Source organism: Variovorax rhizosphaerae (genome assembly GCF_037889975.1).
Lineage (GTDB): Bacteria > Pseudomonadota > Gammaproteobacteria > Burkholderiales > Burkholderiaceae_C > Variovorax > Variovorax rhizosphaerae.
Genome location: NZ_JBBKZT010000006.1, coordinates 1 through 56,771, shown reverse-complemented (window position 1 = coordinate 56,771; position 56,771 = coordinate 1). Strand labels below are relative to the sequence as shown.

At 66.1% G+C, this 56,771-nt stretch carries 50 protein-coding genes (1 of these 50 running past the window's edge); 27 read left to right on the top strand and 23 right to left on the bottom strand.

The window, feature by feature from the left end; translation table 11 throughout:
* The 5 genes in view from WKW82_RS13920 to WKW82_RS13900 are tightly spaced (at most 11 nt apart) and all read left to right on the top strand, a layout consistent with a single transcriptional unit that may run on beyond the window.
* On the top strand, positions 1 to 805 hold the 3' portion of the coding sequence (locus WKW82_RS13920; RefSeq protein ID WP_340342892.1) for a zinc-dependent alcohol dehydrogenase family protein. It extends 326 nt beyond the left edge of the window; the window shows 805 of its 1,131 coding nt (coding positions 327-1,131); its start codon lies beyond the left edge, outside the window; it ends in the stop codon at positions 803 to 805.
* Positions 805 to 1,737 carry a poly(R)-hydroxyalkanoic acid synthase subunit PhaE gene (locus WKW82_RS13915; RefSeq protein WP_340342891.1) on the top strand — a complete coding sequence of 311 codons (933 nt, stop codon included), beginning with the start codon at positions 805 to 807 and terminating at the stop codon, positions 1,735 to 1,737. Before WKW82_RS13920 ends, WKW82_RS13915 begins: the two co-directional genes overlap by 1 nt.
* Positions 1,738 to 1,748: 11 nt before the next feature.
* Positions 1,749 to 2,855, top strand: coding sequence for a class III poly(R)-hydroxyalkanoic acid synthase subunit PhaC (phaC, locus tag WKW82_RS13910; protein WP_340342890.1), 1,107 nt, complete (start codon positions 1,749 to 1,751; stop codon positions 2,853 to 2,855).
* Positions 2,856 to 2,858: 3 nt separating this feature from the next.
* Positions 2,859 to 3,830, top strand: coding sequence for an alpha/beta fold hydrolase (locus tag WKW82_RS13905; RefSeq protein ID WP_340342889.1), 972 nt, complete (start codon positions 2,859 to 2,861; stop codon positions 3,828 to 3,830).
* On the top strand, positions 3,827 to 5,782 hold the full coding sequence (locus WKW82_RS13900; RefSeq protein ID WP_340342888.1) for an acyl CoA:acetate/3-ketoacid CoA transferase: 1,956 nt from the start codon (positions 3,827 to 3,829) through the stop codon (positions 5,780 to 5,782). The genes WKW82_RS13905 and WKW82_RS13900 overlap by 4 nt, the downstream gene beginning before the upstream one ends.
* A 37-nt stretch (positions 5,783 to 5,819) precedes the next feature.
* Here the strand turns inward: WKW82_RS13900 and WKW82_RS13895 are convergent, their stop codons facing one another.
* Together WKW82_RS13895 and WKW82_RS13890 are read right to left on the bottom strand one after the other, a co-directional pair.
* Positions 5,820 to 6,818, bottom strand: coding sequence for a LacI family DNA-binding transcriptional regulator (locus tag WKW82_RS13895; RefSeq protein WP_340342887.1), 999 nt, complete (start codon positions 6,816 to 6,818; stop codon positions 5,820 to 5,822).
* Complete coding sequence (locus tag WKW82_RS13890) at positions 6,815 to 7,798, bottom strand: LacI family DNA-binding transcriptional regulator (protein WP_340342886.1); 984 nt, start codon at positions 7,796 to 7,798, stop codon at positions 6,815 to 6,817. Before WKW82_RS13890 ends, WKW82_RS13895 begins: the two co-directional genes overlap by 4 nt.
* Before the next feature lie 200 nt (positions 7,799 to 7,998).
* Between WKW82_RS13890 and WKW82_RS13885 the strand changes: the two genes are divergently transcribed.
* The 4 genes from WKW82_RS13885 to WKW82_RS13870 all read left to right on the top strand — a co-directional run bounded on the left by WKW82_RS13885 (position 7,999) and on the right by WKW82_RS13870 (position 13,117).
* On the top strand, positions 7,999 to 9,171 hold the full coding sequence (locus tag WKW82_RS13885) for a UxaA family hydrolase (protein WP_340342885.1): 1,173 nt from the start codon (positions 7,999 to 8,001) through the stop codon (positions 9,169 to 9,171).
* Positions 9,172 to 9,191: 20 nt separating this feature from the next.
* Positions 9,192 to 10,793: a UxaA family hydrolase gene (locus WKW82_RS13880; RefSeq protein ID WP_340342884.1), complete on the top strand. Its 1,602-nt coding sequence runs from the start codon at positions 9,192 to 9,194 to the stop codon at positions 10,791 to 10,793.
* Between the two features lie 124 nt (positions 10,794 to 10,917).
* Positions 10,918 to 11,889, top strand: a complete 972-nt coding sequence (locus WKW82_RS13875; protein ID WP_340342883.1) for a Bug family tripartite tricarboxylate transporter substrate binding protein — start codon at positions 10,918 to 10,920, stop codon at positions 11,887 to 11,889.
* A 31-nt stretch (positions 11,890 to 11,920) separates the two neighbouring features.
* Positions 11,921 to 13,117: an L-talarate/galactarate dehydratase gene (locus WKW82_RS13870; RefSeq protein WP_422823474.1), complete on the top strand. Its 1,197-nt coding sequence runs from the start codon at positions 11,921 to 11,923 to the stop codon at positions 13,115 to 13,117.
* Between the two features lie 73 nt (positions 13,118 to 13,190).
* Here WKW82_RS13870 and WKW82_RS13865 read toward each other — a convergent pair whose 3' ends face one another.
* From WKW82_RS13865 to WKW82_RS13850, 4 genes are read right to left on the bottom strand one after another with little or no spacing between them, the layout of a single operon-like run.
* Positions 13,191 to 14,105 carry a hydroxymethylglutaryl-CoA lyase gene (locus WKW82_RS13865; RefSeq protein ID WP_340342882.1) on the bottom strand — a complete coding sequence of 305 codons (915 nt, stop codon included), beginning with the start codon at positions 14,103 to 14,105 and terminating at the stop codon, positions 13,191 to 13,193.
* 29 nt (positions 14,106 to 14,134) lie between these two features.
* Positions 14,135 to 15,523, bottom strand: a complete 1,389-nt coding sequence (locus tag WKW82_RS13860) for a tripartite tricarboxylate transporter permease (protein WP_340342881.1) — start codon at positions 15,521 to 15,523, stop codon at positions 14,135 to 14,137.
* Positions 15,520 to 16,032 carry a hypothetical protein gene (locus WKW82_RS13855; RefSeq protein WP_340342879.1) on the bottom strand — a complete coding sequence of 171 codons (513 nt, stop codon included), beginning with the start codon at positions 16,030 to 16,032 and terminating at the stop codon, positions 15,520 to 15,522. Before WKW82_RS13855 ends, WKW82_RS13860 begins: the two co-directional genes overlap by 4 nt.
* Positions 16,033 to 16,057: 25 nt before the next feature.
* On the bottom strand, positions 16,058 to 17,344 hold the full coding sequence (locus WKW82_RS13850) for a hydroxymethylglutaryl-CoA reductase, degradative (protein WP_340342878.1): 1,287 nt from the start codon (positions 17,342 to 17,344) through the stop codon (positions 16,058 to 16,060).
* Between the two features lie 90 nt (positions 17,345 to 17,434).
* Here WKW82_RS13850 and WKW82_RS13845 point away from each other — a divergent pair, with 90 nt between their 5' ends.
* The 14 genes from WKW82_RS13845 to WKW82_RS13775 all read left to right on the top strand — a co-directional run bounded on the left by WKW82_RS13845 (position 17,435) and on the right by WKW82_RS13775 (position 32,910).
* Positions 17,435 to 18,856 (top strand): aminotransferase-like domain-containing protein, encoded by a 1,422-nt coding sequence (locus WKW82_RS13845; RefSeq protein WP_340342877.1) that lies wholly within the window; start codon positions 17,435 to 17,437, stop codon positions 18,854 to 18,856.
* A gap of 188 nt (positions 18,857 to 19,044) precedes the next feature.
* On the top strand, positions 19,045 to 19,899 hold the full coding sequence (locus tag WKW82_RS13840; RefSeq protein ID WP_340343205.1) for a shikimate dehydrogenase family protein: 855 nt from the start codon (positions 19,045 to 19,047) through the stop codon (positions 19,897 to 19,899).
* A 272-nt stretch (positions 19,900 to 20,171) separates the two neighbouring features.
* Positions 20,172 to 21,143, top strand: coding sequence for a LacI family DNA-binding transcriptional regulator (locus WKW82_RS13830; protein ID WP_422823473.1), 972 nt, complete (start codon positions 20,172 to 20,174; stop codon positions 21,141 to 21,143).
* A gap of 96 nt (positions 21,144 to 21,239) precedes the next feature.
* The gene (locus WKW82_RS13825) at positions 21,240 to 22,145 is read left to right on the top strand and encodes a dihydrodipicolinate synthase family protein (RefSeq protein ID WP_340342876.1); all 906 of its coding nucleotides are present in this window, start codon (positions 21,240 to 21,242) and stop codon (positions 22,143 to 22,145) included.
* 25 nt (positions 22,146 to 22,170) lie between these two features.
* Positions 22,171 to 23,154 carry a Bug family tripartite tricarboxylate transporter substrate binding protein gene (locus tag WKW82_RS13820; RefSeq protein ID WP_340342875.1) on the top strand — a complete coding sequence of 328 codons (984 nt, stop codon included), beginning with the start codon at positions 22,171 to 22,173 and terminating at the stop codon, positions 23,152 to 23,154.
* Positions 23,155 to 23,207: 53 nt separating this feature from the next.
* A complete protein-coding gene (locus WKW82_RS13815; RefSeq protein ID WP_340342874.1) occupies positions 23,208 to 24,389 on the top strand; it encodes an enolase C-terminal domain-like protein in 1,182 nt (393 codons plus the stop codon).
* Positions 24,390 to 24,543: 154 nt separating this feature from the next.
* Positions 24,544 to 25,425 (top strand): tripartite tricarboxylate transporter substrate binding protein, encoded by an 882-nt coding sequence (locus tag WKW82_RS13810; RefSeq protein WP_340342873.1) that lies wholly within the window; start codon positions 24,544 to 24,546, stop codon positions 25,423 to 25,425.
* Positions 25,425 to 26,375, top strand: coding sequence for a 2-hydroxyacid dehydrogenase (locus WKW82_RS13805; RefSeq protein ID WP_340342872.1), 951 nt, complete (start codon positions 25,425 to 25,427; stop codon positions 26,373 to 26,375). The genes WKW82_RS13810 and WKW82_RS13805 overlap by 1 nt, the downstream gene beginning before the upstream one ends.
* Positions 26,376 to 26,392: 17 nt before the next feature.
* Positions 26,393 to 27,829, top strand: a complete 1,437-nt coding sequence (locus tag WKW82_RS13800; protein WP_340342871.1) for an aldehyde dehydrogenase family protein — start codon at positions 26,393 to 26,395, stop codon at positions 27,827 to 27,829.
* 211 nt (positions 27,830 to 28,040) lie between these two features.
* Positions 28,041 to 28,862 (top strand): Bug family tripartite tricarboxylate transporter substrate binding protein, encoded by an 822-nt coding sequence (locus WKW82_RS13795; RefSeq protein ID WP_340342870.1) that lies wholly within the window; start codon positions 28,041 to 28,043, stop codon positions 28,860 to 28,862.
* Positions 28,820 to 29,926 (top strand): Ldh family oxidoreductase, encoded by a 1,107-nt coding sequence (locus WKW82_RS13790; protein ID WP_340342869.1) that lies wholly within the window; start codon positions 28,820 to 28,822, stop codon positions 29,924 to 29,926. Before WKW82_RS13795 ends, WKW82_RS13790 begins: the two co-directional genes overlap by 43 nt.
* A gap of 134 nt (positions 29,927 to 30,060) precedes the next feature.
* Positions 30,061 to 31,074, top strand: coding sequence for a Bug family tripartite tricarboxylate transporter substrate binding protein (locus WKW82_RS13785; protein WP_340342868.1), 1,014 nt, complete (start codon positions 30,061 to 30,063; stop codon positions 31,072 to 31,074).
* Positions 31,075 to 31,175: 101 nt separating this feature from the next.
* Positions 31,176 to 32,054 (top strand): tripartite tricarboxylate transporter substrate binding protein, encoded by an 879-nt coding sequence (locus WKW82_RS13780; RefSeq protein ID WP_340342867.1) that lies wholly within the window; start codon positions 31,176 to 31,178, stop codon positions 32,052 to 32,054.
* Positions 32,055 to 32,097: 43 nt separating this feature from the next.
* Positions 32,098 to 32,910, top strand: a complete 813-nt coding sequence (locus WKW82_RS13775; RefSeq protein WP_340342866.1) for an HpcH/HpaI aldolase family protein — start codon at positions 32,098 to 32,100, stop codon at positions 32,908 to 32,910.
* A gap of 40 nt (positions 32,911 to 32,950) precedes the next feature.
* Here WKW82_RS13775 and WKW82_RS13770 read toward each other — a convergent pair whose 3' ends face one another.
* The 5 genes from WKW82_RS13770 to WKW82_RS13750 all read right to left on the bottom strand — a co-directional run bounded on the left by WKW82_RS13770 (position 32,951) and on the right by WKW82_RS13750 (position 36,774).
* On the bottom strand, positions 32,951 to 33,370 hold the full coding sequence (locus WKW82_RS13770) for an Ldh family oxidoreductase (RefSeq protein ID WP_340342865.1): 420 nt from the start codon (positions 33,368 to 33,370) through the stop codon (positions 32,951 to 32,953).
* Between the two features lie 355 nt (positions 33,371 to 33,725).
* Complete coding sequence (locus tag WKW82_RS13765) at positions 33,726 to 34,022, bottom strand: Dabb family protein (protein ID WP_340342864.1); 297 nt, start codon at positions 34,020 to 34,022, stop codon at positions 33,726 to 33,728.
* A complete protein-coding gene (locus WKW82_RS13760) occupies positions 34,016 to 35,491 on the bottom strand; it encodes an aldehyde dehydrogenase (NADP(+)) (protein WP_340342863.1) in 1,476 nt (491 codons plus the stop codon). The genes WKW82_RS13765 and WKW82_RS13760 overlap by 7 nt, the downstream gene beginning before the upstream one ends.
* An 8-nt stretch (positions 35,492 to 35,499) precedes the next feature.
* Complete coding sequence (locus WKW82_RS13755; protein ID WP_340337629.1) at positions 35,500 to 35,949, bottom strand: nuclear transport factor 2 family protein; 450 nt, start codon at positions 35,947 to 35,949, stop codon at positions 35,500 to 35,502.
* An 18-nt stretch (positions 35,950 to 35,967) separates the two neighbouring features.
* Positions 35,968 to 36,774 carry an RraA family protein gene (locus WKW82_RS13750; RefSeq protein WP_340342862.1) on the bottom strand — a complete coding sequence of 269 codons (807 nt, stop codon included), beginning with the start codon at positions 36,772 to 36,774 and terminating at the stop codon, positions 35,968 to 35,970.
* Positions 36,775 to 36,933: 159 nt separating this feature from the next.
* Between WKW82_RS13750 and WKW82_RS13745 the strand changes: the two genes are divergently transcribed.
* Positions 36,934 to 38,544 (top strand): IclR family transcriptional regulator domain-containing protein, encoded by a 1,611-nt coding sequence (locus WKW82_RS13745; protein ID WP_340342861.1) that lies wholly within the window; start codon positions 36,934 to 36,936, stop codon positions 38,542 to 38,544.
* Positions 38,545 to 38,652: 108 nt separating this feature from the next.
* Entirely contained in the window at positions 38,653 to 39,546 is an 894-nt protein-coding gene (locus WKW82_RS13740) for a DMT family transporter (protein ID WP_340342860.1), read from the top strand.
* 402 nt (positions 39,547 to 39,948) lie between these two features.
* On the opposite strand, the gene WKW82_RS13735 is transcribed toward WKW82_RS13740, so the two are convergent.
* On the bottom strand, positions 39,949 to 40,839 hold the full coding sequence (locus WKW82_RS13735) for a LysR family transcriptional regulator (RefSeq protein ID WP_340342859.1): 891 nt from the start codon (positions 40,837 to 40,839) through the stop codon (positions 39,949 to 39,951).
* 93 nt (positions 40,840 to 40,932) lie between these two features.
* On the opposite strand from WKW82_RS13735, the gene WKW82_RS13730 reads away from it, so the two are divergent.
* Entirely contained in the window at positions 40,933 to 42,117 is a 1,185-nt protein-coding gene (locus tag WKW82_RS13730) for an Acg family FMN-binding oxidoreductase (protein WP_340342858.1), read from the top strand.
* An 18-nt stretch (positions 42,118 to 42,135) separates the two neighbouring features.
* Here WKW82_RS13730 and WKW82_RS13725 read toward each other — a convergent pair whose 3' ends face one another.
* A complete protein-coding gene (locus tag WKW82_RS13725) occupies positions 42,136 to 43,377 on the bottom strand; it encodes a D-alanyl-D-alanine carboxypeptidase family protein (RefSeq protein ID WP_340342857.1) in 1,242 nt (413 codons plus the stop codon).
* A gap of 131 nt (positions 43,378 to 43,508) precedes the next feature.
* Here WKW82_RS13725 and WKW82_RS13720 point away from each other — a divergent pair, with 131 nt between their 5' ends.
* Positions 43,509 to 43,928, top strand: a complete 420-nt coding sequence (locus WKW82_RS13720) for a hypothetical protein (RefSeq protein ID WP_340342856.1) — start codon at positions 43,509 to 43,511, stop codon at positions 43,926 to 43,928.
* A 58-nt stretch (positions 43,929 to 43,986) separates the two neighbouring features.
* Here the strand turns inward: WKW82_RS13720 and WKW82_RS13715 are convergent, their stop codons facing one another.
* From WKW82_RS13715 to WKW82_RS13670, 10 genes are all read right to left on the bottom strand, one after another.
* A complete protein-coding gene (locus WKW82_RS13715; protein WP_340342855.1) occupies positions 43,987 to 44,139 on the bottom strand; it encodes a hypothetical protein in 153 nt (50 codons plus the stop codon).
* Between the two features lie 171 nt (positions 44,140 to 44,310).
* Entirely contained in the window at positions 44,311 to 45,933 is a 1,623-nt protein-coding gene (locus WKW82_RS13710) for a 3-(methylthio)propionyl-CoA ligase (RefSeq protein ID WP_340342854.1), read from the bottom strand.
* Positions 45,934 to 45,980: 47 nt separating this feature from the next.
* On the bottom strand, positions 45,981 to 47,339 hold the full coding sequence (locus WKW82_RS13705; protein WP_340342853.1) for an MFS transporter: 1,359 nt from the start codon (positions 47,337 to 47,339) through the stop codon (positions 45,981 to 45,983).
* Between the two features lie 15 nt (positions 47,340 to 47,354).
* Positions 47,355 to 48,326 (bottom strand): quinone oxidoreductase family protein, encoded by a 972-nt coding sequence (locus WKW82_RS13700; protein WP_340342852.1) that lies wholly within the window; start codon positions 48,324 to 48,326, stop codon positions 47,355 to 47,357.
* A gap of 20 nt (positions 48,327 to 48,346) precedes the next feature.
* Positions 48,347 to 48,991 (bottom strand): RBBP9/YdeN family alpha/beta hydrolase, encoded by a 645-nt coding sequence (locus WKW82_RS13695; RefSeq protein ID WP_340342851.1) that lies wholly within the window; start codon positions 48,989 to 48,991, stop codon positions 48,347 to 48,349.
* A 2-nt stretch (positions 48,992 to 48,993) separates the two neighbouring features.
* A complete protein-coding gene (locus WKW82_RS13690; RefSeq protein WP_340342850.1) occupies positions 48,994 to 50,052 on the bottom strand; it encodes a beta-keto acid cleavage family enzyme in 1,059 nt (352 codons plus the stop codon).
* A 46-nt stretch (positions 50,053 to 50,098) separates the two neighbouring features.
* On the bottom strand, positions 50,099 to 51,031 hold the full coding sequence (locus WKW82_RS13685) for a TauD/TfdA dioxygenase family protein (protein ID WP_340342849.1): 933 nt from the start codon (positions 51,029 to 51,031) through the stop codon (positions 50,099 to 50,101).
* Between the two features lie 335 nt (positions 51,032 to 51,366).
* Positions 51,367 to 54,039, bottom strand: a complete 2,673-nt coding sequence (locus WKW82_RS13680; RefSeq protein ID WP_340342848.1) for a winged helix-turn-helix domain-containing protein — start codon at positions 54,037 to 54,039, stop codon at positions 51,367 to 51,369.
* 42 nt (positions 54,040 to 54,081) lie between these two features.
* Positions 54,082 to 55,851: a SulP family inorganic anion transporter gene (locus WKW82_RS13675; protein ID WP_340342847.1), complete on the bottom strand. Its 1,770-nt coding sequence runs from the start codon at positions 55,849 to 55,851 to the stop codon at positions 54,082 to 54,084.
* A gap of 29 nt (positions 55,852 to 55,880) precedes the next feature.
* Complete coding sequence (locus tag WKW82_RS13670) at positions 55,881 to 56,597, bottom strand: lipid-binding SYLF domain-containing protein (RefSeq protein WP_340342846.1); 717 nt, start codon at positions 56,595 to 56,597, stop codon at positions 55,881 to 55,883.
* Positions 56,598 to 56,771: the final 174 nt, after the last annotated feature.

Here is a 56,771-nt window from a genome sequence, read left to right as displayed (position 1 = left end):
CCGGCCTGCGCTGTGCGAGCCGGGGGCTGCGGCCAATGGGGCGGGTACCTTGCTCTCGGGGGCGCGGCGCTTGAGCCATGGCGGGGAACCGCTGAACCACCAACTCGGCTGCTCGGTGTTCGCCGAGTACGCCACGGTGTCGCGGCGCTCGCTGGTCAAGATCGATCCGAGCGTGCCGTTGCATGAGGCAGCGCTGTTCGGTTGCGCGGTGCTCACCGGCGTGGGTGCGGTGGTCAACACGGCCAAGGTGCAGGTGGGCGCTTCGGTGGGGGTGATCGGGTTGGGGGGCGTGGGCTTGGCGGCACTCATTGGCGCGCACGCGGCCGGGGCGCGGCAGATCATCGCCATCGACCTTGCGGACGACAAGTTGGAGCAGGCGCGCGCACTCGGTGCGACGCACACAGTCAATGCCGGGCAAGCCGATGCGCTGGAGCAGATCCGCGCGCTGAGTTCCGGTGGCGTCGAGTTCGCCTTCGAATTCGCAGGCTCGGTGCGTGCCCTTGAACTGGCCTACAAGATCACTCGGCGCGGCGGCATGACGGTGACGGCCGGCCTGCCACCGGCTGCCGCGCTGTTCCCCGTTCCTGCGGTGAATCTCGTGGCCGAGGAGCGCACGCTCAAGGGCAGCTACATCGGCACCTGCGTGCCCTCGCGCGACATTCCGCGCTACATCGCGCTCTACCAGCAGGGCCGCCTGCCGGTGGACAAGCTGCTCACCGGCCGCCTGAAGCTCGACGACATCAACCACGGCTTCGACCTGCTGCACGAGGGCAAGGCGATCCGGCAGGTGGTGGAGTTCTCGTGATGAGCGGGTCGAGCGATGCCATCCCGTCGTGGATGACTACGTGGGCGGACAGCATGCCGTCGTTCATGAAGGCGATGATTCCCGCGACTGCCGACAAGCCCTCTGGCGAGACGGCCAAGTCGCCCATGGAAGCGCAGTTCGAGGCCCTGCATGCCACATGGAAGGAATCCATCGAGAAGTGGGCTGCGCTGGCCAAGGAGGGCTCGCGGCCCGATGCCTTGACGCCTGAGGCCCTGTTGGCGCTCTTTTCACCGGCGCGCTGGAGCGGGCCCGGTGCAGACGCCTTCGACACCGGCCTGCGCGCGGTGCTGGAAGGGCCGAAGTACGCCACGCTGTGGAACATGGACCGCGAACTGCTCCAGTTGCAGCAGCGTGCGGCCGAGCGCGACAAGGCGGTGCGGGCGTATCACGGCATCGAGCAGAAGGCGTGGAACAAGGCTTTCGAGCGGTTCACTGCATCCTTCATGGAGAAGGGCGAAACACCATCGACGTGGCGCGGCTTGACCGACCGCTGGCTTGCCATCGCCAACGACACGCTCATCGAGGCGCACCGCACGGACGAGTTCGTGCAAGCCCAGAGCCGCATGCTGCGCGCCGCGTCGGAATACCGCTTGCAAGAGCGCCATCTGGCCGAAGCATGGTGCATGGCAAGCCACATCCCAACTCGCACGGAGATGGACGAGATGCAGCGCGTGGTGACGGAACTGCGACGCGAACTGCGCCTTCAGCGGCGCCAGTTGGCCGCTCTGACGACGGCACCGACGCTCGCCACGAAGGCACCTGCGCGCGCCTCGAAGACGCCAGCGCTCGCCACGAAGAAGACCTCGGCGCCGCGCAAGTTGAGCAAACCAGAGCCCCAAGGTCGCACTGCCGCCGTCACCAACACTCGCCGCACTGCCGCCGCCAAGAAGCCGCGCCGCGCGCAAGCCTGAAGGCCCTCGCCATGCCAACCCTCAAGAAATCCCCCGCCGCCGCAGCGCTCGCCGAGTTCAGCGACTTCAACCTCAAGATGGCGCGCGGCCAGATGCTGCTCGGCAAGATCAAGGACGAGCACGTCGAGATCGCCACCGCGGACAAGGAAGTGGTCTTCCGCGAAGACAAGACCACGCTCTACCGCTACAAGCCCACGGCCAAACGCACGCTCGGCATCCCGGTGCTGGTGGCCTACGGACAGGTCGGCCGCTACACCATGACGGACCTGCAGGAAGACCGCTCGATGCTGCGCAACCTGCTCGCGCTCGGCGTCGATGTCTATGCCGTCGACTGGGGCAGCCCCACGCGCAGCGACCGCTGGCTCAGTTTCGAGGACTATGTCGACGTCTACCTGAACGACTGCATCGAGTTCATCTGCCGCGAGCACGACATCCCGGCGATCAATCTGCTGGGCATCTGCGAAGGCGGCGTGTTCTCGCTGTGCTATGCGGCGCTCTACCCGGACCGCGTCAAGAATCTGATCCTCACGATCACGCCGGTCGACTTCCACCAGGACCAGGCCGAGGGCCGCGTGAACCACGGCCTGCTGAACATGTGGGCGCGCGGCCTGAGCGCAGAAGATGTCGATGCGCTCATCGAGGCCAACGGCAACCTGCCGGGTGAGTTGATGAGCCATGTCTTCTCGCAGATGACACCGGCCGCGACGCTCTCCAAGTACAACGTGGGACTGCTCGACACCTTCGATGACGAGAAGAAGCTGCTGAACTTCCTGCGCATGGAGAAGTGGCTGGCCGACCGGCCGCACCATCCCGGCGAGGCGGCCAAGCAGTTGCTGGTGAACCTCTACAAGAACAACGAGCTGATCCGCGGCGAGTTCGAACTGGGCGGGCGCAAGGTCGACCTGGCCGACATCCGCGTACCGGTGCTGAACGTCTTCGCCAAGGACGATCACATCATTCCGCCGAAGACCACGCAGGCGCTGCGGGGCGCTGTCGGCAGCCAGGACTATTCGGAGATCGGCCTGGATGGCGGCCACGTCGGCGTGTTCGTCAGCGGCAAGTCGCAAGGGGTGCTCGGCAAGGGCATCTTCGACTGGCTCCAGAAGCGCGATCGGTAGCCGGTGGCCAGACGTCAAGGCAATACGACGGAACCTCGGCTGAAGGAGGTCTCGGTCATTGGTCACGGCGGGTTCCGCAGGCTCGCGTATGCCGAGTGGGGCCCCGAGAAGGCCGAACGTACCGTGCTATGCGTGCACGGGGTTTCTCGCACGGGCAGGGACTTCGACGTGCTGGCGTCCGCACTGGCCGCAGAAGGCGTCAGGGTCGTTGCACCCGACCTCCCCGGACGCGGACGCAGTGAGTGGCTGGCCAAGCCGGCGCACTACACGGACCGGGCCTACACCGGCGCGTTGTCCACGCTCATCGCGCGGCTCGATGTCGAGTCGGTGGACTGGATCGGTACGTCGCTCGGCGGCCACATCGGCATGCTGATGGCCTCCGAGGATCAGACGCCGATTCGCAAGCTGGTGCTCAACGACTTCGGTGCGCGCGTGTCCGCATCGGCGCTGCGGCGCATCGGGGCTTACCTGGGCAAGCGCTGGCGCTTCGCATCCGTGGAGGACCTCGAGGCTCACCTGCGCGAGATCCACGAGCCCTTCGGCAACCTCACCGACGCGCAATGGCGTCACATGGCGCAGTACAGCGCGGCGCCGGATTCGGACGGGGGCGTCCGCTTCCATTTCGATCCGGCCATCGGCATGCGCTTCGGCATCCCGATCTACCTGGACGTGGTGCTGTGGCAGCTGTGGGACCGGATCGAATGCCCGGTGCTGATCCTGCGCGGCGAGGACTCCGACCTGCTGAGTGAAGCGACGACGCAAGCGATGCTCGATCGCGGCCCTGCCGCCAAGGCCGGCCAGGTGAGCGTCGTCGAAGTGCCGGAATGCGGGCACGCGCCGGCACTGATGGAAGCCAGCCAGATCGCGACCATCCAGGAGTTTCTGTTTCCGGGCAAGCCTCGTGTCGGTGGCCGGGCGCGCTCGTCCGCCGCGGCATCACGGGCGGGCCGTTCCACCTCTGCGAGCACACCATGAAGCAAGACAAGATCGTCACGGCCGAGGCGGCTGTCGCATTGATACGCGATGGGGATTCGGTGAGCTGCTCGGGCTTCGTCGGCATCGGGACGCCGGAAGCGCTGATCGAAGCGCTGGAGCGGCGCTTCGTCGACACGCAGGGTCCGCGCGATCTGACCCTGGTCTTTGCCGCGGCACCTGGCGATGCGAAGGAACGCGGCCTCAATCGGCTGGCGCACGCGGGCCTGGTCAAGCGCGCCATCGGCGGGCACTGGTCGCTCGTGCCCAAGCTCGCGAAGCTGGCGACCGACAACCTCATCGAGGCCTACAACCTGCCGCTGGGCGTCGTCTCGCACCTGTACCGCGACATCGCGGCGCACCGTGCGGGCAGCGTCAGCAAGGTCGGCATGGGCACTTTCGTCGATCCGCGCAATGGCGGCGGCAAGATCAACAGCAAGACCACCGAGGACCTGGTGCGGGTGATGGACATCGACGGCGAGGAGTGGCTGTTCTACAAGACCTTTCCGATCAACGTGGCGCTGATCCGCGGCACCACCGCGGATGCCTCCGGCAATGTCACGATGGAGCGCGAGGCGCTGGTGCTGGATGCGCAGGCCGCAGCGATGGCCGCACGCAATGCCAACGGGCTGGTCATCGCGCAGGTCGAGCGAATCGCCGCGACCGGGTCGCTGGACGCGCGCAGCGTCATCGTTCCCGGCGTGCTGGTCGACTGCGTGGTGGTGGCGCCGCAGGGCTCGCACGTGCAGACCTACGGCACCGACTACAGCGCAGCCTTCTCCGGCGAGATCCGGGTGCAGACCGACAAGATCGTGCCTGCACTCCTGGACGAACGAAAGCTCATTGCCCGGCGCTGCGCCTTCGAACTGCCGCTGGGTGGCGTGATCAACCTGGGCATCGGCGTGCCGGAAGTGGTCGCCGCCGTTGCAGCCGAGGAGCGCGTGCTCGACGACCTGACGCTCACGGCCGAGCCCGGCGTCATCGGCGGCATGCCGCAAGGCGGGCTGGACTTCGGCGCAGCGGTGAACGTGCAGGCCTTGTTGCATCAGAACCAGCAGTTCGATTTCTATGACGGCGGCGGGCTGGATCTCGCCTGCCTGGGCATGGCCGAGATCGACCAGGTCGGCAACGTCAACGTGAGCCGCTTCGGACCGCGCCTGGCAGGGGCGGGCGGCTTCATCAACATCAGCCAGAATGCGCGCCGCCTGGTGTTCGCCGGCACCTTCACCGCGGGTGGGCTGGAGGTGTCGATCCAGGACGGCAAGGTGCGCATCGATGTCGAAGGCAAGGTGCGCAAGTTCGTGAATGCGGTCGAACAGATCACCTTCAGCGGCGCACAAGCGGCCGCCAAGGGGCAGTCGGTGCACTACGTGACCGAGCGCTGCGTCTTCAGGCTGCAACCGGGAGGGCTGCAACTGATCGAAGTCGCACCCGGCATCGATGTCGAGCGCGACATCCTGGCGCACATGGCATTCCGGCCGCTGATGGACACCATCGCCACGATGGATGCGCGCATCTACCGGCCCAAATCGATGGGCCTGGCCGCGGTGCTGCAAGACCTGCAGCTCTCCGATCGCCTGAGCTACGACGCCGAGCGCAACACGCTCTTCGTCAACTTCGAGGGCATGGCCATCCACAGCATGGAAGACATCGAGAGCGTGCGCCGCGTGTTCGAGGCGCTGTGCAGCCAGATCGGGCGCAAGCTGAACGTGATCGTCAACTACGACGGCTTCAAGCTCGACGACAGGGTGGCCGAGGCCTACGAGGAGATGGTGGCTGCGCTGCGGGCGAAGTACTACAGCTCCGGCCGGCGCTACACCACCAGCGCCTTCCTGCGCGCCAAGTTGGGCTCGTCCTTGCAGTCGCGCCAGGCATCGGCGCGCGTGTTCGAATCGAAGGCTGATGCGGCCGAATTCGTTCGCAGCCGGCCCCAGCCTGTTCCGGTTGTCGCCTGACGAAACCCGGACCTGCCGGATCAGGTCCTGTCCGTCTTCACCCGCTCTCGCGAACGGCCAGGGTGAATCCCAGGTCATGGATGCGCGGCACTTCGTCCGGCTCGCGGCGCATGCGCCGGGCCAGCAATTGGCCAACCCGTTCGCCCAGCTCGCGCGATGCGATGCGCACGGTGGTAAGCGGCGGGACACAGGCGGCCGCCACCGGCAGGTCTGAAAACCCGACCACCGACAAGTCCCCGGGAACCGCGAGTCCCCGGCGCCTGCATTCGAGCAAGGCGCCCATCGCCAGCGTGTCGTTGCTGCAGAACACGGCTTGCAATCGAGGCTCGACCGTCAACAGTTGCGCCAGGCCGGCTGCACCGTCGTCGATGGACGTGGGCGGGGCGGCGGAATGCGTCGTCACTTCACCCGCTCCGGCCCGTGCGATGGCCGCGCGGTAGCCTTGCAGGCGCTTGCGCGCGCGATCCTCATCGGCGCCGAGGAAGCCGAAGCGTCGCCGGCCCTGTGCGAGCAAATGCACGGCCACGGCTTCGCCAGCCGCCTCGTTGGAGAAGCCCACCACCATGTCGATCGGGTCGTCGCACAGGTCCCAGCATTCCGCCGTCGGGATGCCGGCCTTTTGCAGCTTGGTGCGCACGCCCGCGGTGTGCGTCGTGCCCGTCAGCACCATGGCATCGACGCGGCGGCCGAGGAAGGCATCGACCAGCTTTTCCTCGGCATCGGCGTCGTAACCGGTCTGGCCGAGCAACAGTTGGTAGCCGGCCGCGCCCAGCACCTTCGAAAGCCCGTCCATCGTGTCGGCGAACCAGGCGTTCGACAGCGTGGGCACGATCGCGCCGACGATGCGCGAGCGGCTCGACGCGAGCGTGCCGGCGTTGAGGTTGGGGACATAGCCGAGCCGCGCGACCGCTTCCTGCACGACGGCGCGGGTGGCCGGTGCCACGCTGTCCGGGTCGCTCAGCACGCGGGACACGGTCACGCGTGCCACGCCGGCGGCCTTGGCGACGTCCGACATTAGCACTTTGGAAGGCTTCACGTGCTGGCCCGCGCCACGATCTCGAAGCCGATGTCGATCAGGTCGGCGCCGGTCGCTTGGCCGGAGAGCCGCGCCAGCAGCATCTGGCCTGCGCGCTCGCCCATCTCGGCGCGGCGGATGAGCACCGTGGACAGCCGTGGCGATGCAGCGCGTGCCACCGCCAGGTCGCCGAACCCAAGCACCGCGATGCGCCCCGGCACGGCCCAGCCGCGCTGCACGCATTCGAAGAGCACGCCTGCCGCGAGCAGGTCGTTGTTGCAGAACACCGCCGTGACATCGGGCCGCCGCGCGAGGATCTGCGCAAGCCGAGGACCGGCATCGTCGATGAGGGCCGGCGGACGGATCAGTTCCGACTGCACATCGTCGATGCCATGCGCAGCCGCGACCGTCCTGAAGCCTTCGAGCCGCAGCCGCGAGCGGTCTTCCTCGGCACCGATGAAGGCCAGCGCACGGTGTCCGCGATCGATCAGGTGCTGCGCCGCCGCCTTGCCGGCTTCCAGGTTGGAGAAGCCGACCAGCATGTCGATGGGCGCGTTGGGTGGCGTCGGCAGGTCCCAGGTCTGCACGACCGGCACGCCGGCGCGCTTGAGCTTGGCGCGCAGGGCGGGCGACTGGGCATTGCCCGTCAGCACGAGGCCATCGACGCGTCGGCCGAGGAAAGTGTCGACCAGCGTCGACTCGTCGCCGGGGCGATAGCCGCTCTGGCCCAGGAGCAACTGGTAGCCGCCATCGGCCAGGGTCTGCGCCAGGGCCTCGATGGTTTCGGAGAACACCAGGTTCGAAATGGTGGGCACGATCGCCGCGACGATGCGGGAGCGGTTCGACGCCAGGCTGCCGGCCGTGAGGTTGGGCACGTAGCCCAGCTGCTCAACGGCGGCGCGAACGGCGGCCAGCGTGTCGGGCGCGACCTTGTCGGGCTCGTTGATGGCGCGCGAGACGGTGACGAGCGAAACGCCCGCGACGCGGGCAACGTCGCTCATGCGCGCGCGTTCGGGAGCGGGGGAGGGAGGGGGAGTCTGCGGGCGGGTCAAGAGCAGGGTTATACCGCGACGCTTGCAACCATGGAAGCGCTTCCATACAATTGACGCTTCAGCATGAAGATGCGGCAGTTTTGAAGAGGGCGCGGACGCCCTTTTTCTTCGACATGCAATGGAAGCGCTTCCATAACAACGGAGTCACGATGCAAGAGATCACTTTCGAAGGCTTTGTCCGGCCCGATGGCCGGGTCGGCACCCGCAACCACATCGGCGTGTTCGTGGTCGGCAACTGCGGGGCCACGGCGGCGCGGCGCGTGGCCGACCACTTCAATGCGAAGCGCCTGGCCGCCTTTCCCAACGTGGACGAGGTGCTGCCTTTTGTGCATGAGATCGGCTGCGGCATGGAAGCCACCGGCGAGCCGATGAACCTGCTGCGCCGGACCATCGCGGGCACCATCCGCAACCCCAACATCGCAGGCGCCGTGGTGATCGCGCTGGGCTGCGAGCGCAACAACATCCGTGCGTTCTTCGAGCAGGAGCAACTCGTGCCAGGGCCGATGCTGCACATGCTGGTGATGCAGGAAATCGGCGGCACGGCCAACACGATCGAGGCGGGCATTGCAGCGGTCGAGGCGATGCTGCCCGAGGCGAACCGCTTCCGCCGCGAGTCCGTCTCCGTCGAGCATCTGGTGGTCGGCCTGCAATCGGCCGCCGCCGACGGTGACACGGCCATCTCGGCGAATCCGGCGCTGGGCGCGGCCATCGACCTGCTGGTGCGCCATGGCGGCACGGCGATCCTTTCCGGGACGAGCGAACTCGCGCCTGTCGCGCAACGCGTCACGGCGCGCGCCGCCAGTGCGGCAGTCGGTGCGCAACTGGAACAGCGCATCCAGTGGTGGAAGGGCTACACGGCGGGGCGCGACACTGGCATGACGCGGACGGCCCCCGCCGAGACCGAAGGGCTGCGCCGCGCCGGAACCTCGCCGCTCCAGGCCGTCTACGAATATGCCCACCCGGTCACGCAGCGCGGCCTGGTGTTCATGGACGCGCCGGCCTATGCCGCCGTCTCCGCCACCGGTCAGGTTGCCAGCGGCGCCACGATGGTTTGTCTCACGACCGGCAGCGGTTCCGGCTTCGGGGCCGCACCGGTGCCGACCGTCAAGCTGGCCAGCAGCTCGGCTGTATTCGCGCGCATGGAAGACGACCTGGACATCGATTGCGGCGGCGTGCTGGCTGGCGAGATCGGCGTGGCGCAGATGGGGCAACTGGTGTTCGAGCGGATGCTGGCGCATGCCTCGGGCGAGGCCACCAAGAGCGAAGAACTGGGCGTCGGCCGGGATGAATTCGTGCCGTGGCCCATCGGCGTGCTGGCCTGAACAACGAGGAGACAACCCACATGAGCACATCGACTCTCGGCGCAACCACTGCCGCCATCGTCCCGACCATCGCATCGACCGTGAAGCCTTCGGAGGCCGTCCAGCGCAACCCCTTCATCCGGCTCGATGCCAAGGACAACGTCGTCGTTGCCCGCATCGAGGTGCCCGCTGGCGTCGCCGTGCCGAGCGAAGGCGTGACGACGCTGCAACCCGTGCCCGCCGGCCACAAGCTCGCGGCGCGCTTCATCGCCAAGGGCGAGCCGGTGCTCAAGTACAACACCGTGATCGGCTTCGCGTCGGAAGACCTGCCGCCGGGCACCTGGATGCACAGCCACAACATCGCGTTCGGGGATCTGGTGAAGGACTATCGTCATGGCCTCGACTACGTGCCGACGAAGCTGCTGGTCTCAGACGAACGAGCGCGCTTCCAGGGCATCGTCCGCGCCGATGGCCGGGTCGCGACCCGCAACTACATCGGCGTATTCATCGTGAGCCACGGTGCGGCCACGGTGGCGCGGAAGATCGCCAGCTTCTTCGACGAAGACGAACTCGCCGCTTTCCCAAACATCGATGGCGTGGTGCCCTTTGTGCATGAGCAGGGCGCTGGCATGGAGCGCAGCGGCGAGCCGATGGAACTGCTGCGCCGGACCATCGGCGGATACATCCGTCATCCCAACACCGCAGGCGCATTGGTCATCGCGCTGGGCGAGGAGCACAACGGCCTCGACGACTTCCTCGCACACCAGAAGCTGGCAACGGGCCCGATGCTGCAGACCCTCGTCATCCAGCAGGCCGGCGGGACGAAGAAGGCCATAGCCGCCGGCATCGAGCAGGTGCGCAACATGCTCGCCGCCGCCAACGGCGTCCGGCGCGAGCCGGTATCGGCCGAGCACATCAGCATCGGGCTGCAATGCGGCGGTTCCGATGGCTTCTCCGGCCTGTCGGCCAACCCGGCCCTCGGCCGCGCGATGGAAATCCTCATCGAACATGGCGGTACGGCCATGCTCTCGGAAACGTCGGAGATCTTCGGTGTCGAGCACACGCTGACGGCGCGTGCCGTCACGCCGGAGGTCGGCAAGAAGCTGGTGGCCCGCATCGACTGGTGGCTGCGCTACAACGAGGGTCGCGACACACAGATCAACGGGCGCGTGAGTCCCGGCAACAATGCCGGTGGACTGGCCAACGTGCTGGAGAAATCGCTGGGCGGCGCGAAGAAGGGCGGCAACGCGCCGCTCATGGAGGTCTACGAATACGCAGAGCCGGTGACGCAACACGGCCTCGTCTTTATGGACACGCCGGGCTACGACCCGGTGTCGGCCACCGGCCAGATCGCAGGCAGGGCCAACCTGATCTGCTTCACGACCGGCCGCGGCTCCTGCTTCGGCTCGGTGCCCGCGCCCACGATCAAACTGGCGAGCAACACACCGATGTATGCGCGCATGACCAACGACATGGACATCAACTGCGGCGTGGTGATCGACGGCGAGGCCACCATCGACCAGATGGGCCGCGCCATCTTCGAACAGATCCTGCGCCATGCGTCCGGCGAGCAGACCAAGAGCGAAGCACTGGGCGTGGGACTCAATGAGTTCGTGCCCTGGCCCCTCGGCATCTCCGATTAGCGTGTTCGTCCCACTGGGCGGGACGCCGCAGCCGCCCTAGGGGACACCCTGCATGGCTCGCGCAAGACGATCCCGATTCAATGACCGCACACCCATCCACTCGCATCCAAGGAGACATCCCCTCATGAAAAAGCGCAACTTCCTCGCCGCCGCACTGGCCCTCGCGACCGCACTGCCGATGGCCGCGCAAGCCGACACGGACTACCCCAACAAGCCCGTGAAGATCATCGTGCCGTTCCCGGCCGGTGGGACGAGCGACATCATGGGCCGGCTCATCGCCGAAGGCCTCAGCAAGCAACTCAAGCAGCCCTTCGTGGTCGACAACAAGGGCGGGGCGGGTGGTGCGATCGGCACCGACCAGGCAGCGAAGGCGCCTGCGGATGGCTACACGCTGCTGCTCTCAGGCATCGGCAGCAACGCGATCATCCACGGCTTCACGCCCAAGCCGCCGTATGACTCGAACAAGGACTTCATCCACATCTCCGAGCTGGCTGCTGGCCCCAACGTGCTGGTGGTGAATCCCGAGTTCCCGGCCAAGACCTTCAAGGAATTCATCGCGTGGGTCAAGGCGAACCCCGGCAAGTTCAGCTACGGCCAGGTCAATGCCTCGTCGGGCCACGTCACCACCGAATACCTGAAGCAGGTGGCCGGCCTCGACATGGTCGGCATTCCTTACAAGGGCGGCGCGCCCGCACTCAACGACGTGGTGGCCAACCAGATCCCCGGCATGTTCACCAACCAGGACGTGGTGCAACCCTTCGTCAAGGCCGGCAAGCTGCGCGCGCTGGTCGTGACGAGCGAGAAGCGCAACCCGCTCTACCCCGACGTGCCGACCGTGGCCGAGTCCGGCTACCCGGGCTTCACCGCCGTGTCATGGACCGGCCTGTCCGCGCCCAAGGGCACGCCGAAGCCCATCGTCGACAAGCTCGAAGCGGCCATGGTCGCGGCCTTCAGCGACCCTGCCGTGCGCGCCAAGATGGAGGCCAACGGCTTCGTGGTGCTCGCGTCGAAGTCGCCGGACTTCACCAAGTTCGTCGCGGATGAAATCGCCCGCTGGTCCAAGGTCGTGCAGACCGCCGGCATCAAGCTCGACTGATCCTTTCCACCCTTCCAGAAAGTCCATCGCCATGGGTGCCGTTGAATCCAACATCGTTTCCTACGCCAAGATCGGCGCCGACGCGCGCACCGCCGCCGACACCGGCGACCGCATTGCGCACATCAAGCTGTCCCTGGTGTTCCTGCCGCTGGCCACGCCGGTCAGCGACGCCAAGGTGCTGACCGGTCGCCAAAAGCCGCTGACCGAGATCGCCTTCATCTTCGCGGAGATCGCGACGCGCGATGGCCACAGCGGCATCGGCTTCGGCTACTCGAAGCGCGCGGGCGGTCCGGGCATGTACGCGCATGCGAAGGAGCTTGCGCCGCACCTGATCGGCGAAGACCCCAACGACATCTCGCGCTTGTTCACCAAGCTGTTGTGGGCCGGTGCGAGCATGGGCCGCAGCGGCCTCACGACGCAGGCGATCGCCCCGTTCGACATCGCCTTGTGGGACCTGAAGGCCCGGCGTGCGAACCTGCCGCTGGCCAAGCTGCTCGGCGCAGAGCGCGATTCCGTGCAGTGCTACAACACCTCGGGCGGCTACCTGCACACGCCCCTGGACCAGGTGCTGAAGAACGTCGAGATCTCGCGCCAGAGCGGCATCGGCGGCATCAAGCTCAAGGTCGGCCAGCCGGACCTGGCCATCGACATCGAGCGCGTCGCCGCCGTGCGCAAGCAACTGGGCAACGCGTTCCCGCTGATGGTCGATGCCAACCAGCAATGGGACCGCCAGAAGGCCACGCGAGCCTGCCGCGCCTTCGAGGACTTCGACCTCACCTGGATCGAGGAGCCGCTGGACGCCTACGACTTCGAAGGTCATGCCCAACTCGCGGAGCGCTTCGACACGGCGATCGCCACCGGCGAGATGCTCACGAGCTTCGGCGAGCATGCGCAACTCATCATGGGCGAGGGCAGCGACTTCATCCAGCCCGATGCACCGCGCGTGGGCGGCATCACGCCCTTCCTGCAGATCATGTCGCTCGGCGCCTTCAAGGGCCGCAAGCTCGCGCCGCACTTCGCGATGGAGATCCACCTGCACCTGGCAGCGGCGTACCCGATCGAACCGTGGCTCGAACACTTCGAATGGCTGGGCCCGATGTTCAACGAGCAGATGCACCTGAAGGATGGGCGCATGCATGTGTCGGACCGGCCGGGGCTTGGCTTCAGCCTGAGCGAGCAGGCGCTGTCGTGGACGGCGGAGACGGAGGAGTTTGGCAAGAGGCCTTGAGCGGGCAAGTCGATTCGGTTCCATGTCGGATCACACAGGCCTCGGCGATGAAATGCGTTGCGGCCTGTTCCACTCATCGGGTATCCGCCTCCGCTGCATTGCCAGCCATCGCGCGCGCGACGCGTGACGAAGTTTCGCGGCCCAACGCAACGCAGATGAACGATCCCGCCTCGATCAGCTTCTTCAGGTCGATGCCGGTCTCGCAGTCGAGGCTTTGCAGCAGGTACACCACGTCTTCCGTGGCAACGTTGCCGGACGCGCCGACCGCGTAAGGGCAACCGCCCAGCCCCGACACCGAGCTGTCGAAGGTGCGCACACCCATGTCCAGCGAGGCAACGATGTTCGCCACCGCCAAGCCGTACGTGTCGTGGTAGTGGCCTGCGAGTTGTGCGACGGGAATTCGCTTCATGCACGCTTCAAGCATCAGGCGTGTCGACTTCGGATTGCCGCGCCCGATCGTGTCGCCAAGCGAGATCTCGGAGCAGCCCATGTCGCTCAGCATCATGGCGACGTCGACCACCTTGTCCGGGGCGATCGGGCCTTCGTAGGGGCAGCCGAGCACACACGATACATAGCCGCGCACGCGCAGCTTGTTCTCATGCGCCACCTCGACCACGGACCGGAAGCGCTCCAGGCTCTCGCGAATCGAGCAGTTGATATTGCGTTGAGAGAAGGATTCGGACGCCGCACCGAACACCGCAACCTCTTCGCACCCCGCAGCCATTGCCGCCTCCAGGCCTTTGAGGTTGGGCGCGAGCGCGCTGTAGTGCACACCCGGCGTGCGCGGCACGCGCTGCATCACTTCCGAGCTGCCCGCCATCTGCGGCACCCACCTGGGCGACACGAACGATGCGGCCTCGATGTGCGTGACGCCCGCAGCAACCAGCCGTTCGACCAAGCCGACCTTGGTGTCGACGTCGATCGGTTGCTTTTCGTTCTGAAGGCCATCACGCGGTCCGACTTCGACGATCTTGACGGCTTCGTTCATGTCACTTTCCTTGTGGACGGCCATGGCCTTCAGGCGAACAACTTGACGAGCGCCGGTACCGTCAGCACGGCCGTGTAGTAGCCCATGAACTGCACGCCGGAGTTGAAGCCCAGGACGCGCGAGAGCAGTCCGCCAATCAGGCCCATGGTCATGATGACCAGCAGACCCAGGAACTGGCCTTCCCAGATGCTGATGACGAAGATCAGGCCGATGAAGGTCGCGATGATGGCTTCGTGGCTGACCTTGCGCGACACGAACAGCGCGGCGCGGCGGGCGAAGTTCATCGCAAAGGGGTACGACACGAGCGCCGCAAGCGTCACGGCGAGCAGGCCATAGCCGAGGAACTCCCAATGGCTCAGCATGTCGTGCAGGTTGTGGCTCGTGCCGGCCACCGAGTCGACGGTGAACCGCGGCGGCGCGTTGAACAGCGGCGCAGCGGGGCCGGCGGCCACTGGGCTCAACGGCAGGCCGAACGCGATCAGCGGGATCAGCGCTTCGGCAATGTAGGTCGCCTCCGTCACACCGTTTCTGGCGCTCAGCACAGTGGTCAGGCGGTGGTACGCATGCTTCACCCTGGAGCCCACCAGTTCGCCCAGCACCACCGTCATTGCAACGGGGCTGAACACGAAGGTCGCGCTCGAGACGGCGGCGGTGGCCATCGTCCAGCCCGTCTGCTTGCGGTCCAGCACCTTGAACGGGTTCGGGAAGTAGCCCGATCCGCCCTTCACGTCCGGCGCCAGCTGGAAGGTGCGGGCACTGTCGCGCTTCATCCGGTTGCGGTCGGCCGGCGAGATCACCGAGAAGAGGTCGGCGACCAGCGGACCTATGGCGATGCCCAGGAAGTAGCTGATGCTCAGCTTGACGTTGTATTTCGCGGTCAGCGTCTGCAGCGCGATGATGAGCACCACGAAGGGCACCAGCACCGCCACCGAAGCCCAGCGACCGCCGGAGAAGTAGGCGATGAGCACGGCAGCACCCACGAAGATCCACGGCGCTGCCTTGGTGATGGTCGGGCCGAACGGCGCAAGCATCACTGCGAACAGGACTGCCAACGGCACCGCAAGGAAGGCAGCGATGATGGCGCCGGACACCATCTTTCGAAGCGCGATATGCGGCACGCCCAGGTTGCGCAGCACATTGGCGTCCTGCAGCAAGGGCGTCGCCATCGTGTCGCCCGGAATCCCCAGCAAGGCGGTGGGAACGGCGTGCGTCATGTGCTTGGCGACCGCACCGGCCAGGAAGAAGGTGAACACGCCTTCCGGCGGCACGCCGAGAAGCACCACCAGCAGTGTCAGCGGCGCGAGGGTGGTCGTTTCGTCAGTGCCCGAGACCAGGCCGATCGCCGCGAAGACGACGGCGCCGATCAGGCCCATCAGGGCGGCATTGAGGATCTGGGTGAGGAGTGCGGGATCCATCATGCCCCCTTGGGTTGCGCCGCGAGGACGCCTGGTTGATGAGCGAAAGTCGGCCGACGTGCTTCATCGGTAGAAGGCTGCGCAAGGCGCGCCTTGCTTTCGTGGGCAACGAACAGGTCGTAGATCTGCAGTTCCTTCATCTCCTGCACCACGGAGGCAGGCAGGTCGGCCACGGAGCCGAGGTCACCGGTCTGTTCGGCGAGCTTCGCCAGGACCTCCTCGCGCCAGAACGGATCGGCAGCCTCGCCCTCGACCACCACGCGCTTGGGCTTGAACAGCACCGCGCACAGGACACCCGCGATGACGCACCCACCCAGCCCCGCCAACATGCCGTAGGCCCTTGCAAGCTCAGGCGAACTGACCATGCTCGCCAACGCCTTGGCCGCGAGAAGGTAAGCCGGCAGGCTGATGCCGATGCCCAGGACGATGGACCACGCCAGATGCTTCACATCCGCGGTGTCTCCCCACACTTCGACCAGCTGCGATGGCGGCAGCCTCGTTTCGGTTTTCATCTTTGTCTCCAGTGAAGGTCAGGACTCAGCTGGCGCGCAGCTCTTCCAGCAGCGCGACGGCGCGATCGGTGCGCACGTCGTGTTCGCCCGCCATGCGCTTGGCAATGACGTCGATCTCGTTGCCCGTGGCACCGGCGACGAGGGCGATGTTGCGGGCATGCAGGGCCATGTGCCCGCGCTGGATGCCTTCGGTCGCGAGCGCACGCAGCGCGCCCAGGTTCTGCGACAAGCCCACCGCCACGGCGACCTCGCCAAGCTCCTGGGCGGACTGGACGCCCATGATCTTCAGCGACAGCCGGGCCAGCGGATGCGTCTTCGTGGCGCCACCGACCAGGCCGACCGGCATCGGCATTTCGATCGTGCCGACCAGGGCGCCGCTCGTGTCCTTCTCCCAGGTGGTCAGCGGGGCATAGCGCCCGCTGCGGCATGCGTACGCATGGGCACCTGCCTCGACCGCGCGCCAGTCATTGCCCGTGGCAACGATGACCGGATCGATGCCGTTCATGATCCCCTTGTTGTGCGTCGCCGCCCGGTACGGGTCGATGGCGGCAAAGGTGTACGCGTCAATGACGCCTTCAATGATTTCCTCGCCACTGCGCTCTCGGGTCTTGAGTGCTTCCGGGGTGAGGCGGACGCGGGCACGTGCCAGGCGCAGGTCGGCCAGGTTCGACAGGATGCGCAGGCGCACCGTGCCGCCGGTCAGCTTTTCGACGAGCGGGGAAACCGATTCGGCCATCGTGTTGACCGTATTGGCGCCCATGGCGTCGCGCACGTCGACGATCAGGTGCATGACGATCATCGGGCCGCGCGGCGTGTCCGGGAACACATGGATCTCGATGTCGCGGCAACCGCCGCCCAGGCCGATGAGCACCTTGTCGCGGCTGTTCGCGACGGTCAGGATTTCGTCGCGATGCTTCAGCAGCGCCAGGCGCGCACCGTAGGGGTCGGTGATGCCGATGACCTGCACCTGCGCACGCATCAGCGGACCGGTGCTGGAGGTCTCGAAGCCGCCGCATTGACGCGCCAGCTTGGCCATGAAGGACGCCGCCGCGACCACCGAGGGCTCTTCGACGACCATCGGCACGAGAACGTCGCGGCCATTGATCTGGAAGTTGCCGCCGATACCGAACGGTAGTTCGAAAGTGCCGATGACGTTCTCGACCATGCCATTGGCACGCTCGACGCCCAGGGCGCCCGGCTTGGTGATGAGCGCAATTTCTTCTTCCGAAAGCTGGGTGATGCGAGCGACATGCTCGAAACGCTGCGTCGGGGTGAGCGAACGGAAATCGGGAAGGCGGGAATCAACCATCAATATGTCTCCAAGGGGTAAGGTGTGGAGACAATGTAGTTTTGCTGTACCAACAAAGAAAGGTACAGTTTTGAGGGACAGTGAGCCCAAACCATGACAACACAGCCGAAATCAAAGCCAGCCGGACGGGCGGCGTCCCTGCCGACGACCCTGGCGGACGCCATCGAGCGCCAGATCCGCGACGGTGCCTACAAGGCCGGGGACAAGCTGCCGTCACTGCGCGAGTTGGCGGAGCTTCACAGGTACGCGAAGAACACCGTGGTGACGGCCTTCGAATTGCTGGTGTCCCGCGGGCTCGTGGAGCCGCGCCGGGGCGCCGGCTACTTCGTCGTCGACAAGCCGCAAGCCAGGCCGGCGGACGATGAAGCCGGAAGCCTCGGCCGGGCGATGGACATCGTCTGGTTGATGCGCGAGCAGTTGAAGACCGAACCGGATGCGCTGGCGGTGGGGGACGGGTTCCCGCCGGTCGCATGGCTTGCGGACGTGCGGCTCGACAAGTACCAGCAGAAGGTCGTTCGCACCGGACTGGGATCCCTGTTCCGGTACGGCAGCCGCTACGGCTATGCGCCGCTGGGCGAGCATCTCGTGCGCAAGCTGGCCGACTTCGGCATCGGCGCCGAGCCGCGGCAGATCGTGCTGACCCACGGTGCCAACGAAGCGATGGACATCGTGATCCGGTACTTCGTGCCGCCCGGGGGCAAGGTACTCGTGGACGATCCGGGCTACTACCCGCTGTTCGGCAAGTTGAAGCTGGCCAGCGCGCAGGTCTTCGGTGTCCCGAGGCTGCACGATGGGCCGGACCTCGAAGCGCTGGAACAACTGCTGATCACGCACCGTCCGAGGCTGTTCTTCACCCAGTCCCTCGCGCACAACCCGACCGGCTCGGACCTCTCTGCCGCGAAGGCCTTTCGCGTCCTGCAGTTGGCGCAGAAGTACGACCTGCTGATCGTCGAGAACGACCCTTTGGCCGACTTCAAGCCCATTGCAGCGCCGCGCCTTTCCGCCCTTGACCAGTTGGAACGCACGATCTACATCGGCAGCTTCTCGAAATCGTTCTCCGCGGCACTGCGTGTGGGGTTCATCGCGTGCGGCGTCGACCTCGCGAGCGACCTGGCCGACCTCAAGGCGCTGATCCACGTGAGCAGTTCCGAGTATTGCGAGCGAACAGTCGACGTGATGCTGAGCGAGGGGCACTACCAACGTCACCTGAACCGGCTTCGCAGCCGACTGGGGGAGGCCACGGCCGCGGCCCAGGCCCTCTTTGACTCGGTGGGCGCCGAGATCTTCACACGCAACGCCCATTCGCTCTATCTGTGGGCGTCACTGCCGGGCGTGGAGGACTCGCTCAGTCTTGCCAGGGCACTGCTTCCGAAGAAGATCGTGATGGCGCCTGGACGGATCTTCAGCGTGGACTCGTCTCATGTTTCACCCTGGTCGCGGTTCAACGTGGGTGCAGTGGTGGATCCGAGGTTTGCCAAGGCGTTGAAGAGTTCGCTGCGACAGCTGGCGGCATAGAGCTTCACGTCGAGCTGGTCGGCGATGGCCGTTGAGCACCGTCGGCGATGAGATCGGCACGCGTCTGGGCATACCCTCGAAACAAGCAGCTATCGTCGCAACCCGTGCGCTGATCGATCAGCACGTCTTGTCCGGTGCCGATGCGCCCACTAGATTGCAGGCACCTTCTTCTTACAGGGCTCTTGCAAATGAAAATCGGTGGCAGCACACGCGTATTCCTGATCCTCGGCGATCCGGTGGCCCAGGTCCGGGCGCCGCAGGTCTTCAACCATCTGTTCAAGCAACACGGCGTCGATGCCGTGCTGGTGCCGGCCCGCGTGGCCCCGGCCGACTTCGATTCATTCGCGCGCTCGGTGCTCAAGGCGGGCAACATCGATGGCCTCTGGCTGACGATTCCGCACAAGACGGCGATGGTGCAGATGCTCGACCATTGCGACGCGCTGGGGCGCGCGGCCAACGCCGTGAACGCGGTGCGCCGCAATGCCGACGGGTCCATCGAGGGCGCGCTGTTCGATGGCATCGGCTTTGCCAAGGGCTTGGACCTCTGGGGCGTTCCGGTGGCCGGGCGCAACGTGCTGATCGTGGGCGTCGGCGGCGCAGGTGTCGCGATCGCCGCGACGCTGGCGGCCCGGGGCGCCGGCCGCATCGCCCTGGCGGCACGCGACGTCAAGCGGGCCACCGGCATCGCCGATGGACTGCGCGAAGCCTTTGATTGCGAAGTGGTCGCCGTCCCGACGCCGGACCCCGCGGGCTACGACCTGGTCATCAACGCCACGCCGCTTGGCCTGAATGCGAGCGATCCGCCGGCCTTCGATGTCGCGCGCCTCGACAGCGATGCCTGCGTCGTCGACATCCTCATGAAGAACCAGCCGACGCCGCTCCTGCGGGCCTGCCATGCACGCGGCGTGGCGGCTTATCCCGGCTTCGAGATGCTGATCCAGCAGGTGCCGGAGTACCTGACCTTCTTCGGGCTTGGTGAAGTCGCGGCCGCGGTGCAGGATGACCTCTCCGGCGTGCGCGCGCTGTTTGAAGCGGGCGACTGACGCGTTCGATCGCGCCTACGCATTCATCGCGCCGCCGTAACGCACCTGCCACCGGCGCGAGCGCCCAGGACATACGGCCACAGCGCAGGGATAGGCCATCTTCCTTTTGCGGCCGTCAGACATTTGATGCCTTCCTCGATGACACCGGTATCTTTTGACCGTGTCCTGGCGCTAACATGGCGGCCTTGCCTTCACCGAAAAGCCCTCAAATGCCGCCTTCCGCTTCAAGCATTGCGCGTTCGCCATCAGTTCCCCCTCGCGGTGTGACGCTGATGGATGTTGCGACGGCCGCTGGTGTATCGAAGATCACTGCATCGCGCGCCATCAGCAATCCGAGCATGGTGACCGAAGCGACGCGTCTCAAGGTGCAGGCAGCGGCATCCAAGATCGGTTACGTGCAGAACTTTGTCGCGGGCAGCCTGAAGTCCCGGCGCAGCCGCCTGATCGCGTGCGTTGTGCCGACCATCGCTTCGGGCTCGGTCTTTCTGCCGGCGGTGCGCGCCATGACGCAGACCTTCGAGCGACTGGGCTATCACGTGATGCTGTCCCAGCGCGGCTATGGTGTTGCACAGGAGCAGGAGCAGATCGAGACTGTCTTGGCACGCCGACCCGATGGCATCGTGCTGACCGGCACCTTTGTTTCTGCCGCGGCGCGGCGCAAGCTCAAGGCGTCGGGGCTGCCTGTCATGGAGATGTGGGACATGGCGCGTTCGCCGATCGACATGCTCGTTGGCTTTTCGCACGAGGCGGCCGGTGGCGCAGCGGCTGCCTACTTGCACGGGAAAGGACGTCGACGCATTGCCATGATCAGCGCGACGGAGCCGCGCAGCGCGGCGCGCGAAGCGGGCTTCGTCGCGGAACTGCAGCGGCTGGGCCTGCCCCCACCGAGGATTCACGCCGTTGCGCCACCCACGCGCATGGGGCATGGCCGCCAGGGGCTGGGCGAATTGCTGCTGGCGGATCCGAAAATCGACGCGGTTTTTTGCACCACCGACATGGTGGCGCTAGGCGTGATCCTGGAGTCGCAATCACGCGGCTTGCGAGTGCCGGAGCAGTTGGCAGTCATGGGCTTCGGTGACATGGACTTCGCTGCCGACGTCACCCCTGCATTGACCACGATTCATGTGGATAACGAGCAACTCGGCGAGCGAGCTGCAACCCTGATGGTCGAGGCACTCGATGGTCGCCGCTCGAAGCGCGTGTCGGACATGGGCTTCGAAATCATCGAGCGCGCCAGCGCCTGAATTCCGCCAACTTAGCCCTGCTCATGAATTTTGTTGACTCAAAATGATATCGGTGTCAGAATTCATGACACCGATATCATTTAAAGCGACAAATCAATGCTTGAACATGCCAAAGGGCTCTATGTGGTGGCCCAAACCCCGTTCGCTGCGGACGGTGCCATCGACCTGGCCAGCGTCGATACGCTGTGCGATTTTTACCTTCAGCACGGCGCGAGCGGGCTGACGGTTCTTGGCGTAGCCGGCGAAGCCGGCAAGCTCTCCCAAGAAGAGTCCATCGCCGTCGCGGGGCGATACATCCAACGGGCACAGGGCAAGCCGGTCATCGTCGGCGTCAGCAATCCCGGCATCGCCCAGGTGCGCGATCTCACGGCGCGGGTGATGGATCTCGGCGCCGCCGGCGTGATGATCACGCCCCCGAACGGCCTTCGCACGGAGGAGGAACTGTTTGGCTACTTCGCCGCTGTGTTCCAACAGATCGGCGATGTGCCGACGGTGCTGCAGGATTTTCCTTTTTCCAGCGGAACCTGGATGTCTGTGCCTTCCATCCTGACCTTGGTGGAGAGGCATCCGCAGATCCGGCTGCTGAAGGAAGAAGATCTTCCCAGCATCACCAAGATAACGCGCTTGCGTGAAGGGCAGGGCCGGCGCATCGCCATCCTCACCGGCAACAACGGCATGTTTCTCCCGCTGGAAATGGGCCGCGGCGTCGACGGCCCGATGTCCGGCTTCTCGCATCCGGAGATGCTGTCCGGCGTCTACGACCTTTACATCCAGAGCAAGGTCGAACAGGCCAACGACCTGTTCGATCGCTACCTGCCGCTGTTGAGCTACGAGAACCAATCCCAGTGGGGCGTTGCAGTCCGCAAGGAAATCCTGCGGCAGCGCGGCGCGATCTCGTGTGCGGCTATGCGCACTCCCGGCCCGCGGCTCACGCCCACCGACCACGCAGAGATCGAGTTCCTCTTGAATCGCTTGCGTCGGTCGCTTTCAGAACTTCGCTGACACCCCCCCGTAAAAGGAGACAAACATGCCAAACAAGAATCAAGTCTGGGCTATTGGATTGCTCGCCTTCGCGACATCATTCGGCCTCGGGACAGCCAACGCGGCCGAGCCATATCCCAACCGGGCGATAACTGCCACAGTGCCATTCCCACCCGGTGGATCCTCGGATGCGGTGATGCGAGCGATATCAGCACCAATGTCGAAGCTGCTCGGGCAACCGGTCGTTCTCGACAACAAGCCGGGCGCCAATGGCACCCTTGGGGCGCAGGCCGTGGCGCGAGCGCCGGCGGACGGCTACGCCATCGTCATCGGTTCCGTGGGCACATGGGCCATCACGCCCACCTTGCTCAAGGGCATGAATTTCGATCCACGCAAGGACCTCACGCCGCTGACCCTGGCGGTGCGCACGCCCAACGTCATGGTCGTGTCGCCATCGCTGCCTGTGACCAACGTGGCGGAACTCGTGGCCTACATGAAAAAGAACCCCGGAAAGGTGGCATTCGCATCCGCGGGCGTCGGCTCCACGGATCACCTGACATCGGTGCTGTTCTGGCAACGTACTGGCACCGACGGTGTCCACGTGGCCTATCGCGGAGGCGGCGCGGCAATCACCGACGTCATGGCAGGGCACTCCCAGGTATTGATCTCCAACGTCGGCGTGCTGGCCGGGCACATCAAGGCCGGCAAGCTCAAGGCGCTGGCTGTCACTTCAGCCGAGCGAGTCTCGGAACTCCATGACGTGCCCACCATGAAGGAGGCCGGCGTGCAGGGACTGGAGGTGTACTCATGGCAAGGCATCGGCGCGCCCAAAAACCTGCCGCCGGCGGTACTCGCAAAGCTGCAACCCGCCTTGGTCGCCGCGCTCAAGGATCCGGCGGTCGCCAAGTCGCTGGCCACCAGCGGATTCGAAGTCGTCGCCAGTTCGGCGGCGGAATTCGCCTCCCTGCTCGATAGCGAAACCAAACGCTGGAAGACAGTCATCGACAGCGCCGGCATCAAGGCGGAATAAGCCGACCTTCGACCTTCTCACTTATCTCTCAACCCACCCCATCTGGAGACTCCATGACCGCCATCAATCGCATCGAGTTCATCGACTTCGAGTACGAAGTGACGAACCTTGCCGCCCACACCGAACACACCCACAACCATGTCGCGTACCGCAAGGGCGCCAAGATGAAGATGCGCAAGTTCGCAGTGGTGATCGAAGCCGACGACGGCTCGCGCGGCGAATACGTGACCATGTGGGGCGGCCAGCGTCCCTCGCTGGCCCAGGGCATGATGCTGGCCCCCAACGTCCTGGGCCGTGATCCGGCCATGCGCGAGGACATTTACGACGACTGCAAGCGCCTGCTGCACCACTTCGACCACATGGGCTATGCGCCGATCGACATCGCGCTGTGGGACCTGGAAGGCAAGCGGCTGAACGCCTCCATCCAGCGCCTGCTGGGCGGCTACCGCAAGCGCCTGCCTGCGTACGCCAGCACCTTCCATGGCGACCATGCCGGCGGGCTCGACAGTCCGGAGGCCTTCGGCCAGTTCGCGGTGCAGTGCAGGGAGATGGGCTACAAGGGCTACAAGATCCACGGCTGGTTCGACGGCGACAAGAAGGCCGAGTCCTCGATCATCCTGGAGACGCGCAAGGCGGTTGGCGACGACATGGACCTGATGTACGACGGCGCCTGCGACCTGAAGACCTTCGCGGATGCGCTGTACGTGGGCAAGGCCTGCGACGAAGCCAACTACTTCTGGTACGAGGACCCCTACCGCGACACCGGCATCTCGGCCTTCTCGCACAAGAAGCTGCGTGAGATGCTGAAGACGCCGTTGCTGATCGGCGAACACGTGCGCAGCCTGGAACCCAAGGCCGACTTCATCATGGCCGGCGGAACCGACTTCGTGCGCGTCGATCCCGAGTACGACATGGGTATCACGGGCGCCATCAAGACCGCGCGCATGGCCGAGGCCTTCGGCCTGGACGTGGAGATCCATGCCGTCGGCCCGGCGCATCGACACGTGATGGGCGCCATCCGCAACTCGAACTACTACGAGGTGGCGCTGGTCGGCCCCGACTGCCCGAACGTGATCCCTCCGGTCTACACCTGTGGCTATTCGGACCAGATCGACTGCATCGACGCGGCCGGTACCGTGCCCGTGCCCGAGGGTCCTGGACTGGGCGTGACCTACGACTGGGACTGGATCAACAAGCACGCCGTGCAGCGCCATGTCTATGACCTGAAGCGCTGAATCGCACTCACTGCCTACAGAACCTGACCTGTTGACGCTCAAGACTGGAGACAAGCATGTTGATGAACTGCAGCCGTCGCGCTGTGTTGGTGGCCTTTGCTGCAGCCTTGCCTGGCCTGTCGGCTCTTGCAGCCGATACCTATCCGAGAAGCCCGTGAAGCTTGTGGTGCCCATGGCGGCCGGGGGCAACGGCGACATCATTGCCCGGTTGATTGGCAAGGACCTTGCCCAACTCCTGGGCCAGCCCGTGCTCGTCGACAACCGGCCGGGTGCGGGCGGCAACATCGGCGCGGACGCCGTGGCGAAGTCGCCGGCGGACGGGTACACGCTCGTGCTGGGTGCCGTCGGGACGCATGCGATCAACGCCAGCCTCTACAAGCGCATGCCGTATGACATCCGGCGGGACTTCACGCCGATCTCCATGATGGCGGCGGTGCCCAACGTGCTGGTGGTGCCAGCCTCCTTGCCGGTCAAGAGCGTCCAGGAACTGATCGACTATGGCAAGAAGCGTTCTGGCGGACTGAACTTCGCTTCGTCCGGCGCGGGCAGCTCGATCCACCTGTCCGGCGAGATGTTCAAGTCCATGACCGGGTTGCAGATGACTCATGTGGCCTACAAAGGCAGCGCGCCGGCGTTGACGGATCTGCTGGCCGGTCAGGTCGACCTCATGTTCGACAACCTGCCGACCTCGTTGCCGCACATCCAGTCGGGCAAGCTGCGCGCCCTGGCCGTCACCAGCACGGCGCGCTCGGCAGCGCTTCCGGATGTGCCGACCATGGAGCAAGCTGGCCTGAAGGGATTCGAGGCAGGCTCCTGGTTCGGCATCCTCGCACCCGCGAAGACGCCGCCTGCGGTCGTCGAAGCCCTTGATCGCGACATCCAGGCGTCGATGGCGCGTCCCGAAACGCGGCAAGCGCTTCTCGATCGGGGCTTCCAGCCTGCCATCAAGGGCCCACGTGCGTTCGCCACTTACATCGACCAGGAGATCGCCAAGTGGGGAGCCATCGTGAAGGCCTCCGGCGCCACGGCCGACTGATGTCCATGAAGCCACGCATCCTCCAGCACGGCCGCCTGCTGCCATCGGTCGAGCAGCGCTTGGCGCAGGACTTCGACATCGTGCCGCTGTGGCAGCAAGGCGAACCCTTGGCCTTCTTGCGGTCGCACGGTGAAGCCTTCGTCGCGATGGCAGCATCGGCCCGGCATGGAGTGAGCGGCGAACTGATGGCCGCCGTTCCAGGTCTCAAGGCGATTGCGAGCTTTGGTGCCGACTATGACACGCTCGACATCGCGGCTGCCAGGGGATTGGGCATCCAGGTCAGCAATACGCCGGACGTACTCAACGATTGCGTGGCTGACCTGGCGTGGGGAGCGATTCTCGACATCGCTCGTGGCATCACGGAATCGGACCGCTTCATGCGAGCCGGTGGCTGGATGCAAGCCCCGTTTCGCCTGTCCACGCGCGTCTCGGGCAAGCGGCTTGGCATCGTCGGCTTGGGGCGAATCGGCGCGGCCATCGCGCGCCGTGGCGTTGGCTTTTCGATGGACATCCGCTACCACAACCGCAGCCCTCGTGACGACGCGCCGTATGCCTATGTGGCAGACCTCGCGGAGTTGGCGCAGTGGGCCGACTTCATGGTCGTCGCCGTGGCTGGCGGGGCCGATACGCAGCATCTCATCTCGAGTGACATCCTTCAGGCCTTGGGGCCAGAGGGCTTCCTGATCAACATCGGGCGGGGTTCTGCCGTGGATGAAGCAGCGTTGACGTCGGCGCTGCGATCCCGTGCGATCGCGGGCGCGGCGCTCGATGTCTTCGAGAAGGAGCCTTGCATGCCCATGGATCTCGTTGGCCTGGAGAACGTGGTGTTGCTTCCTCATATCGGCACGGCAACCCATGAGACACGCATTGCGATGGGCGAACTCGTGATCGAGAACCTTCACTCGTTCTTTCGAACGGGCCGTCTCGCAACGCCGATTCCGATCCACTGACTTTTGATTCCGCTCCTATGCAACAACACGACAACCTCATCGGCGGCCAGTGGACGCAGGGCAATGCCTACAGCCCGAACCTGAATCCGTCGAACCTCGGCGACACCATCGCCGAGTACACGCAGGGTGACGCCACCCACGTCGAAGCCGCCGTGGCCGCCGCCACCGCCGCCTTCCCGGCGTGGGCCACGGGCAGCATCCAGGCGCGCTCGGATGCACTCGACAAGATCGGCACCGAGATCCTCGCGCGCCGCGAAGAACTCGGCACGTTGCTGTCGCGCGAAGAAGGCAAGACCAAGGCCGAAGGCATCGGCGAAGCCACGCGCGCCGGCCAGATCTTCAAGTTCTTCGCCGGTGAATGCCTGCGCCTGTCGGGCGAGACGCTGCCCTCGGTGCGCCCGAACATCGGCGTGGAGATCACGCGCGAGCCGGTCGGTGTCGCGGGTCTGATCACGCCGTGGAACTTCCCGATCGCGATCCCCGCCTGGAAGATCGCGCCGGCCCTGGCCTTCGGCAACTGCGTGGTGCTGAAGCCTGCCGACCTGGTGCCGGGCTCCTCGTGGGCGCTGGCCGAGATTATCAGCCGCTCGGGCATTCCGGCCGGCGTGTTCAACCTGGTGATGGGCCGCGGCAGCGTCATCGGCAATGCGCTGGTGAACCATCCCGGCATCCATGCGGTCAGCTTCACCGGCTCGGTGGGCGTGGGCCGCAACATCGCGATCCAATGCGTGACCAACCACAAGAAGGTGCAACTGGAGATGGGCGGCAAGAACCCGCAGATCGTCCTCGATGACGCCGACCTGGCCCAGGCCGTCGAACTCAGCGTGCAGAGCGCCTTCTACTCAACCGGCCAGCGCTGCACCGCATCCAGCCGCCTGATCGTCACCGAAGGCATCTACCCCAAGTTCATCGCAGCGATGCAGGAACGCATGGCGAAGATCAAGGTGGGCGATGCGCTCGCCGCTGGCACCGACATCGGCCCGGTGTCGAGCCAGTCGCAACTGGACCAGGACCTGGAATACATCGCCATCGGCAAGGGCGAAGGCGCCACCTTGGCCGCGGGCGGTGAACGCCTGAAGCTGGGCACCGAGGGCTACTACATGTCGCCGGCGCTGTTCAGCGAATCGATCGCCTCGATGCGTATCAACAAGGAAGAGGTCTTCGGCCCGGTGGCGAGCGTGATCCGCGTGAAGAACTACGAAGAAGCGCTGGCCGCGGCCAACGACACCGAGTTCGGCCTGTCAGCCGGCATCGCCACCACGAGCCTCAAGTACGCCACGCACTTCAAGCGCCACAGCCAGGCCGGCATGGTGATGGTCAACCTGCCGACCGCAGGCGTGGACTATCACGTGCCCTTCGGCGGCCGCAAGGGCTCGAGCTACGGCCCGCGTGAACAGGGCAAGTACGCGCAGGAATTCTTCACCACGGTGAAGACGGCCTACACGCTCGCTTGAGGCCACCCGCCAAGCCAGCAACTGAAGCACATCCACGTTGTGAAGTGAGGACGACATGCAAAGGACGAATCTCTTGAGGCTTGCGAAAGCAACGCTGCTGATCGCATCCATGGGGCTCTCCGCAGCGTGGGCGCAGGGCTACCCTGACAGGCCTGTCAAGCTGGTGGTGGGCTTCCCGCCCGGCGGCACGACAGACGTGCTGGCACGCGTGATGGCGGTCAAGCTCAGTGAGAAGCTTGGGCAGCCCTTCATCGTCGACAACCGGGCAGGCGCCGGTGGAATGATCGGCACGGACGTCGTCGCAAAGGCAACACCCGACGGCTATACCTTGCTCTTCACCAGCAGCACCCTGGCCACTTATCAGTCGCTGTACGCCAAAGTGCCGTTTGATGCCGCGCGAGACCTGGTGCCCATCGGCATGGTCGCGACCACCCCCTATGTATTGGTCGTCCATCCGAAGCTTCCCGTGAAGTCTCTGCCTGAACTGGTCTCGTACGCGAAGGCCCACCCTGGAGAGATCAACTATGCGGCTTCTGCACCGGGCGGAGGACAGCAACTGGCTTGGGAGATGCTGAAGCGGAACACCCAGACCAACATGCTCTACGTGCCCTACAAGGGCACTGGAGCACTCATGCCTGACCTGCTTGGCGGCACGCTCCAGGCAGGCATCGACAACGTTGCCGTGCTGGTCCCGCATATCAAGAGCGGGGCGTTGCGGCCCATTGTGGTCACGGGGGCAGCGCGCACGCCATTGCTGCCGGAAGTGCCCACTGCCATTGAATCCGGACAGCCCGACTTCAAGGTCATCGGCTGGTTCGGTTTGATGGCGCCGGCGAAGACGCCTGCGGCGGTCATGCAGCGGGTGAGCGCAGCCATGTCGGAGATCTTGAGCCAGAAGGACGTCCAGAGCCGCATCGTCGACCTGGGCGGAGAACCTGACACGCGCGATGCCGAGGGCATGCGCAAGCTCATCGCGTCCGAGTCGGAAAAATGGGGCAAGCTCATTCGCGAAGCGGGGATCAAGGCGCAATGAACAATTTTCTGGAAGTCCGTCTCGACGCTGCTGAAGTTCTCGCCAAGGCAGAGGCGTTGCTCTGCGGTGCCGGATTGGAGAAGGAGAGGGCGGCGGCAGTCGCACGGCGCTTGGTCGAGGCGGATCTGCTCGGCCATCGCACGCACGGCCTGCAGCAGCTTGTCGTCTACCTCGAACGACTCGGCGATGGGCGAATCGCGACCTCCGGAGAGATCGAAGTCCTGTCTGACTCAGGCGCGAGCTTCAGTTGGACTTGCGGTCGCTTGCCGGGCGCATGGGCCATGGAGCGCCTGATTTCACGGGCCCTGGAGCGATCGGCGCAGCACCCGGTTGTGACGGCCACGCTGTCCAACTGCTCGCACATTGGTGCGCTCCAAGCCTATCTCGAGGACATCGCCGACCACAAGCTGCTCGCGCTGCTCATGGTGACCGATCCCGGTGTGGCGTCCATGGCACCGCCAGGGGGCATCGATGCTGTCACGACCTCCAATCCGATTGCCGCTTGCATACCCACTCACGGCGATCCCATCCTGATCGACCAGACCACCACCCTGGTCAGCAATGGCGCCATCGCTCAGCACGCAGCCCAAGGCACGCTGCTGCCCGGAAACTGGGTGCGCGACAACCAGGGGCGTGCCTCCAATGACCCGCACGTCATGAGCGCGAATCCTCCCGGCACATTGATGCCATTGGGGGGCGAGGATTTTGGCTACAAGGGATTTGCGTTCAGCCTGTTCGTGGAAGCCTTCGCGCTCGCGTTGTCGGGCTTCGGACGCGACCAGCCGCGGGTTCGTGGTGCTCAGGGCGTTTTCTTGCAGGTCATCGATCCGGCTCACTTCGGTCTTGGCAAGGCAGGATTCCTTGCTGCGACGACCGCTCTGGTCGACCAGTGCAAGAGCGCTCGGCCGGCCACGGAAGGCAACGGCGTTCGATTGCCGGGGGAGCGCGCCCTCAAGGGCAAGAAGGCGCAACTGGCCGACGGGATCGTCTATTCGCAAGACCTGCTCAAGGTGCTGGATGCGTGGGCAGCTCGACTCGGCATCGACGTGCGCCTGGTTCCGTGATGACGCTAGGAAGGTAAGCATCCGGAGCAGCATGCCTTTGACGATGTGTTACTTGACAACTGCTATGACACCGATATCATTTAAGTCAATGACACCGATATCATAAACTGCCCTGAGACGGCGTTTGGAGACACATGAAAGTTACTTCCTTTTCCCTTGCAAGCAAGCAGACCCGATGCGGGACTGCAGTCACACTCTTCATCGCCCTGACCGGAGTCAGTCCGCAAGCCAATGCACAAGGGCCTGACGGTTACCCGGCCAAACCCATTCGTCTCGTGGTCCCAGCCGCGCCCGGCGGCACCTCGGACATCCTCGCGCGAACCATCGGACTGGAGCTGACCAAGCGATGGAACCAGCCGGTGATCGTGGACAACAAGCCCGGTGCCGACAGCAACGTGGGCGCGGAGCTCGTCGCGAAGGCGCCGCCTGACGGCTACACCTTGCTGTTGCTCGACACCAGCACGTTGACGATGGGCCCGAGCCTCTATCCGAAGCTGACCTACGACCCCCGCAAAGATTTCGCGCCGATCACGATGATCGTGTTCTCACCTCACGTGCTGGGTATCCATCCGTCCCTTCCAGTCAACAACGTCAGGGAGTTGATCGCTTACTCGAAATCAAATCCCGGCAAGCTCAACTTCGCATCCGCGAGCAATGCGAGTCGCCTGGGCGCAGCGCAGTTCAATCTGCAGACGGGAACGGACATGCTGATCGTGCCGTACAAAGGCGGCGCGGCGAGCATCAATGCAGTGGCGGGTGGCGAGGCAAACGTCATCCTGAATGGCTTGCTGGCGACGCTGCCGCAGGTCAAGAGCGGCAGGATCAAGGGGCTTGCAACAGCAAGTGCCCGCCGCATGGAAGCTACCCCGGATGTGCCAACGGTCATCGAAAGCGGCGTTCCCGGCTTCGTGACTGGCAGCTGGCAGGGGTTGCTGGCTCCCGCAGGCACGCCGCCCGAGATCGTGCGCAAGCTCAACAGCACGCTCGTTGACATCCTCAAAGCGCCCGATACCCATCAGAAGCTTGTTGCCATGGGCGCCGAAGTCGTTGCCGATTCGCCAGAGGATTTCGGTCGATTTCTTCGGGACGAAACCGTGAAATGGACGAAGGTCGTCAAGGACGCCGGCATCAAGTCTGAGCAGCAGTAGACACAAGGACCGATATGACATTTCCTGGACTCTCATTGGTGTTGGCGCTGGCGCTCAGCTGCCTCGGCGCCCAAGCACAGCCAGCCTATCCAGGCAAGCCAGTGACCGTGATCGTTCCGGTGGCACCGGGTGGGCCGAGCGACCTGGTCGCTCGGGCATGGTCGGAAAAGCTGACGACGCAATTTGGTAAACCATTCGTGGTCGACAACCGTCCCGGGGCGTCGCAGGTGATCGGCACGCAAGCCGTCGCCAAGGCTGAAGCGGATGGCCATGTTTTGCTCCAAGCCGCTTCGAGCATGTCGATCAATGCCGTGACGATGGAGAAATTGCCTTACGACACGATCAAGGACTTCACACCAATCAGCCTGACGCACATGACGCCTCTGGTGGTGGTGGTGCCTGCGCAGGGTCCGATCAAGTCGATCGCGGACCTGGTGCGGCTCGCGAAAGTCGATCCCGGGCAGATCAGCTACGGAACCACCGGTGACGGAAGTTCGCAGCAGTTGGCGATGCTGCTGCTGGCCCAGCGCGCCGGACTCGAGCAACTCACAGAAGTGCGATACAAGGGGAGCAGTCAGGCACACCCCGACCTCATCTCTGGCCGGTTGAGCGTCATGATCGATCCAGTCGCCGCCGTGGCGGTGCACATCAAGGCCGGAACGCTGCGAGCGCTCGCAGTGACGACCTCGTCACGCATATCCGCGTTGCCGGACACCCCAACCGTCGGAGAGAGCGGCTACCCCGGCTACGAGGTCGTGAGTTGGGGTGGCGTATTTGCGCCGGCAAGCACACCGAAGCGTGTCGTTGACCAACTGCAAGCTGGTATCGCAACAGCGCTCAATGCCCCTGAAATGCAGGCGCGTTTCGAACAGTGGGGAGTTGTGGCCAAGCCCAGTTCATCCGAGGCGTTCGGACTCTTCGTCAAGGCGGAGATCGTCAAGTGGCGAGGGGTTCTGAAGCCGCAATTCTCGAAGCAGTAGATCCGCCTTGCAACGTCCCAACAACATCGAATTGCGGTAAAAAATGCCTCAGGTCAATCACTTCAAGCGAGCGCTGCTACAAGGCCGCGTACAAATCGGTCTCTGGTCGACATTGCCTTCGCCTCTGGTATCGGAACTCGTGGGCGGTGCAGGATTTGATTGGGTGTTGCTCGATGCCGAACACACGCCTACCGATGTGCCCACGATGTTGCATCAGCTCCAGGCGATCGATGCGGCAACGCCGCCCGAGGGAGTATCCAAGACGTCGGCCGTGGTCCGGCCGGCCTGGAACGATGCGGTCTTGATCAAGCGCTACCTGGACATTGGTGCGCAAAGTTTGCTGCTGCCATTCGTGCAGAACGCACAAGAAGCTGCAGCGGCAGTGGCGGCGACCCGATACGCGCCCGTTGGCATGCGCGGAATGGGTGGTTCAACGCGTGCATCGAACTTCGGGCGGGACAGGCGCTATGCGCGAGAAGCGGCCGACGAGCTGTGCGTGATGGTTCAGGTCGAGACACCCCAGGCGCTGGAGCAGATCGAGGCCATTGCGTCGGTCGACGGCATCGACGGCATCTTCATCGGTCCCGCCGATCTCGCCGCGAGCATGGGGTATCCCGGCGAACCAGGGCACCCTGCGGTAAGAAGTGCAATAGACGACGCGATCGCACGGATTCGAACTTGCAAGAAGGCGCCAGGAATCTTGATGGTCGATACCGAGTACGCGAAGCGGTGCCTTGCGCTCGGGGCGCAGTTCGTCGCTGTTGCGATGGATCTGCTCTTGCTGCGCGATGCCGTTGACGCTTCGGCGCTTCGGTTCAGGGGCGCGGCAGCAACGAAAGCCGACCCGAACTATTGATTGCCGGCGCTTGCAGACGAATGGAAACCGGGGTTCGCGGTCAAGTCAGCAGGAGACCGCGCCGGGCCATGCACGCCCCCAGCGCATCGACGATGAGCGACGAGAGAGGCACTCCCTTTGCTTCTGCTGGCCATCGCATGTTCCCCTGGTACGCGTACCTGGCTGACGCCCGGTCGCGGTGGATTGGAGCGCATGCCTCGAAAAGCCAGGTGCTTTCCACTTCGAAAGACGCACTCCTGCCGAAGGCGTCGGGGTCGATCGACTGCAGGAACACGTTCATCAGCATGCCGCCGGGAAGCGTGTGGCGGCCAAAACCCGACAGGCTTTGCGTCAACGCCTCGACCAGCAGGGCCACACCGTAGCCCTTGTGTCCGTGGTGCAGCCCGCCAATGGGCAACAGCCTGCCACTGCCCGAGACTGCGACACGCGGATCGTAGGTCGCCTGGCCCTGTGCATCCATGACGCACAGGGGAAGCGCTCGCCAGCAGCTGATACGACTTCGCAATCAACCGCATAACTGCGTTGGATCGCCTTGCCGTGCTACAGCACTGTCTGCGGCGCTCCGCCTTGTTCTGCGATTGATTGCAAAGTCGTATGAGAGTTGCCGGGCCCGGTTGTTGGTGGTGATGGACGCACTGATGTCCAGCAGCACGGGTCGCCTGCCGTTGGAATGCCGGCTGCGATCGGATTGGGTGTGAACAGGCCACGTGTGCCGGCAGTTGCCGGTGTGATGGCTGCCGGCGATGGTGATGGTGACGATGCCATGCATGTCGGCGAGCACCAGCGGATGGGCGACGCTGAAGGACCTGTGTGCTTCAGGTGGTGTAGTCCACCGCCGCCCATTCGAAGTAAGGCTTGAGATCCGCGACCAGCGCCTGGTGCAATGGATGGAACAGGTACGCGTCCAACGCCTTCGCATCGGCCACTTCCGCTTCGAGCACGTAGTCCCAGCAGATCGGGCGGCTGAGTTCGTTGGCGGCGAACTTCCAGCCCTGGATCGCCGGAATCTCCGTGCCCAGCGATGCCATGCGTTCCGTCACCGTCTTCTCCAGGAGCGCGTCCTCGGGTACTTCGGCCTTGCGGCGGAACAGGACGATGTGGCGCATCAGCATGGCAACCCCATTCTGTCGATGAGCCAATCGGGCGCATCCTGCAAGGCCACGGGGCGCAGGAAGCGGTCGAGCGCGGCGTAGCCGACCGATGTCGTGAACGGCTGCGTCGATGCGGGGTAGGGGCCGCCGTGATGCTGTGCGGCGGTCACGGCAACGCCGGTGGGCACGCCCTTGAACAGCACGCGTCCGGCCACCTGCGTTGCCGCGCGCACCAGCTGGCGCGTCTGCTCGGTTTCTGCCTCGGCCCCCCACAGCGTGACGGTCAACGAGCCGCCGATGGCTTTCAGCACGTCGATGGCGTCGTCGATGGACGCCACGCGCATGACCAACGCCGCCGAGCCGAAGACTTCCTCATGCAACGCATGGCTGGCGATGAAGTCGGCCGCCGAAACCTCGGCCAGGAAAGGTCGGGGCGTGGGGGACGCGACGTTGCTTCCCTCGTCGACCAGCGGCTTGAGTTGGGGCGCGCTGCGCCATTGCCCAACGCCACGCTCGAAGGTTGCGCGGATGCCGGCCGACAGCATGGCGTGCGGCTGCATCGGTCGCAGCGCCTCCGCCAGGGCCTTGACGAAGCTGTCGCCAGCGGCATCGTCGGGCACCAGGATCACGCCCGGGCTCGTGCAGAACTGGCCTGCGCCAAGGCAGATCGAGCCGGCCAATGCGGCGGCGAGTCCTGCACCGTTGGCCGCGAGGGCGGCGGGCAGGACGACCAGCGGGTTGACCGAACCGAGCTCGCCGTAGAAGGGAATCGGGCGCGGGCGATCGGCTGCCACCTTCGCCAGTGCAGTGCCGCCCTTGAACGAACCCGTGAACGCCACGGCCGCAATGGCCGGCGCCTGGACGAGTGCCACGCCGACCTCGATGGCGCCGCCCTGTACGAGTTGGAACACGCCCGCAGGCAGGCCTTGCGCGTGGACCACGCGCTGCGCCAGCGCCGCCGTGCGGCGTGACAGTTCGGGATGCGCGGGATGGGCCTTGACCACCACAGGGCAGCCCGCTGCGAGCGCCGAGGCGGTATCGCCGCCGAGCACCGAGAAGGCGAAGGGAAAGTTGCTGGCCGAGAACATGGCAACCGGACCCACGGGCACGCGCACGCGTGTGAGGCGAGGGCGGCCGGCCGGCGGCGCACCATCGACGGCCGGGTCATCCGTCACGGCATGGGCTGCGCCGCGCTCCAGCACGTCGGCAAAGCCGCGAAGCTGGAAACTGGTGCGATCGAGTTCGCCATTCAGGCGCGGCAGCCCCAAGGCGCTCTCATGATCCGCAAACGCGACAAGCCCTTCGCGATCGGCCTCGAGTGCACCGGCCAGCGCGCGCAGCAAGGCGGCGCGTCGGGCCGCGGTCGTGGCCGCGAAAGCATCGCTCGCATCGGCGGCTGCCTGCACTGCCGCATCGATTTCGCGAGCTGTGGACTCTGGCCAGCGTTCGCCGACAGCGACGCCGGTGCGGGCTTCAACGGATTGCAGCATCGATGGCCCTACTTGCTCTTGAGCGGGTAGCCGCGGCCGACGTAGTCGAAGGCGACGAGCTCGTTGATCTTCACTTCCTTGTCCGCCGGTGCGGCGTAGTAGGCGCGGATCTCCTTGATCTTGCCGGTCTCGGTATCGAAGTCGTACCACTCCGCACCGCGCAATGCCGTGCCGCTCTTGTTCTTCCAGTGTGTCCATTCGATCATCGCTTCGGGCGTGTTGTGGCTCACGATGAGCTTGTCGATGGTCCATTGCGAGCCGAGCGTCTCGACGCACCATTGCCACTTCTTCGCGATGGTGTCGGCCGTGCGCCAGGGGATCTCCGGCAGCCCGGCGGGAAAGTAGTGCACGGCATCCGGCGTGAAGCAGTCGACCAGCGCGTCGTAGTCGGCGGCGTTGCAGGCGTCGAAGTAGCGGCGGATCAGGGCGGCGTGGTCTTCAGGAGTGAACTTGGCCATGTCGTTGGTCTCCGTGAATCAGCGGGTGCCGGCGGGCTTGGCCGCGGGAATGGCGGGGCGGCCATCGGCCACCCATTGCTTGTGCTGCGCACGCGTGGCATCGCTCGGGGGGTACAGGCCCCACAGTGCCTCGCCGGCCTGCACGCGCAGGGCCAGGTAGGCCTCGATGTCGTCGCGCTTCTCGCACAGGTCAGCCATCTCCTCGGCCAGGTGCGCGGGGATCACGGTGATGTTGTCGCCGTCGCCGTGGATCACGTCGCCCGGGTACACCGCCACGCCAGCGCAGCCGATCGGCACCTGCAGGTCGGCGACGTGGTGGTAGCTCAGCCGGGTGGTGGCCGTCACGCCGGTGCACCAGATCGGGAAGTCCATCTGGCTCAGCTCCGTGCCGTCGCGGAAGGTGCCGTCGGTAATCACGCCGCGGGCGCCGCGCATCATCATGCGGGTGATGAGCATGTTGCCCATCGAGGCGGCGCGGCCGTCCTTGTTGCTGTCGATCACCAGCACATGGCCCGGCTCGATCTGCTCCACGCCGACCCATTGGAGGTTGTCGGCGCTCGGCGAGGTCGTGAGGTTGCCGTACACATCGACGTCTTCGCGCGCCGGGATGAAGCGCATGGTGTAGGCGCGGCCGGCGAACGGCACCATCTTCTTGTTGAGCGGCGTGAGGCCATGCAGCACGGGTTGGCGGAAGCCCTTGATGTAGAGCTGCGTGGTCAGCGATCCGCTGGTGGCCTTGGCCAGGCGGTCGAGCACGGCATCGGACACGTAGGGCGCTGGCGCGCGCTGGGGAATCGTGGAGAGGGGAGGCGGCGTGGTGGTCATGGTGTTTGTCTCAAATGGTGGGAACACAATGGGTCGCAAGACAGCTTGCAGCGGGTGATCCGATCGTAGGGAGACTGGAGCGCAAAGAAAATCGATTGGCATCGCGCGGTGACATGCAACATGCCCCCGCGTACCACCATTTGAGACAAACCGAACGACATGGCCACTTCTTCCGGTGAGGGCACAGGAGCCCTTGAAAAGGCGCTCGACGTGCTGGACGCCATCGGCGCCGCGCCGCAGGGACTCGGGCAGACCGAGCTTGCGGAGCAGTTGTCCTTGCCACGCACCACCGTCTATCGCCTGCTCGCGACCTTGACGGCGCGCGGCCTGGTGCGGCGCGATCCGCTGCGCAGGGTCTATTGCCTGGGCTTCCGATGCTTCGAGATGGCGCGGCAGGCCTATGCGATGCCCGACCTGGTCGCGGCCGCCGCCTTCGAACTGCGCGCCCTGCGCGACCTGACCGGCGAGACCTGCTACCTCGCCACGCTGGATGGCCGCGAGGTGATCTCGCTCGAACGCTGCGACGGCGCGCACAGCCAGCGTTCGGCCGCCGCGCTCGGCGAGCGCAAGCCGGTGCACTGCACCAGCCAGGGCAAGGCGATCCTCTCGGCCATGCCCGACGAGGCCCGCGATGCGATCGTGCGCGATGCGGTGCTCAAGCCGCTCACGCCGCTGACGATCACGGACCGCCGCAGGCTGCAGGCCGAACTGCGCATCACACGCTCACGCGGCTATGCCATCGACGACGAGGAAATCGTGCTGGGTGTGCGCTGCGTCGGCGCGCCCGTGATCGATGCGGCGGGGCAGGTGAGGGGGGCGATCAGCGTTGCAGGCCCGGCCTATCGGCTCACGCGTGCGCGGCTTGAACTGCTCGGCCCCGAAGTGGCCGAGGCCGCGCGCCGCGTGGGCGCCCAGTTGTCTCCGGTGGGCAGCGATGTGGCCGTGAGCACCGAAGCCTCGGTCACCGCCTTGCCGGGGCAATGGGCCTTCCATGGAGCGCATCCGCTCTGGTCGGCGGACGGCGAGCGACTTTGGTGGGCCGACGCGCTCGCGCCCTCGGTGCGCATGTACGAAAACGGTCAGGATCGCGAGGTCGTGACGTTGGAGTTGCCGTTGGTGGGTTTGCTGCGTGATGGCGAGGGCGTCATTGCCGTGGATGAGCGCTCTGCAGTGCGCATCGCCGCAGATGGCGCGGTCACGCCCATGGCGCCATGGCTCTCCGGACAGGTACTTGCGGTCTGCAATGGCGAGGGGGACGAGGTGTGGGCCGCGGTCGCGCTGCCGGAGTCAGGCGCCGCGATCGGCCTCGTGCGTGGCGACGGCACGCTCGATGTGCGATGGCGCATGGGCGAGGCCGTGCAATGCCTGGGCTGGCACCCGGCCGAGCGGCAACTCTATGCAACGGCGCCAGGCTCCGGCGCCATCCTGTTGTTGCAGCCCGGACAGGCCTCGGTGCGCCGCCTTGCCACGGTGCCCAAGGGCTCGGGCCGGCTCAGCGGCCTGGCCTTCGATGCCCAGGGCGGCATCTGGACGGCGCTGTGCGACGGATGGTCCGTCGTCCGCTTCACCCAGGACGGACAGCTGGACCGCGTCGTTGGCCTGCCGGTGCCTTGCGCCACCGACCTCGCCATCACCGGCGGGGGCGAGGCGGGTGGCGAGCGCATGGCGATCACCACTTCGCGCCACAGCGTGCCAATCGATTCGCTGGCGAGCGCGCCGCTGTCGGGGCGCTTGCTCAGTGTGGGACTTGCCAGGCTGACGGAGCGATAGGGCGAGCCCACCAGGCTTGCTTCCCCAGGGCTTCCGCGATACGCATTCGCGCATCGAACAGAATGGGGCCCCTCCCGCGGCCAATGCCGAAAGACAACCCGCCCGCCCATGCACCCCACCGGATCCCTGCGCGGCATCGCTGCGATGCTGCTGGCCTGCGCGTTCTTTGCGTGCATGGACGCACTGCTCAAGAACCTGGCCGGCCATTACGCCCCTGTGCAGGTCATGGCGCTGCGCGGTCTCACGGCCTTGCCGCTGGTGTGCCTGTACATCGCCTGGCGGCGCGAGGCCGCTGCGGTATTCAACCGCCGTTTGCGTTGGCGGCTGCACCTGCTGCGCGCCGTGCTGACCATGACCATGCTCGTGCTCTTCGTGTACGGCCTGAAGACCCTGGGCCTGGCGGAGGCCTACACGCTCAGTTTCATCGCGCCGCTGCTGATGGTGCTCATTGCCGTGCCGATGCTGGGCGAGTCGGTCCAGCCGCGGCACTGGCTCGCCATCGGGCTGGGATTCGTCGGTGTGGTGATCGCGTTGCGGCCGGAGCAGGGCGCCTTCCTGTCGATGGGCGCATTGGCAATATTGGTGGCCGCGGCCTGCTATGCGCTGTCGAACATGCTGGGTCGGCTCATCAGCCGCACCGAACCCAGCGCCGCGCTGGTGTTCTGGACCACGGCCGGCATGGCTGTCGGCGGGAGCCTGTTGGCGGCGCCGCAATGGGTGCCGATCCAGTCCGGGCACGCGTGGGCGCTGGCGGGCCTGGCGGTCAGCGGCTTCCTGGGCCAGTTGGCCATTGCCGAGGCCTTCCGGCACGGCCAGGCGGCCTCCATCGCCCCTTTCGAATACAGCGCCCTGGCCTGGGCGGTGGTGCTGGACTGGCTGTTCTGGCAGGCGGCACCCGATGCATGGACGCTGGGTGGCGGAGCGCTGATCATCTTGAGTGGGCTGTGGTTGGCGCGAAGCGAAGCGCCAAGCGCTGCAAGCAAGAAACGACAGGCCGTCTGAAATGAAAACCCACCCCCGATGCGCCTGCGGCGCCTCCCCCTCAAGGGGGCGCACCCAACGGCCCGGCAAAGCCGGTTCCGTGGGTGCCCACGAACGGGCAACGCTGTGCTCGCCCCGGCTTCATGCGTCGAGTAAGACGCGCCAGCGTCATGGAAAACTGAAATGAAAACCCACCCCCGAATGCGCCTGCGGCGCTCCCCCTCAAGGGGGCGCACCCAACGGCCCGGCAAAGCCGGTTCCGTGGGTGCCCACGAACTGGCAACGTTGTACTCGCCCCGGTTTCATGCGTCGCGGAAGACGCGCCAGCGTCATGGAAAACTGATATGAGTCGCGGCGAATCCCGCGCGAAGCCACCTGCGGCTGTGGCGCCGCATGAGATCGGCGTCGCGATTGCCAGTCTCGTTACAACCCCGCGGGAATGCTGCGCGCAAGAAAGTCGTAGACCTGCCGGATGCAATGGCTGCTGCGTATCTCGCGATGCACGGCCAACCACACGGGCAGGGGCGGGATCTTGAGCGTGGGCAGGACGCGCACCACGGCGCCGTCGGTTCGCGCAATGTAGTCGGCCACGAAGCCGATGCCCATCCCCGCGCGTACCGCCTGCCAGTAGACGTTGATGTCATCGCTGCGAAAGAAGAAGGCGTCTCGCGTCAACGGCATGCCAAGGGCGGCAAAGCCGCGCACGATGCTGTCGTCGCGATCGAGCCCGATCAGGTCGTGCGTGCGCAGGTCGCCAGCTTCGCGCGGCACGCCGCGCTGGCGCAGGTAGTCGCGGTGCGCATACGCGCCCAGCGTGACCTTGCCGATGCGCTTGATGACCAGCGAGGCTTGCTGCGGCGGGACCATGCGCACGGCGATGTCCGCCTCGCGTCGAAGCAGGTTGCTGACCTCGTTGCTCGACACCAGCTCGACCTGCACCTCGGGCAGCGCCTGTCGCATCTGCGCCAGCAGCGGCGGCAGCAGATGCACGGCCACCGCCTGGCTGGCGCTGACGCGCACGGTGCCCGATGCGACGGACTGCGCGACCGAGAGGCTGCGGGCCAAGGCATGCGCGCCGGCCTCCATGGCGCGTGCTGCATCGGCCAGCCGCAGCGCCATCGCCGTCGGTTGCATCCCGCGGCCAGTGCGTTCGAACAGCAACGTGCCGAGTTGAGTTTCCAGCTCCAGGATGTGACGTCCGACGGTGGGCTGGCTGGAGCCCAGCATGCGCGCCGCGCCCAGCAGGCTGCCGCGATCGAGCGCCGCGAGAAAGGCGGGGATCAGGCGCCAGTCGAAATCGGAGGAGCTATTCATTCCCGCATAGCAGATGTGAGCAATCGACCAATTGTGAATGGCCTCGTGCGTTCTCACAATGCACGCATCAGGGCAATTTGCTGGAGGCTCGTCATGGTGAACCGTCGGAGTTTCGTGCGTCTGGTCGGTGGCGGCGTGGTGCTGGCTGCCGGGGCGGCGCTGGTGGGCGCCTATTCCTTGTCGAGCGACATTCCTGCGGCTGCCATCGAGATCTGGAACGGCCCCGGTGAAGAGACCGATGTTCGCAAGCGCGCAGTCGCCTACGCCGTGACGGCCCCGAATCCGCACAACCGCCAACCCTGGCTCGTGGACCTCCGCGAGCCAGACTCCATCACGCTCCACTGCGATCGCGAACGCTTGTTGCCCGAGACCGATCCGTTCGGCCGCCAGATCCTGATCGGCCATGGCGCGTTCCTCGAACTGCTGGTGATGGCACTCGCAGAACAAGGCGTGCACAGCGAAGTGACGCTCTGGCCCGAGGGGGAGATGGCACCCCGGATCGAGGATTGGGACACGCGACCGGTGGCGCGTCTTCGCTTGCGCCAGGGTGCGCGAGCAGACCCGTTGTTCGCATCGGTGCTCCAGCGCCACACCCCCAAGCTGCCGTTCGACACCGCGCGCCCGGTAACGGCAGCCACGCTCGCGGCGCTGCTGTTGCAACCACCCGGCAACGATGAGGTGCGCGTCGGAGGAACGGTCGACCCTGCGCGCGTAAATCAACTGCGCGCACTCTGCTGGGAAGCGGCGAAAGTCGAGTTGACGACCCCACGCACCGTGATGGAAAGCATTCGCCTGATGCGCGTTGGACCCGATGAGATCCTGGCGCATCGCGATGGCCTCACGATCAACACGCGCATGGCACGCATCGCATCGGGCCTGGGCCAGTTCGATCGCAGCGCGCCCCCCTCACCGGACAGTCCCGCGCACAAGCAGGCGATGCAGACCTTCGACGGCTACTGCAGCACGGCCATGGGATTCATCTGGCTGAGCACGGGCGGCAACAGTCGCAGCGAGCAGATTGCCGCGGGTCGCGCCTACGTGCGCCAGCAGTTGCGGGCGACGCAACTCGGCATCGGCGTGCACCCGATGAGCCAGGCACTGCAGGAGTTTGCCGAAATGGCGCCGCACTACGAGCGTGCGCACCGGCTACTGCTCGGCGCCGCTGCGCCCGCATCGGCGCGAGACGCCACGGTCCAGATGTTGTGCCGCATCGGGTATGCCCCGACCGCGGTGCAGGCGTCACCGCGCCGTCCGCTGCCACAATTTTTCCAGACGTGACGCGCGTTCAGGCGTGCTTCACTTGCCGAACCACTTCAGCACGTGCTGCCACATGCGCCGCAACCAGCCTGAGCGCTCCACGTCGGCCTGCGCGACCAGCGGCGTTTCTCCCACCGGCTTGCCGTTCGACTCCGCAATCACCTTGCCGATCACAGTGCCCTTGGCGACCGGTGCCTCGAGGTCCGGCTTGACCTGCACCGTGGTGCGCACTTGCTGGCCCCGCGGCACCGTCAGGGACCACGGCGATCCCAGGCCCGCCGCCACCGTATCGGCCTTCCCGAAGCTGACCTTGGCAGAAGTGACGACCGCGTCGGGCTGGATCGGGGTGGCCTTCTCGAAGTTAGCGAAGCCCCAGCCGAGCAGCGTGCGCGTCTCGTCGGCGCGCGCCTTCATGCTGGTGGTGTTGAGGATCACCGTGATCAGGCGCATGCCGTTGCGCTTGGACGAAGTCACCAGGCAGTACCCCGCTTCCTGCGTGTGGCCGGTCTTCAGCCCGTCCACCGATGGATCGGTGTAGAGCAGGGCGTTGCGATTGCCTTGCTTGATGCCGTTGTACTTGAACTCGCGCTCCGCGTAGATCGGGTAGTAGTCGGAGCTGTCGCGGACGATCGCACGCGCCAGATTGGCGAGGTCTCGCGCAGACGACTTGTGTTCCGGATCGGGCAGGCCCGTCGCGTTCACAAAATTCGTGTGCGTCATCCCGAGGCGCTTGGCTTCGGCATTCATGAGCTTGGCGAAGCCCTCTTCGGAGCCGGCCATGTGCTCGGCGATCGCCTTCGACGCGTCGTTGCCCGACTGGATGATGATGCCGCGCAGGATGTCGATCACGGTGGCCTGGCCATTGAGCGGCAGGTACATGCACGACTCCGTGCTCGAGCCACGGCACCAGGCGTTCTGACTGACCGAAACGAGGTCGTCCTTCTTGAGCTTGCCCGACCGAAGTGCCTGTTCCACCAGGAAGCTGGTCATCATCTTGGTCAGTGATGCCGGAGGCAGTGCTTCGTCGGGGTTGGCCGAGGCGAGCAGCTCGCCGGAGTCGAAGTCCATCAAAAGCCATGCCTTGGCAGGGAGCGTCGGTGCCCCACCGGCAACGGCGGTCTGTCCAGCTGGCGGCGCCGAGGCCGGCGCTTCGGCCGCGGGCTTCTTCTGGGATGCGGGTTTGGTGGCGGGGGTGACCGCGAAAGACACCGAATCTGGAACCAGGACGCCAGCGGCGATGGCGAAAACGACGGGGAGGAAGGAGAGTGTGTTGCGTTGCATGGGCAATCTGGGGGTCAAAACGGAAATTCGGGCGGATTCAAACGCTGATTTTGATCGTGCATCACAAGGATTCGAGGTTGCAGTGCAAGTTCAGCAACGAAGTGAGCGCCCTTGGGGCGGTCTGATCGCGCGTGACTTGGGGAGGCATCCTCGTTGCGCAGCAAACGAATCATCGCATCGGCGAGCCTGGAATCGCGCTCGAGGTACCCGTCTCGACGCAATGTCGTGAGATCTGGCTTCTGAACTTCCTGCAAGGCATGTCGCAAAGCTCAGAATCAGCTGACTTCGCGCCTGACGACCGGATGCGGTCCATCCTGGAAGCTGCCGCGCCGCAGGCCAACGCACAGATGCGGGTCATGTCCTTCGCCGACGGGCGTCCCGACCGTGTCGTCTCACCCGACCGCCAATGGCAATGGGCCGCCTTCGCTTCGAGGACGGCGACTTCAACACCGCCGAACGTTTGGATGTGGATGCGCGAGCGAAATGGCTCTACCAGGCCATCGGTGCGTCCGTCGTGGGTCACCGGCAAGCAACCGTACCTCCAGCTTTGAAAAGTCCGGAATTCAGGGGAGACGTCATTTGCAGAGTTCGCGTGTCCTGCCACGCACTTCACTCGGGCTTGAAATCCATCGACTTGAGCACCGCACCGTCGCGCTGGTAGTCGGCGCTCAGCGAATTCGACAGTTCCTCCGGGGTGCGCGAGGCAACGGGCTCCAGACCCAGGTCCAGCAAGCGCGTGCGCACTGCCGGCTGTGCCGTCACCTTGACGACGGCATCACGATACGCTCCTGCATCGCGGCGGGGACGTCGGGCTTGACCCACAGGCCCATCCACGCAACTGTTTCCAGCTGCGGGTAGCCGAGCTCGGCGAAAGTGCAGCCGCCCCTGGCGGCCGCACGGGCGCCTCAGGCGCATCGGGGGTGGGCCTTCATTTCAAGCAGTGACCAGCAGGTGGTCCTGGAAAGCGTCGCGCAGGATGTTCTTCTGCACCTTGCCCGTGGCGCCCAGCGGAATGCTGTCGACGAACACCACGTCGTCCGGCGTCCACCACTTGGCGATCTTGCCGTCGTAGAAGGCCAGCAGTTCGTCGCGGGTGAGTTCCGTGCCCGGCTTCTTCGTCACCACCAGCAGCGGGCGCTCGTCCCACTTGGCGTGGCGCGCGGCGATGCAGGCCGCCATCGCCACGGCCGGGTGGGCCATGGCGATGTTCTCCAGGTCGATCGAGCCGATCCATTCGCCGCCGGACTTGATCACGTCCTTGCTGCGGTCGGTGATCTGCATGAAGCCTTCGGCATCGATGGTCGAGACGTCGCCGGTCGGGAACCAGCCGTTCACCAGCGGGCTGCCACCCTTGAAGTATTGCGAGATGATCCACGGGCCGCGCACCATCAGCTCGCCGGCCGCCTTGCCGTCGTGCGGCAGTTCGGCGCCGTTCTCGTCCACGATCTTCATGTCCACGCCGAACACGGCGCGGCCTTGCTTGGACTGGATGGCGATGCGTTGTTCGGCGTCCAGCTTCAGGTGCGAGGGCTTGAGCTTGCAGGCCGTGCCCAGCGGGCTCATCTCGGTCATGCCCCAGGCGTGCAGCACGTTGACCTGGTAGCGGTCCTGGAAGGCGCGCATCATGGCGGGAGGGCAGGCCGAGCCGCCGATGATGGTGCGTCGCATGGTGCTGAATTCGAGGTCGTTGCTCTCCACGTGGGTGAGCAGGCCCTGCCACACGGTGGGCACGCCGGCCGACAGCGTGACGCCTTCGGCCTCGAACAAATCGTGCAGCGACTTGCCGTCCAGCCACGGGCCCGGGAACACCAGCTTGGCGCCGACCATGCACGCGATGTACGGCAGGCCCCACGCGTTGACGTGGAACATCGGCACCACGGGCAGGATGGCGTCGCTGGCCGAGCAGTTGAGCGCATCGGGCAAGGCGGCGGCATAGGTGTGCAGCATCGTCGAACGGTGGCTGTAGAGCGCGCCCTTGGGGTTGCCCGTCGTGCCCGAGGTGTAGCAAAGCGACGAAGCCGCCTTCTCGTCGAACACCGGCCAGTGGAAGTCCGGCGAGTGGTCGGCCATCAATTCCTCGTAGCACAGCAGGTTCGGCACCTTCGAATGGGCCGGCATGTGCGCACGGTCGGTCATCGCGACAAAGGCCCTGATGGTCTTGACGCGCGAGGCGATGGCTTCGATCAGCGGCAGGAAGGTCAGGTCGAAGAACAGGATCTGGTCTTCGGCGTGGTCGGCAATCCAGACCACCTGGTCCGGATGCAGGCGCGGGTTGAGCGTGTGCAGCACCGCGCCGGAACCGGAGGCCGCGTAGTACAGCTCCATGTGGCGGTAGCCGTTCCAGGCCAGGGTGGCAACGCGGTCGCCCATTTCGATGCCGCGTGCCGCCAGCGCGTTGGCCATGCGGCGCGAGCGTTGGGCGAGTTCGCGATATGTCGTACGGTGCACGTCGCCTTCGACGCGGCGCGAGACGATCTCCTGGTCGCCGTGGTGGCGTTCAGCGTGGGTCAGCAGGCTCGAGATCAGCAGGGGCTGATCCATCATCAATCCGTTCATTTCAATTCTTCCAGTTCAGTTCAATCAAGGTTTTGGGGGTAGCACGTTCACGCGAGGGCGTTGTGTGCATTGGGGGAGAGGGCGGCCTGTTCTTCCTTCAGGGCCTGGCCGACACGCTGCAGGTCCGGCTCATAGCTGCGCGATGCGCGCATGAAAGCCCAACCGGCCAGCACGGCGAAGAGCGGCATGGCCGTCAGCGCCTGTTCCAGCGTCCATGCGTCCGACAGGATGCCGGCGATGAATGGCCCGGCCGCCAGGCCGAACAGGTTCTGGAACAGTGCCAGCACCGAGGCGCCGGTGGCACGGATGCCGGGATGGATCACGTCGATCACCACGGCCGAGACCGGGCCGACCGTGCAGGTCATCAGGAAGCCGCCGAGCAGGACGAGCATGAACTGGGCTTGCGCCGTCATTGCGATGCCGAAGCGCGGCGCACCGAAGGCGGTCACCAGCACGACCAGCGAGGCGATGCACAGCAGCGCCATGGCCTGCAGCTTGGCGCCCGGACGGCGGCGGCCGGCACGGTCGATCAATGCGCCCCATACCACGCTGCCGACGGCCCCGCTGAGCACCACCATGGCGGCGCTGATGGCCGCGCGATCCGGCGCCAGGCCATGCACGCGGTTGAGGTAGCTGGGCAGCCAGGCCCAGATGGCCGAGACCACGATCAGTTGCGCCGAGCCGCCGATGCACACCCACAGCATGGTGCGCGAGCGGGTCAGTGCCTGGACGACGGCGCGCACGGCGCTGCCGGTGGAACGGGTGGCGCGGTCGAGCCGCGGCGTGAGGTCCACGGTGCGGTAGTCGCGCACCTTCGAGTAGACGAGTGCCAGCACCAGGCCGGGAATACCTACCACGCCGAACGCGGCTTGCCAGCCCCAGCGTGCGGCGATGAGCCCGCCGAGCATCACGCCCATCACCGAGCCCACCGAGGCCGCAGCAAAGAAGCCCGCCAGCAGCGCGCCACGCATGCGCGCCGGGAAGTGACTGGCGATCAGCGCCGAGCCGACGGCCCCATAGCCCGCCTCGCCCAGCCCGACCACGGCACGCGCTGCCAACAGTTGGCTGTAGTTGCGCGTGAACATGCAGGAGATGGTGGCCAGGCTCCAGGTCGTCGCCATCACGACGATGCTCTTGACGCGGCTGCCGCGATCGGCAAAGAGCGCGATCGGGAGCGCAGCCAGCGCCACCGTCACCGACACCACCGACACCAGGGCGCCGAGTTGCTTGTCGGACAGACCCCAGGCCTCTTTCAAGTGCGGGAAGAGCGAGACGATGACTTGTCGGTCGATGTAGTCGACCATCATGAGGCCGATGGTCATCGCGAAGGCGAACCAGGCCTGGCGCGGGCCGAACAGGTAGCTGTCGGCGTCCGCCTTTTTCGTGTCGAGTGCGTGCATGTCCATGGTGGCTCCGCTTCTTCAGGGAACCAGCACGGTCGCGCCGGTGGTCTTGCGCGATTCGAGGGCGCGGTGCGCGTCGGCCGCATCGGCCAGCGCAAAACTCTGGCGCGGCTCGCTCACGATCTTGCCGGTCAGCACGTGGCCGAACAGCTCATCGGCCATCGACAGCATGTGCGCGCGCGGCTGGATGTAATGCATCATCGCCGGCCGCGTGAGCCACAGCGAGCCCTTGGCGGCCAGCAGCATCGAATCGATGACCACGGGGCCGGAACTCGTGCCGTTGCTCACCAGCGTGCCGCGGGGCGACAGGCTGTCCAGCGAGGCCATCAGCGTGTCCTTGCCGACCGAGTCGTACACGACAGGAACTCCCTTGCCATTGGTGATCTCGCGCACGCGCTCGGCGATGTTCTCGCGCGTGGTGACGATGGTGTGCGTGCAGCCGTTGGCCTTGGCGATCTCCGCCTTCTCGTCGGAGCTGACCGTGCCGATCATCGTCACGCCCAGGGCGCGCGCCCACTGGCAGGCGATGAGGCCGACGCCGCCGGCGGCCGCGTGGTACAGGATGGTCTCGCCGCCCTGGAGCGGGTAGACCTGGCGGAACAAGTATTGCGCCGTCATGCCCTTCATCATGAGGGTCGAGGCGGTGCGGTCCGACACGCCATCGGGCAGCGGGATCAGCACGTCGGCCGGCATCACGCGGACCTGCGAATAGGAACCCTGCGGGCCGATGAGGTAGCCCACGCGGTCGCCCACGCGGATGTCGGTCACGCCGGGGCCGACGGCCTCGACGACGCCCACGGCATCGGAGCCCAGCCCATTGGGGCGCGGCAGCGGATAGAGGCCGGTGCGGAAGTAGATGTCGATGAAATTGACGGCGATGGAGGTGTGGCGAACGCGGGCCTGGCCGGGGCCCGGTTCACCGACGTCGACGTCTTCCAGCTTCAGGACTTCCGGACCGCCGGTTTCGTAAATGCGAATGGCTTTTGCCATGGTATGTCTCCTTGTGTGTTTCAAATGTCGGCGGGCTGGGTGCAAGCCATCAGCGCCTGGTCGGCGCTCGTGCTGCCGTTGCACGCACCGATTGCCATCACGGCGATGAAGGCCTCTGCCAGCGGCCACGCGCCGTAGCCGGAGGCCGGGTTTAGATGGCCGACGGTGCCGAGGTCGTACAGGTGGCTGCCCCAGTCCTTGGCCAAATCGGCCACGCGCTCGAACTTCGCGAGCGGATCGTTCTGGCTGGCGGTGACGATGCTCGGGAAGGGCAGGCGCTCGCGCGGCACCGGCAGCCAGCCGCCATCGCGCAAGGCCTGCAGCGAGGGATAGCCTTCGGGCATTTCTTCCTCGAAATCCGGCGGTGTGGCCATGAGCGCACCGTGCACGGCACGCGTGGTCTGGCGTGCCCAATGGGCGACCATCACGCAACCGCCGCTGTGCGCCACGAGGATCAGCGGACCGTCGATGGCCTGCGCCTCGCGCTCGATGGCCTCGACCTTCGACGCGCAGTCGAGGTCGGTGCGGCCCATCGGTGGCACCGTGCGGACCTTGCGGCCACGCGCTTGCAAGTCGGCGGCCAGCAAGGTCTGCCAGTGCGCGTCCACGTGGTCGCGGAGGCCTGGGACGATGAGCACCGTCGGCAGGGTTGCTGCGTCGGTCATCTTCAAGCCGCCTTGCGCAGGAAGCCCTGGTGGGCGCCGTTGCGGTTGGGTGCGAAGCCGTTGGCCAGCAGCGATTCCTCGACGGTGTCGTAGAACACGCCGATCTTGCTGATCTCGCGGGCCTGCTGCGCGGTAGCAATCGGGCGGCCGAACTCGCGCGAGATACGCACCAGTTGCTCGACCTGCTCGACCGTGCTCATCTTCTGCGTGCGGGACTGGTTCCAGAGGTTGTCCTCGATACCGCAGCGAACGTGCAGGCCCATGGCGATGCCCATCATGTTGACCGGCAGCACGTTGCGCATCGAGCTTTCCACCGTCAGCACCGCGCCGTCCGGCGTGGCACGCACGAAGTTCGCGAGGTTGTAGATGTTGGGCTGGTCCATGCCGCCGCTGATGGCGACCCAGTTCATGACCAGCGGGCCCTTGTAGACGCCACGGCGCATCAGGCGCTCGACCGACTCGAAGCTGTTGATGTTGTAGCACTGGAATGCACTCTGGATGCCGGCGTCGTTGAGGCGGCGGATGTGCTCCTCGGCCCAGCCCGGCTGGGCCGGCACGGTCATTTCCTTGTAGGCGTTGAAGACGGCCGGGTCTTCCATCGAAGTGCCCTTGTAGTCCTCGTATTCCCAGTGCTCCACCACGTTCATCTGCGAGGTGTTGATGGTCACGGTGACCTGGTCGGGCTTGGGGTCGAGCTCGGCCAGCATGTGGCGCGTGTCGTCGGAGAGCCACTTGGCGGCTGCGCCTTCGTTCTCCGGCGCGAAGCTGATGGAGCCGCCGACCTGGATGATCATCTCGGGCACGGCGTTGCGCACGCCGGCGATCAGTTCATTGAACTTGGACAGGCGCTTGCTGCCCTTGCCGTCGAGTTCACGCACGTGCAGGTGCAGCACGGTGGCGCCGGCGTTGTAGCAGTCGACCGCCTTCTGGATCTGCTGCTCGATCGTGACGGGGATGTCCTCGGGGAAGTCGGAGGGCACCCACGACGGCGCGTAGGGCGCGGCGGTGATGATCAGGGGTTGCTGGTTTTCGGGGTAGAGGGAGCCGTCGAGAAAGTTCATTTGATGACCTCGTGGAAATAGTTGGAAGGTGGAAGGGGCCGCGTGCTCAGAAGGTCGCTTCGCCGACGATGCCGGCGCGTTCCATCTTTCGGTGGCACGGGGCGTAGTCCATGACCGCGTAGTGCTGGGTGCTGCGGTTGTCCCACATGGCCATGCTGTTCTTCTTCCAGCGGAAGCGCACCTGGTACTCGGGAACGGCCGCCTGTTCGATCAGGTAGCCCAGTAGGTCGCGGCCGGCCGAGGTGTAGTCCTGGCCGAAGCGCACGTTCTCCGGCGTGTGGAAGTTGGTGAAGTGCGTAGTGAACGCGTTGACGAAAAGCACCTTCTCGTTGGTTTCCGGATGAATGCGCACGACCGGGTGTTCTGCGTCGGGGAACTGGGCGTGCAGCGCCAGGCGCTTCTCGATCGGCATGGCGGCGCCGAAGCTGGCCTCGATGCTGTGGCGAGCGCGCAGGTTGGCGATCTTCTGCTGGATGTCCTGCGGCAGGCGGTTGTACGCCTCGACCATGTTGACCCAGATGGTGTCGCCACCGACCGGCGGGCATTCGACGCAGCGCAGCACGCAGCCGAAGGGCGGCTTCTCGCGCCAGGTGGCGTCGGTGTGGAAGGAGTTCTCGTACCGGTCGTTGGGCGTGTCGGGCGACTTGTAGATGCGCACCAGGCCCGGGTGGTCCGGGTCGCTGCCGGCCACGGGATGGTCTTCCAGGTCGCCGAAGTGGCGGGCCAGCGTCACGTGCTCGGCGCGCGTGATGTCCTGGTCGCGGAAGAAGAGCACGCGGTGCTTGAGCAGCAGGCTGCGGAGCTCGGCCACCGTCTCGGCGTCGCGCGAGGCGGCCCCGAGGTCGACGTTCGACAGTTCGGCACCGATGGTGCAAGTGAGCTGCTCGACCTTGATCGAGGTCTTCAGCGCGGCGGCCGAGATGACGGCGGGAGCGGCGGGCGCGTCCTGAACTGCGTCTGCCTGGATGGTTGTGTTCATGTCTTGTCTCCTTTGGCGGAGGCCGGCTTTCTTTCACCAGCCCCCTTGTTGATAGAGGTGGCCGCCGTGGCGACCTTGCAGGCTGAAGATTAAGTTTGCAGTGACCTTCGGCCCCCCTCCTTGGCGGAGGGGGAGGGTCACTTTCGGGGCTCCGTGGGGCCCTCGGTGGTCAGGGAGACTCTGATCAAGCCCTCCGCGGACCGCGCATCCCCGGCTCGGGCGGTCCGCGGCGTTGCAGATCCTCGCCAAGGCTTCGGCCATGGCTGCGGTTTGCGCCTTGCATCCCATCCCGATCCGAGGCGCGCGCCCTCGGGGCGGACTTGATCAGAGTCTCCTCAGGCGCTGGACTGCAGAAGCCCGAGGATGCGGGCGCGCACGACGACCTCCTTCCGGGTGCCGGCATCCAGCTTTGCCAGCAGGTTCTTCACATGCCACTTGATGGTGGTCTCGCCCACCTGCATGGCGCGCCCGATCTCCTTGTTGGAGAGGTTGCGCGCGAGCATGTCCAGCACCTCGCGCTCCTTGGGCGTGAGCACCGTGCCGCGGGTCGGGTCCGGGCGCGGCGCAACGGGCTCGGGCGGTGCCGGCAATGGCGCGCGCCGGGGAGGGGAATCGCCTGGCGCGGCGATGGCGCGTGCCCATTGGCCCACGTCGGGATGCGCGTCGTCGAACACGCGCACCAGGCCGTAGCTGGCGGCGAGGTCCATGGTTTCGCGCATCAGGGCCTCGCCTTCCATTTCGCTGCAGCGGTCCAGGGCGAAGGCACGCAATGCGAGGAGTTCGATGTGAAGCCGTTCCAGCCGGATTTGCTGCGCCAGCGTCCCGGCGCGCGCCAGGGGTTCCAGCGCGCCGCGCCAGTCCCGTGCGGCGATCGCCGCGTAGCCTTGTGCCAGTCCCTGCAGGGCAACGACGCTGCCCCGCCACAAGCGGCCCGGCGGCAACTCGTCGCCTTTCATCATCGCCTCGATGCGTTCGCAGAGCGTGCGACAGGTTTGCGCGCGGTAACGGCGCGCATGCATGCGCACCTGCTCGACCAGGCTCGCGACGCGCAAGCGGGGCAGCGCACGCGCCGTGCCCACGGCGTCCAGCCCTGCCAGCAATTCCATGGCGCGGTGCTCGGCGCCGTCGGCCATCGCCATGCGGGCCATCGTGCGATAGGCGAGCAACAGGGCTTCGGGCAGGCCGCCGTGTTCGAGCACGTCGAGCCGGTCGGCGAGCAGGGCGGCGGCTTCGCCCGGGCGCCCGCGCTCCCAGACGGCCGAGGCCAGCAAGGCCGCCAGCATGCAGCTGAGCCGGCTGCGCCGACCGAGCTCGACCTCGGCGCTGGCCAGCGCTGGCTGCAGCAGGCTGTCGGCCAGTTGCACCTGTCCTTCCCAGAGGTAGCTGAGGCCGATGATGAGTTCGCCCCAGCGCCCCACATAGCCGAGCCCGCTGCCGAAGTCGCCGCGTGGCGACTGCTGCTGCCGCAGGCGCGCCATCGCCGGGTCGCCCTCCAGCAGGCTGCGATAGGCGGTGCGGTTGGCATGCACCTGCAGCAGCAGCGGATCGCGCAGCGGCGGCGATTCGGCCCATGGGTCGTGCAGCAGCGCGAAGCGGTCCGGATCGTCGGCGAATACCGCGGCGCCGCTGAGGATCAACGCGCATTCGCAGCGCAGCGCGTCGTTGACATCCGGCTGCGCCAGGATGCGTTCGACGTAGCGGCCCGCGTCGTCGTGGCGCTCGCTCGTCGACAGCGTCCAGGCCACGGCCAGCAGCACGCGCGGCCGGCGGTCGAGTTCGGCGGCCGGCAACTGGTTGAGCCACTCGAGCACCACGCCCTGGCGTCCGTGCGCCATGATGGATTCGTAGAGGCTGCGCTCGGTCAACTCATAGGCCTTTTCGGTCTGGCCTGCGACCAGCGCGTGGCGCGCCGCCTGTTCTAGCTGACCGCGCTCGGCCAGCCAGCCGGCGGCGCGGGCATGCGCCTCGGCCCGTTGCGAGGCTGGCAGTCCCGCGAAAGCCTGGCGCAGCACGTCGCGCACCAGCATGTGCATGCGCAGCCACTCACCCTGCTCGGAGGCCACGAAGACCGGCGTGTCGCGGCCCAGTCGCACCAGGCGCTCCGCCGCATCGTCGACCTGTGCGACCGCACGGCACAGCTCGGGATGCAGGTGGTCCAGGATCGAGATGCGGGTGGCGAATTCGCGGTCCTCGGGCTCCAGGTTCGACAGCAGCAAGGCCGGGATGTGATCGCGCAGCGCGCCGCCGAGCGCGGCCATGCCGGCCACGTCGGCCCGCGCATCGGCACCGCGGGCGATGACCGTCAGCGCGAGTTGCACGCCCAGCGGCCAGCCTTCCGTCAGCTCGTGCAGGCGCGCGGCGGTGTCGTTGTCCACCCGTGCGCCGAAGCGTCCTTGCACCAGTTCCAGCGTCTCGTTGAGGCGAAAGCGCAGCATGGCCGGATCCACCACCGCGCACTGACCGTAGGCAATGAGGTCGTCGATGTCCAGATGGCAATCCGGGCGGGCGGCGATGACCGTGCGCAGGTTGGGCGGCGCGTTGCGCAGCAGGTAGGCCAGTGCCTCCCGCGAGGCCGGCGGCAGGCTGTTGGCCTCGTCGACGAACAGCACCACGTCGAGCGCGGTCTGCGCCAGTTCGGCCAGCCAGATGGTGATGCCCTCCAGCCCACTTGGCACGACGGCGTCGAGCAGCACGTGGCCAAACCCCGGCCGCCCCGCGCCTTGTCGAACGGCGAGCGCCAAGGCTTGGGCCAGCCGCTCGGGGTTGTCGCGCGGCTGCGCGGTAAGCCACGCGACGACCACGCCATGCGACAGGTGCTCCAGTCGCCATTGCGCGAGCAGGGAGGTCTTGCCGAAGCCTGCGGGAGCCTGGATCAGGATCGCGGGAAAACCGTGGAAGGCGGCGTCACTGGCCAGCAGGCGCGGACGCGAGATCAGGTGGCGCTGAACGCGCGGCGGCGAGACCTTGAGCAGCAGGTCGTCGTTGGCACTGCCGGCTTCGCGTGTCACGGGGGTATGCGCGGTTGGCGTCAAGGAGGCGGGACCGGCAGTCTACTGCGGCGCAATGCGATCGCTCATCGGCTCCGCCTCCCAGTCCCGCCATGCGACGCTGTGGCTGCGAAGGTAGGCCTTGACGGCCTCGCCCACGGTAGGGAAGAAAGTTTCGGCACCGAGGCGAGCAAACAGCCCGAAGCGCTTGAGCTTGTCCTTGACCGGGTCCTTCATCTCGGCAAAGCACAGCTCGATGCCGCGGGCCTGCAGGCTGTCGTCCAGTTCGGCCACGATGTCGGCAGCGGTCACGTCCACGCTGGTCACGGGCTCGGCCGCGACCACCACCCATTGCGCGGGCAGGGGCGAATCCGCCACCGCTGCCAGCACGCGGTCGCGGAACAGTTCCGCATTGGCAAAGAACAGCGGCGCATCCCATCGGAACAGCACCAGGCCGGGCACACGGTGCGCCTGCGGGTAGCGGCCGATGTCGTGGTACCCCTTGAGGCCGTCCACGCGCCCCAGCACCGCCGAATGCGGGCGCCAGCCGTCCCACAGGAACTCGATCACCGCGATGCCCACCGCGATGCCAATGCCGGGAATGGCGCCGAACACCGCGACGCCCGCGAAGCACACGATCGACAGCCAGGCCTCCCAGGGCTGGATGCGATGGATGCGGCGCAGGTCGGTGATCACGATGAGCCCCAACGCCGACGCGATGACCACCGCCGCCAGCGCCGCGCTCGGCAAGTGCCGCAGCAGGTTCGGCGCGGCCACCAGCAGCACCGCGATGGCGACCGCGCCCACCACGCCGGTGAGTTGCGTGCGCGAACCGGCTGCCTCGGCCACCGGCGTGCGCGAGGAACTGCTGCTGATCGGAAAGCCCTGGAAGAAGCCGGCCGCGAAGTTCGCGGCACCCAGCCCCACCATCTCCTGGTTGGGGTCCACGCGGGTGTTCAAGCGCGCCGCATAGACGCGCGAGAGCACGCTGGTGTCCGCGAAGGCCACCAGCGCCACGGCCAGGCCGCCGAGCAGGACGGGCTGGAGGTCGTTCATGCCGATGAGGGGCAGCGATGGCGCCGGCAGGCCTTGTGGCAGCGGGCCGAGCACCGCGATACCAACGCGCTCCAGGCCGAACACACCGACCGCCAGCGTCGCCGCCACCACGCCGACCAGCACGGCCGGCACGCGCGGCACCTTCTGCAGCAGCAGGATGAGCACCAGCGTCGCGCCGCCGATCGCCAGGCTCGGGCCGTGGATCTTGCCGGCCAGCACGCCTTCCACCAGGGCCCAGGCCTGCCGCAGCGGTCCTTCGCCCTCCACCTTGAAGCCGAAGAGCTTGGGCAACTGGCTCAGCAGCACCGTGAGCGCGATGCCGTTCATGTAGCCGTACCGTATCGGCTTGGACAGCAGCTCGGTCACGAAGCCCAGCCGCAGGAAGCCCGCCGCGATGCAGACGACGCCGGAGACGACCGCCATCGCACTCGCCAGGGCGATGGCACGCGCCGGATCTCCGGCGGCATGCGCCAGCACCACCGACAGGATCACGGCCGCCAGCGCGGAATCCGGGCCGAGCACGAGGATGCGGCTCGGGCCGAACACCGCATAGACCAGCAACGGCACGATGGTCGCGTAGAGGCCGAAGATGCCCCCGACCCCCGACGCCTCGGCATAGGCAATACCCACCGGCACCAGCATCGTGGTGAGCACCAGGCCGGCAACGATGTCATGGCGCAACCAGGCGGGGTCGTAGCTGCGCAGCGTGCGCAGGCCTGGAAGCCACCGAAGCCAGGCGGAATCACCAGCGCTCGGAAGGCCGGAAGCGCTGCGCATGAATCAGGTCGGGCCGATGAAGGCCAGGGCTATCTCGCCCATTCGCTGAGGCCGTTGGCGCGCAGCCGCTTCACGCTCGCCTGCAGCGTCTGCGCGGCAGGATTGCTGACCTGGGGATCGAAGAGGATGGTCAGTGGCGAGGCGGGCTTGCCGTAGTAGGCGTCGTTGAGCGATTGGCGCGCGCTGAGCACGGAGCCATCGATGGCGAGGCCGAAGAAGGCGCCCTTGTCCGTCGAGTAGGCGAGGTAGTCCGTGGTCCCGCTCGCGCCGGCGTTCATGCCCTTGTCCCAGAAGGCGAAGGACGCCTCACCGCCAAACTTGAGCGCCGCCGGGTTGTTGTAGAGCGCGTTGAGCGCGTTCTGCGTGTTCACCAGCACGATCAGGTCGCCCCACGACGCGCCGAGCTGGAGGCCAAGGCTTGCGGTGGATAGGTTGTAGAACGCCGGGCCGCGCCACTCGTTGTTGGTTCTCTGGTCACGCACCAGCAGCACGCCGGTGCCGCCGGCGCCGGCCAACACGAAGCCCGCCTTGACGATCCGCGGAAAGACCAGCACCCCCCGGGTCTGGGCCACGGCGGCGACGAAGCCCTCGATGTCCTGTCGGCGGGTGAATGCATCGACCGTGGCTTCGGCGGCGAGGACCAGGGCCTGCGCGTCCTCCGGAACAGCCGCCAGGGCTGGCCGGTTCGCCGCGGCAAGCCCGAAGGCACCGGTGGCCAGCATGAAGTTCCTGCGCGACTTGTCCATGGTCAATCCTTCACGCCGTGGGCGTTGAGACAGGTGCCAGCATTTTGCGCGGGGCGGCGCGCTTTGTGCATTGATGTGCGTCAAGGCAATGCCGCGCCGGAAAATTGTGGGGGCCGGAGGGGGAAAAGGTGTTTTTTTTGTGTTCCGGGGGGGGGGTTGGGTCCCCCGTGGGCT

Excerpts from the sequence above, each read along its gene's own strand:
- WKW82_RS13825 (WP_340342876.1), top strand. The coding sequence starts at position 21,240 with ATGCTTGAACATGCCAAAGGGCTCTATGTGGTGGCCCAAACCCCGTTC.
- WKW82_RS13700 (WP_340342852.1), bottom strand. The coding sequence starts at position 48,326 with ATGGCAAAAGCCATTCGCATTTACGAAACCGGCGGTCCGGAAGTCCTG.
- WKW82_RS13740 (WP_340342860.1), top strand. The coding sequence starts at position 38,653 with ATGCACCCCACCGGATCCCTGCGCGGCATCGCTGCGATGCTGCTGGCC.
- WKW82_RS13760 (WP_340342863.1), bottom strand. The coding sequence starts at position 35,491 with ATGCTGCAATCCGTTGAAGCCCGCACCGGCGTCGCTGTCGGCGAACGC.
- WKW82_RS13870 (WP_422823474.1), top strand. The coding sequence starts at position 11,921 with ATGGGTGCCGTTGAATCCAACATCGTTTCCTACGCCAAGATCGGCGCC.
- WKW82_RS13765 (WP_340342864.1), bottom strand. The coding sequence starts at position 34,022 with ATGCTGATGCGCCACATCGTCCTGTTCCGCCGCAAGGCCGAAGTACCC.
- WKW82_RS13885 (WP_340342885.1), top strand. The coding sequence starts at position 7,999 with ATGCAAGAGATCACTTTCGAAGGCTTTGTCCGGCCCGATGGCCGGGTC.
- WKW82_RS13820 (WP_340342875.1), top strand. The coding sequence starts at position 22,171 with ATGCCAAACAAGAATCAAGTCTGGGCTATTGGATTGCTCGCCTTCGCG.
- WKW82_RS13815 (WP_340342874.1), top strand. The coding sequence starts at position 23,208 with ATGACCGCCATCAATCGCATCGAGTTCATCGACTTCGAGTACGAAGTG.
- WKW82_RS13915 (WP_340342891.1), top strand. The coding sequence starts at position 805 with ATGAGCGGGTCGAGCGATGCCATCCCGTCGTGGATGACTACGTGGGCG.
- WKW82_RS13735 (WP_340342859.1), bottom strand. The coding sequence starts at position 40,839 with ATGAATAGCTCCTCCGATTTCGACTGGCGCCTGATCCCCGCCTTTCTC.
- WKW82_RS13670 (WP_340342846.1), bottom strand. The coding sequence starts at position 56,597 with ATGGACAAGTCGCGCAGGAACTTCATGCTGGCCACCGGTGCCTTCGGG.
- WKW82_RS13790 (WP_340342869.1), top strand. The coding sequence starts at position 28,820 with ATGGGGCAAGCTCATTCGCGAAGCGGGGATCAAGGCGCAATGAACAAT.
- WKW82_RS13685 (WP_340342849.1), bottom strand. The coding sequence starts at position 51,031 with ATGAACACAACCATCCAGGCAGACGCAGTTCAGGACGCGCCCGCCGCT.
- WKW82_RS13690 (WP_340342850.1), bottom strand. The coding sequence starts at position 50,052 with ATGAACTTTCTCGACGGCTCCCTCTACCCCGAAAACCAGCAACCCCTG.
- WKW82_RS13855 (WP_340342879.1), bottom strand. The coding sequence starts at position 16,032 with ATGAAAACCGAAACGAGGCTGCCGCCATCGCAGCTGGTCGAAGTGTGG.
- WKW82_RS13795 (WP_340342870.1), top strand. The coding sequence starts at position 28,041 with ATGGCGGTCAAGCTCAGTGAGAAGCTTGGGCAGCCCTTCATCGTCGAC.
- WKW82_RS13770 (WP_340342865.1), bottom strand. The coding sequence starts at position 33,370 with ATGGATGCACAGGGCCAGGCGACCTACGATCCGCGTGTCGCAGTCTCG.
- WKW82_RS13750 (WP_340342862.1), bottom strand. The coding sequence starts at position 36,774 with ATGACCACCACGCCGCCTCCCCTCTCCACGATTCCCCAGCGCGCGCCA.
- WKW82_RS13775 (WP_340342866.1), top strand. The coding sequence starts at position 32,098 with ATGCCTCAGGTCAATCACTTCAAGCGAGCGCTGCTACAAGGCCGCGTA.
- phaC (WP_340342890.1), top strand. The coding sequence starts at position 1,749 with ATGCCAACCCTCAAGAAATCCCCCGCCGCCGCAGCGCTCGCCGAGTTC.
- WKW82_RS13745 (WP_340342861.1), top strand. The coding sequence starts at position 36,934 with ATGGCCACTTCTTCCGGTGAGGGCACAGGAGCCCTTGAAAAGGCGCTC.
- WKW82_RS13710 (WP_340342854.1), bottom strand. The coding sequence starts at position 45,933 with ATGAACGGATTGATGATGGATCAGCCCCTGCTGATCTCGAGCCTGCTG.
- WKW82_RS13755 (WP_340337629.1), bottom strand. The coding sequence starts at position 35,949 with ATGGCCAAGTTCACTCCTGAAGACCACGCCGCCCTGATCCGCCGCTAC.
- WKW82_RS13725 (WP_340342857.1), bottom strand. The coding sequence starts at position 43,377 with ATGCAACGCAACACACTCTCCTTCCTCCCCGTCGTTTTCGCCATCGCC.
- WKW82_RS13860 (WP_340342881.1), bottom strand. The coding sequence starts at position 15,523 with ATGATGGATCCCGCACTCCTCACCCAGATCCTCAATGCCGCCCTGATG.
- WKW82_RS13900 (WP_340342888.1), top strand. The coding sequence starts at position 3,827 with ATGAAGCAAGACAAGATCGTCACGGCCGAGGCGGCTGTCGCATTGATA.
- WKW82_RS13785 (WP_340342868.1), top strand. The coding sequence starts at position 30,061 with ATGAAAGTTACTTCCTTTTCCCTTGCAAGCAAGCAGACCCGATGCGGG.
- WKW82_RS13830 (WP_422823473.1), top strand. The coding sequence starts at position 20,172 with ATGGATGTTGCGACGGCCGCTGGTGTATCGAAGATCACTGCATCGCGC.
- WKW82_RS13865 (WP_340342882.1), bottom strand. The coding sequence starts at position 14,105 with ATGAACGAAGCCGTCAAGATCGTCGAAGTCGGACCGCGTGATGGCCTT.
- WKW82_RS13845 (WP_340342877.1), top strand. The coding sequence starts at position 17,435 with ATGACAACACAGCCGAAATCAAAGCCAGCCGGACGGGCGGCGTCCCTG.
- WKW82_RS13880 (WP_340342884.1), top strand. The coding sequence starts at position 9,192 with ATGAGCACATCGACTCTCGGCGCAACCACTGCCGCCATCGTCCCGACC.
- WKW82_RS13675 (WP_340342847.1), bottom strand. The coding sequence starts at position 55,851 with ATGCGCAGCGCTTCCGGCCTTCCGAGCGCTGGTGATTCCGCCTGGCTT.
- WKW82_RS13890 (WP_340342886.1), bottom strand. The coding sequence starts at position 7,798 with ATGAGCGACGTTGCCCGCGTCGCGGGCGTTTCGCTCGTCACCGTCTCG.
- WKW82_RS13840 (WP_340343205.1), top strand. The coding sequence starts at position 19,045 with ATGAAAATCGGTGGCAGCACACGCGTATTCCTGATCCTCGGCGATCCG.
- WKW82_RS13800 (WP_340342871.1), top strand. The coding sequence starts at position 26,393 with ATGCAACAACACGACAACCTCATCGGCGGCCAGTGGACGCAGGGCAAT.
- WKW82_RS13875 (WP_340342883.1), top strand. The coding sequence starts at position 10,918 with ATGAAAAAGCGCAACTTCCTCGCCGCCGCACTGGCCCTCGCGACCGCA.
- WKW82_RS13695 (WP_340342851.1), bottom strand. The coding sequence starts at position 48,991 with ATGACCGACGCAGCAACCCTGCCGACGGTGCTCATCGTCCCAGGCCTC.
- WKW82_RS13805 (WP_340342872.1), top strand. The coding sequence starts at position 25,425 with ATGTCCATGAAGCCACGCATCCTCCAGCACGGCCGCCTGCTGCCATCG.
- WKW82_RS13705 (WP_340342853.1), bottom strand. The coding sequence starts at position 47,339 with ATGGACATGCACGCACTCGACACGAAAAAGGCGGACGCCGACAGCTAC.
- WKW82_RS13730 (WP_340342858.1), top strand. The coding sequence starts at position 40,933 with ATGGTGAACCGTCGGAGTTTCGTGCGTCTGGTCGGTGGCGGCGTGGTG.